Here is a 57,075-nt window from a genome sequence, read left to right as displayed (position 1 = left end):
CCCGGCCGTGATCTACACCCACCCGGAAATCGCATGGGTTGGCAAGACCGAGCAGCAGCTCAAGGGTGAAGGCGTCGAAGTCAACGTCGGTACCTTCCCGTTCGCCGCCAGCGGCCGCGCCATGGCTGCCAACGACACCACCGGTCTGGTCAAGGTCATCGCCGATGCCAAGACCGACCGCGTACTGGGCGTCCACGTGATCGGCCCGAGCGCCGCCGAACTGGTGCAGCAGGGCGCGATCGGCATGGAATTCGGCACCAGCGCCGAAGACCTGGGCATGATGGTCTTCTCCCACCCGACTCTGTCCGAAGCGCTGCACGAAGCGGCCCTGGCAGTGAATGGCCACGCCATCCACATCGCCAACCGCAAGAAGCGCTAAGGAACGGGACCACGGCGGGGAGGGCGGCAGTCTTTTGCGAGGGGCTGCCCCCGCCCGCCGGATCGTTTCTCCCCCGAGGGGGACTCGGTCACAGGTGGCGTGGTGCCACGAGCGCCGCGCCGAATGCGCAATACCCAAGACGAAAACGGTAGACAAGCATGAATCTCCACGAATATCAGGGTAAGCAGCTGTTCGCTGAGTACGGCCTGCCCGTATCCAAGGGCTTCGCCGTCGACACACCCGAAGAGGCCGCAGAAGCCTGTGAAAAGATCGGTGGTACCGAGTGGGTCGTTAAGGCCCAGGTACACGCTGGTGGCCGCGGCAAAGCGGGCGGTGTGAAGCTGGTCAAGAGCAAAGAGGACGCCAAGGCGTTCGCCGCCAACTGGCTGGGCAAGCGTCTGGTGACTTACCAGACTGACGCCAATGGCCAGCCGGTCAGCAAGATCCTGGTGGAATCCTGCACCGACATCGACAAGGAGCTGTACCTCGGCGCCGTTGTCGACCGTTCCAGCCGTCGCATCGTCTTCATGGCCTCCACCGAAGGTGGCGTGGACATCGAGAAAGTGGCGCACGAAACCCCTGAGAAGATCCTCAAGGCCACCATCGATCCGCTGGTTGGCGCTCAGCCCTACCAGGGTCGCGAGCTGGCCTTCCAGCTGGGCCTCAAAGGCGACCAGATCAAGCAGTTCACCCACATCTTCGTTGGCCTGGCCAAGCTGTTCCAGGACTACGACCTGGCGCTGCTGGAAGTGAACCCGCTGGTGATCAAGAAAGACGGCAACCTGCACTGCCTGGACGCCAAGATCAACATCGACTCCAACGCCATGTACCGTCAGCCCAAGCTGCGCGCCATGCACGACCCGTCCCAGGACGACGCTCGTGAAGCCCATGCGCAGAAGTGGGAACTGAACTACGTCGCGCTGGAAGGCAACATCGGCTGCATGGTCAACGGCGCTGGCCTGGCCATGGGCACCATGGACATCGTCAACCTGCACGGCGGCAAGCCGGCCAACTTCCTCGACGTTGGCGGCGGTGCCACCAAAGAGCGCGTGACCGAAGCGTTCAAGATCATCCTGTCCGACAGCAACGTCGCTGCCGTTCTGGTGAACATCTTCGGCGGCATCGTTCGCTGCGACATGATTGCCGAAGGCATCATCGGCGCCGTGAAAGAAGTCGGCGTGAAAATCCCGGTTGTCGTTCGTCTGGAAGGCAACAACGCCGACCTCGGCGCCAAGGTCCTGGCCGAGAGCGGTCTGAACATCATCGCGGCGACCAGCCTGACCGACGCTGCCCAGCAAGTCGTCAAGGCCGCGGAGGGTAAGTAATGAGCGTCCTGATCAATAAAGACACCAAAGTCATCTGCCAGGGCTTCACCGGCTCGCAGGGTACCTTCCACTCCGAACAGGCCATCGCCTACGGCACCAAGATGGTTGGCGGCGTGACCCCCGGCAAGGGCGGCACCACCCACCTGGGCCTGCCGGTGTTCAACACCGTCAAGGAAGCCGTGGAAGCCACTGGCGCTGATGCGTCGGTCATCTACGTTCCGGCTCCGTTCTGCAAGGACTCGATCCTGGAAGCGGCCTTCGGCGGCATCAAGCTGATCGTCTGCATCACCGAAGGCATCCCGACCATCGACATGCTGGAAGCCAAGGTCAAGTGCGACGAGCTGGGCGTACGCCTGATCGGCCCGAACTGCCCGGGCGTGATCACTCCCGGCGAGTGCAAGATCGGCATCATGCCCGGTCACATCCACCTGCCGGGCAAGGTCGGCATCGTGTCGCGTTCCGGCACCCTGACCTACGAAGCCGTGAAGCAGACCACCGACGCCGGCTTCGGCCAGTCCACCTGCGTGGGCATCGGCGGCGACCCGATCCCGGGCTCCAACTTCATCGATATCCTGAAGCTGTTCCAGGAAGATCCGAAGACCGAAGCCATCGTCATGATCGGCGAGATCGGCGGTTCCGCTGAAGAAGAAGCCGCGGCCTACATCAAGGCCAACGTCACCAAGCCGGTGGTTTCCTACATCGCCGGTGTGACCGCCCCTCCGGGCAAGCGCATGGGCCACGCTGGCGCCATCATCTCCGGCGGCAAGGGCACTGCGGACGAGAAATTCGCCGCGCTGCAGGACGCCGGTGTGAAGACCGTGCGTTCCCTGGCTGACATCGGCAAGGCCCTGGCCGAGCTGACCGGCTGGACGGTCAAGTAAGCGCCTCGCTTATTTAACCGTTCGTCAACAGAGGCCACCTTCGGGTGGCCTCTGTCGTTGCGGCGCCGTCTCAAAACTGTCGCTCAGGCGACATGGCCGATCATCACGCGGACGATCTGACGTATGTCAGTGCAGTTCATCGGAATAGATCGTTAGGCTAACAACTATATGAAGCGTCGCGTTCCCCACAAGGGAAAGCTCGCTCACCGTCAATTCCTATCCGGAAGCGACGGCGATTCCTGACCGTCAAGGATGGCGGGATAACCAGAATGCAGGAGCAACCGGGCCACGAGCCCACGGAAAACCTCTGCTATCGGACTTCCAAGAACAAATCACCGTACCGATGACAGCAGCATCACAGGATGCCCAGGCTTGCCCAGAGTGAGTCGGCCAATCCCGTCCGATGCGGCTTTGTCACGTCCGTACGGTCGATCTGCCTTGGGAGACCATGAAACCGTTTCAGCACTGTGGTATTCCCCTTCATGAACGTCTTGAAAGGCCAGGACATCCTGGCATTGGGTTTTATGACCTTCGCGCTGTTCGTCGGCGCGGGCAACATCATCTTCCCGCCCATCGTCGGTCTGCAGTCCGGGCCGCACGTATGGATGGCGGCGCTGGGCTTCCTGATCACCGCAGTCGGCCTGCCGGTGATTACCGTCGTCGCGCTGGCCAAGGTCGGCGGGGCGATGGACACCCTGAGCCACCCGATCGGTCGAGTCGCCGGTGGACTGCTGGCGGCCGTCTGCTACCTGTCGGTCGGGCCGCTGTTCGCCACTCCGCGTACCGCTACCGTGTCCTTCGAGGTCGGCCTGGCGCCGCTGACCGGGGAGGGCGCGCTGCCGCTGTTCCTCTACAGCCTGGTGTACTTCTCGGTGGTACTGGTGATCTCGCTGTATCCGGGCAAACTGCTCGATACCGTTGGCCGCTTCCTCGCACCGCTGAAGATCATCGCCCTGGCCGCACTGGGCATCGCCGCCTTCATGCTGCCCGCCGGCCCCATCGGCGTCGCTGAGCCGGCCTACCAGACCGCCGCGTTCTCCCAGGGCTTCGTCAATGGCTACCTGACGATGGACACCCTTGGCGCGCTGGTCTTCGGCATCGTTATCGTCAACGCGATCCGCTCCCGTGGCGTGCAGTCGCCGCGCCTGATCACCCGCTACGCCATCATCGCCGGCCTGATCGCCGGTGTCGGTCTGGCGCTGGTGTACATCAGCCTGTTCCGCCTGGGTGCCGGCAGCCATGACATCGCCGCCGGTGCCGCCAACGGCGCCGCCGTCCTGCATGCCTACGTGCAGCACACCTTCGGCTCGCTGGGCAGCACCTTCCTCGCCGTACTGATCGCGCTGGCCTGCCTGGTCACCGCCGTGGGCCTGACTTGCGCCTGCGCCGAGTACTTCTGCCGTATCGTGCCGCTGTCGTACCGCAGCCTGGTGATCATCCTGGCCAGCTTCTCGCTGCTGGTGTCGAACCTGGGCCTGACCAAGCTCATCCAGTTCTCCATCCCGGTGCTGACCGCCATCTACCCGCCGTGCATCGTGCTGGTGGCGCTGAGCTTCTGCGCCAGCCTGTGGCGTTCGCAGACCCGCATCGTCGCCCCGGTGATGGTGGTGTCCTTCGTCTTCGGCATCATCGACGCCCTCAAGGGCGCCAAGCTCGATGCCTGGATGCCGGCCTGGATGCAGCACCTGCCGCTGGCCGAACAGGGCCTTGCCTGGCTGATCCCCTCGGTGGCCATGCTGGCCGTGATGGTGGTGATCGACCGCCTGCTGGGCAAACCCCAGGAAGCGATGGCCTGACGCCAGACCTGCCAGCGAAAAAGGCCGCCCACAAGGCGGCCTTTTTATGTCTTTGTGGGAGCGAGCTTGCTCGCGAACCGCCGGGCAGTTTTGTATCCGCCATGAAAGCGTTCGCGAGCGGGCCCGCTCCTACAGGCAGGTGGGGCGGCGAGCCGTGTCTTTCCCTGCATATCTGGCGTCTATCTGCCGCGTATTCCTTCAACACTTCGCGCAAGGACAAGCATGACCGACGTCGTCGACCTGTTCGATATCCAGTACCTGTGGAACCTGTTCGCCATTCTCTGGTTCCTCGTCTGCTGGCTCGGCTATACCCGTTATGCCAAAACCAAGGCCCGCGACACTGCCTGCCTGGCCAGCGTGTTGCACCTTTACCGCCAGGACTGGATGCGCCGCCTGCTGCTGCGCGACAACCGTGTGGCCGATGCCAGCGTGATCGGCAATCTGGAGCGCAATGCTTCGTTCTTCGCGTCCAGCACCCTGATCATCCTGGCCGGCATCCTGACTTTGCTGGGTTCCGCCGAACGCACCATTTCGGTGCTGGCCGACCTGCCGTTCGTGACGTCGCCGACCCGTGGCCTGTCGGAGCTGAAATTGCTCTGCCTGGCAGTGGTCTTCGTGTATGCCTTCTTCACCTTCAGTTGGTGCATGCGGCAATACAATTTCGCGGCGGTGCTGGTGGCTTCTGCGCCGATGGTGGGGGAGCGCAGCGTGGGCGAGCAGGAACGCAAGTTGTTCGCCGAGCGTGCGGCGCGCGTGGTGTCGTTGGCGGCGCACCAGTTCAACCAGGGCCTGCGGACCTATTATTTCGGGTTGGCGATGCTCGCCTGGTTCATCAATCCGCTGATCTTCATGCTGGTGACCGCCGGTGTCGTGGGGGTGTTGTACCAGCGCGAGTTCCATTCCCGCGTGCTGCACGTGATGGTCTACACGCCAACGCCGCAGGCGGATGCGCCGCGCGAGGACGATATCCCAGCCTGATCGGGAGTCGGATGCGACAAGGCCCGCGAGAATGCGGGCCTTGTGCTGTACAGCGCGAGAAACGGCTTACTGCTGCTTCTGCTCTTCGCCTGCGGGCTCCTGCGGCGCGGTAGCCGGGGCGGCCGGAGCAGCCGGGGCGGCTTCGGGTGCCGGCGGAGTCGTCGGCGCCGGGGTGGCCGGCTGTTCAGTAGCGGCGGGCGCGGCCGGCGCTTTCGGCTCTTCTTTCTTGTCGCAAGCGGCAAGACCCAGACCGGCGATCAGCATCAGAGCGAGGGGAAGGGTTTTTTTCATGTGGAGCCTCCATGTGTGGCTTTCCTGGTGGTAGCCCTTTGAGCAGATGCGCCTCAAAGAAGTTCAATGAATATTCCTGCACTACAGTATTTCATCACTGTAGGTAGGCTCCGAGCGGGGTATGATGCGGGCCCACGCAGTCATTCGGTCGCCCACTCCCATGAGTGAAAACCCCATTCTTGAGCGTGCCCAGCGCTTTCTCTCGGCGCTGCGCCATTGCCAGTTGCTGGGCATCAGCGCCCATGCCGCCGACACTTCCGGCCTGACACTGCGCCTGCCATACAGCCCGGCCATCGTCGGCAATCCGGAAACCGGCGTGATCCACGGCGGGGCGATCACCACGCTGATGGACACCACCTGCGGCATCTCCACCGTCTGTGTGCTGCCGCAGTTCGAGATCTGCCCGACCCTGGACCTGCGCATCGACTACATGCACCCCGCCGAGCCTGGCAAGGATGTGTTCGGTTTCGCCGAGTGCTACCGCGTCACCCCGAATATCATCTTCACCCGTGGCATAGCCTACCAGGACGACCCGTCCGAGCCCATTGCCCACGTAGTCGGTACCTTCATGCGCATGGGCAAGGCGGTTTCCGCCGGCAACGTGAAGCGCAGCGTCGACGGGGAGGCCTCCGCATGAGCACGCCGAGCATCGAGCAACTGGTGCGCGAGGCCCACGCGAGCAAGAACTACGATGGACTGATCGAGTCGATTCCCTACGCCAGGATGATCGGCATCCGCTGCCTGCGCCTGGGCGACGATGCGATCTTCCACCTGCCGGCCAACCCCGACAACATCGGCAACCCGACCCTGCCGGCATTGCACGGCGGCGTCATCGCCGGCTTCATGGAACACGCCGCGCTGCTGCACCTGCTGATGTTCATGGGCATTCCACACATGCCCAAGATCATCGACTTCTCCATCGATTACCTGCGCGCCGGGCATTTCCGCGATACCTATGCGCAATGCCAGGTCTGGCGACAGGGACGGCGGGTGGCCAACGTGGCGATCACCGCCTGGCAGACCACCCGCGCCGAACCGATCGCCACCGCACGGGCGCACTTCAAGGTCGACGGCGCCTGAATGGACACCCTGCTGATCCTGCTCGGCCTGCTGCTGATCCTCGCCGGCTACGTCTGGCTGGTCAGCCAGGCCTTCAGCCGCAGCCTGTTCTGGGGGATCGCCAGCCTGGTGCCGCCACTGGCACTGGCGTTCATCCTGCGCCACTGGGCGCAGGCGCGGCGTGCCGTGGTATTCGTTGCGCTGGGTTGCATCCCGCTGGTGGTTGGCCTGGCCCTGCTGGCGGCCCATGACAGCGCACGCCTGGAGGCCATTCTGCGCCTTGACTGGCTGCGCTCCGAGCCGGTCATCAAGCCGGAGTTGGCCATCCGCTTGCGCGGTGAGCTGAATGGCAAGCCGTTCGAGCCTGAGCAGGCCGAGCTGATCGACGGGGTGCTGAGCCTGCGGGAAGGGCAGGACTTCTATGCACACCGTGAAGTGCAGATTCGCCTGCCGGCAGCGGTCCAGGGACCACTGCGGCTGGATGTCCTGCCCGATGATTCCGGCACCTTGCCGGACGTCGAAATCAGTTGGCTGGCTCCTGGCCAGGACCTGCCCGAGGCGGTCCGCCTGGCGCGGGGGTACAGCCTGCACCTGGACCTCCAGCCGGAGGCGCCCAACCGGATGGTCGGGGCCTTCCATCTGGTGCTTCCCGCGTCGATGCAGACCACCCTGAGCGGCCAGATCGAGCTGTACACGGATCGTCTGCGCTATCGCGACGGACAGGTCGATACCCACGTCGACTCCCAGGACACCCTGCTCTACGTGGTGCGCGACTACCTGCAACGCCGCTTCGCCCAGCACGATATCGAGCTGGCTCCGCTACCACGGCTGGACACCCGGCGGCCAACGCTGCAGGTGCAGGTGGTGTTCAGCATTGCCGGCGAGCCACAGACGCTGTCGCTCACGCTGGTCAAGAGCGTACCCCGTGGATGGGGTGTCCGGGGCGACAAGTACCCGCGCCTGGCCGATAACCCGCCGCCAGTGCCGGCTCCGCCGCCGGCGCAACCCGTCGAGGCGGAGGCGGGCCAACCGTCGGCCGCGCCGGAGGTCGGCGTGCTTTCGCTGCAGCGCCTGCAGGCCGCTCCCGAGCACTTCGCCAATCGCCACATGCGGGTCCAGACCGAGCAGGGACGCACGGCCGACGGGGTTTTCGTCGGCCTGGATGGCGACGGCCGCCTGGTCATCCGCCACAGCCTGAGCGGCGCGGGAGAGGCGAGCTACGTCCTGCGGCCCAGCGAAGTGGTTGGCATCGAATTGCTCGCTCATTGAGTTGTCGGGGCAACCCCTTGAATTTGCTCAGGAAGCCCCCATCTCGCTGACATCGGCCGTAATAGACGGCATTTGTCATCCTCGGAGCGAGAAAGAATGAGCGTGGAGACTCAAAAAGAAACCCTGGGCTTCCAGACCGAAGTGAAGCAACTGCTTCACCTGATGATCCATTCCCTGTATTCGAACAAGGAAATCTTCCTTCGCGAGCTGATTTCCAACGCCTCCGACGCCGCCGACAAGCTGCGTTTCGAGGCCCTGGCCAAGCCGGAGCTGCTCGAAGGCGGCGCCGAGCTGAAGATCCGTGTCAGCTTCGACAAGGATGCCAGGACCGTCACCCTCGAAGACAACGGCATCGGCATGAGCCGTGAGGACGTGATCGCGCACCTGGGCACCATCGCCAAGTCCGGCACCGCCGACTTCCTGAAGAACCTCTCGGGCGACCAGAAGAAGGATTCGCACCTGATCGGCCAGTTCGGCGTGGGCTTCTACAGCGCCTTCATCGTCGCCGACAAGGTCGATGTGTTCACCCGCCGCGCCGGCGTGCCGGCCAGCGAAGGCGTGCACTGGTCGTCGAAAGGCGAGGGTGACTTCGAAGTCGCCACCGTCGAGAAGACCGCTCGCGGCACCCGCATCGTCCTGCACCTGAAGGACGGCGAAGAGGAGTTCGCCGACGGCTGGCGCCTGCGCAACATCGTCAAGAAATACTCCGACCATATCGCGTTGCCCATCGAGCTACCCAAGGAGCAGCACGGTGAGGAAGCGCCGGCCGACACCGAGTGGGAAGTGGTCAACCGTGCCAGCGCCCTGTGGACCCGTCCGCGCACCGAGGTGAAGGACGAGGAATACCAGGAGTTCTACAAGCACATCGCCCATGACTTCGAGAACCCGCAGTCCTGGAGCCATAACAAGGTCGAGGGCAAGCTCGAGTACACCTCGCTGCTCTACGTCCCGGCCCGCGCGCCGTTCGACCTGTACCACCGCGAGGCCCCGCGCGGCCTGAAACTGTACGTGCAGCGCGTGTTCATCATGGACCAGGCCGACCAGTTCCTGCCGCTGTACCTGCGCTTCATCAAGGGTGTGGTGGACTCCAACGACCTGTCGCTGAACGTCTCCCGCGAGATCCTGCAGTCCGGCCCCATCGTCGACTCGATGAAGTCGGCGCTGACCAAGCGTTCCCTGGATATGCTGGAGAAGCTGGCGAGCAACGACGCCGAAGCCTACAAGGGCTTCTGGAAGAACTTCGGCCAGGTGCTGAAGGAAGGTCCCGCCGAAGACTTCGCCAACAAGGATAAGATCGCCGGCCTGCTGCGCTTCTCTTCCACCAGCGACGAGAGCGGCGAGCAGAGCGTTTCCCTGGCCGACTATATCGGTCGCCTGAAGGAAGGCCAGGACAAGATCTACTACCTCACCGGCGAAAGCTTCGCCCAGGTGAAGAACAGCCCGCACCTGGAAGTCTTCCGCAAGAAAGGCATCGAAGTGCTGCTGCTCACCGACCGCATCGACGAGTGGCTGATGAGCTACCTGCCGGAGTTCGACGGCAAGTCGTTCGTCGACGTCGCACGTGGCGACCTGGACCTGGGCAGCCTGGATTCCGAAGAGGACAAGAAGGCCCAGGAAGAAGTCGCCAAGGCCAAGGAAGGCCTGGCCGAGCGCCTGAAAGCCGCGCTGGGCGACGAAGTCGCCGAGGTGCGCGTGTCCCACCGCCTGACCGACTCGCCGGCGATCCTCGCCATCGGCGAGCAGGACCTGGGCCTGCAGATGCGCCAGATCCTCGAAGCCAGCGGGCAGAAGGTGCCGGAGTCCAAGCCGATCTTCGAGTTCAACCCGGCTCACCCGCTGATCGAGAAGCTGGATGCAGAGCCCGACGAGGAGCGCTTCGGCGAGCTGTCCCACATCCTCTTCGATCAGGCCGCGTTGGCGGCTGGCGACAGCCTGAAAGACCCGGCGGCCTACGTCCGTCGACTCAACAAGCTGCTGGTGGAACTCTCCGCCTGATCGAAACAAGGCCCGCTTCGGCGGGCTTTGTGTTTTTCTGTACCCGCCACTCTTTCAATAACGGGGAGACCCCAATGAGTCAGATCAGCGTGCGACCCGTCGCCTACAGCGTCGACGGCGAGTCTTTCGAAGGTCAGCTGGTATTCGATGCCGCCAGCCAGGCCGCGCGTCCGGGGCTGCTGATGGCGCCGAACTGGATGGGCGTCGGCCAGGGTGCCCTGGACATTGCCCGTCAGGTTGCCGAACGCGGCTACGTGGTGCTGGTGGCCGACCTGTACGGCAAGGACCTGCGCCCCAACGGCCCGGAACAGGCCGGCGCCGCCATGATGCCGCTGAAGAATGACCGCGCGCTGCTGCGCAAACGTATGCAGGCGTCGCTCAAGGCCCTGCTGGATCAGGCTGGCAAGGCACCGCTGGATACCGCGAAGCTGGCCACCTTCGGCTTCTGCTTCGGCGGCTGTTGCGCCCTGGAGCTGGCGCGCGATGGCGCACCGCTGGCGGCGGCCGTGTCTTTCCACGGCACCCTGGACACGCCGAACCCGGCGGATGCGAAGAACATCCAGGGTTCGGTGCTGGTGCTCGACGGTGCTGTCGACCCATTCGTACCGCGCGAGCAACTGGCCGATTTCGCCCGGGAAATGATCGATGCCGGCGTCGACTGGGCGCTGACCAGCTACGGTGGCGCGGCGCACTCCTTCACCGACCCACATGCGCAGATCCCCGGCAAGATGCAGTACGACGCCAAGGTGGCGCGCCGTGCATTCGCCGCGATGTTCGACCTGCTGGACGAGCGCTTCGGCGGCTGAAGTCCCGGGTGCGCGAAAACACCGCGCCCCATTGGGGACCGCGCGGCGTGTAGGAGCGAGCTTGCTCGCGAACCTCGCTTCGCAGTGGGGGTTGTTGCGAGCAAGCTCGCTCCTACCCAAAAAGACCCGGCATGCGCGCTCAGGGCAGGTTGGCCGAACTCTGCATCATGCGCTCGTCGGCGCGGTAACCCTTGGCGCCGAACCAGGCGATGTACAGGTAGCACAGCAGCGGAATGGCGAAGGAGTGCAGCAGTCCGATGCGGTCGGCGAAGAAGGCCTGGATCAGCGGCATCACCGCGCCGCCGACGATGGCCATGCAGAGCAGGCCCGAGCCCTTGCTGGTGAGGTTGCCCAGGCCCTCCAGGGCGAGGGAGAAAATGGTCGGGAACATGATCGAGTTGAACAGGCCGATGAGGATCAGCGCCCACATCGCCGCGTGTCCGCCGACGCTCAGGGCCACGGCGATCAGCAGGGTGTTGACCAGAGCGTTGAAGGCCAGCATGCGGTTGGCCGGAATGGTGCGCATCAGGACACTGCCGATGAAGCGGCCGATCATCGCGCCGCCCCAGTAGAACGACAGGTATCTGCCGGCGTGGTCGGCGGGCAGGCCGGCGATGTCCGGCTGACCCATCAGGCTGACCAGGTAGCTGCCGATCGATACCTCGGCGCCGACGTAGGCGAAGATGCCGATCACGCCGTAGATCAGGTGGCGGTGGGCGAACAGCGATTGACGGCCGGTCGCCGCGCCGTCGCTGGGTTCGCCGTGGTGGATCTTCGGCAGACGGAACAGGGCGATCAGCACGGCGATGGCGAATAGCAGTCCGGCCAGCACCAGGTAGGGCAGTTTCACCGAGTCCGCCTCGTTGGCGGCGGAACTGCCGATCTGCGACGCAGCGCCGGCACCGATGGCGAGGATGGTCACCGAGCCCACCAGCGGACCGACCGTGGTGCCCAGGGAATTGAAGGCCTGGGTCAGGTTGAGGCGGCTGGCGGCGGTTTCCGGCCGGCCGAGGATGTTCACGTAGGGGTTGGCCGCCACCTGCAGCAGGGTGATGCCGGAGGCGAGGACGAACAGCGCGCCGAGGAAAAAGGGATAGGACTGCGCGCTCGCCGCCGGATAGAACAGCAGGCAGCCGACGCCGGCAGTGGCCAGCCCGACGATGATCCCGCTCTTGTAGCCGACCTTCTCCACCAGCCGCCCGGAGGGGAAGGACATGACGAAGTAGGCGGTGAAGAAGCAGAACTGGATCAGCGACGCTTCCACGTAGGACAGCGTGAAGACCGCCTTGAGGTGCGGCACGAGGATGTCGTTCAGCGAGGTGATCAAGCCCCACATGAAGAACAGCAGGGTGAGCACCGTCAGGGCGCTGGTGTGGCGGTTGGCGTGCGGTTGGTCCATCGCGGACTCCTTGTGCCGGACATGTGGGCCTTGCCGGAGCAAGGGGCTGGGGCGCGATGTCGTGGGTAAGCGCGCCGCGAATCCTTTCTCGCCTGCCGTTTCCAGCCCTGGATGAGGAACCGTTTCCCGGTGCGCTCAGCGCGGCAGTTCGATGCGTTCCTGCTCGCCCGGGACTGTCGGCCAGTCGCGGGCGGACCACCGGGCGCGGGCGCTGTCGATCAGCGCCGGGTCGCTGGCGACGAAGTTCCAGTTCATCCGCCGGGGGCCGTCCAGCGGCGCGCCGCCAATGATCATCGCGTGGCAGTCGGTACAGGCGGAAAGGGTGAAGGCAATGCCCTCGGGCAGGACCAGCAGGTTGTGTGGCGGCACCGGCTCATCGTCGAGCAGGGCCTCGCCCTCGAGCAGGTACAGCGCGCGTTGTGGGTGCTCGTCGGGAATCGCCAGGGTGGCGCCCGCGCTGAGCTTCAGTTCGGCGTAGAGGGTCGGCGATAGCACCGGTACCGGCGATTCGAGGCAGAAGCCCGTGCCTGCGATCATGCGGATGCGCACGCCCAGGGCGTCGCTTTCCGGCAGGCTGGCGGCGGGGTGGTGGCTGTAGCTGGGATCGCAACGTTCCTGTTCTCGTGGCAACGCCAGCCAGACCTGCAGGCCGTGCAGGCGCGAGCCGTCGTGGCGCAGCGTCCGGGGCGTGCGTTCGACGTGGGCGACGCCGCGCCCGGCGGTCATCCAGCTGACGTCGCCGGGCAGCACGAGCTGGTCCGAGCCGAGGCTGTCCTTGTGCTGCACCTGGCCCTCGAACAGGTAGGTGAGGGTGGACAGCCCGATGTGCGGGTGCTGGCGGATGTCCATGCCGTGTTCGGGGACGAAGGTGCTTTCGAGCATGTGGTCGAAGAACACGAAGGGGCCGACGCTGCGGCATTGCGCGGACGGCAGCGGACGGAGAATGGGAACGCCTTCGACGTCTTCGGCGCGTGGGCGGATGCTTAGCAGGGAGTCGCTCATGGCGGTTTCCAACGGATCTGATCTGGGCATGATAGACGCTCGCCGCCACCCCGGCCCGGTTCGCGTCGGTATCGAGCTGTCATCAGCCTGTCACGCCGATGTCATAGCCTCGCGCGGTCCCCAACAAGGAGCGCAACATGTCCATTTCCCGCCTGCCAGCGGCCCTGGCCCTCACCCTGGCTTCCGCCTTCGCGTCCTCGGTCTTTGCCGAAGTGCGCGTCAACGGCCCGGTCGAGTACGGCGTCTTCGTCACCAACTACAAGGATTACCAGCCGGGCGAACGCGTGCTGACCCGCAGCCAGGAGCAGCTCGAATCCACGACGCGGGTCCCGGCCAAGCTGGGCACCAAGTTCGGCCTGCGTTACCAGCTCAGCGGCAAGCAGGAGGGCGATGCGCCCCTGACCCTGCTGTATTTCACTCCCGGCGTGGTGACCCCGGACGGCCAGCGCCACGACAAGTTCGAGGTGGTGCAGAAGCTGGTGGTCGGTGCGCCGACCGACGTGATGGCCTACCAGTTCACCGAGAACCACGAGGTGGTGCAGGGGCAGTGGCGCTTCATGGTGTTCCAGGGCGATCGCCTGCTGGCGGAGAAGACCTTCACCGTCGAGTGAGTCACGAGGAAAAAAACCGGCCATAGGCCTGATGCTGTTCACTTAAGAAAAACGCCGCGACTCCTTCGCCAGGATCGCGGCGTTTCTTTGCTCCGCAGGTCGCTTCAAGCGGGGATTTTGAATGGGTTGTTCCCTCTGTGGCTCTGAAAAAGGAACAAAAAACCGATACCAGAGCACCTGGTATCGGTTTATCGGAGCTCGCGATGGTCCACTAAATGCCTAAGTGAACAGCATTACGGCCATAGGCCGGGTTTTTCCTTGCTCGCGAAAAAGCTCGGATTTCATCCTTCGGATTGGCAGGCGGGAAACAGTTTGTTACTTTGCCTGCACGATAGTGCCAACTCTGGGCGTGCAGCCAGAATCGACAGGGGTACTCCGAGCGCCCGCAAGCGCTCCAGCAGGCGAGTTACTGCGTGATGGTCCGGCAGGAGCCGGGCGATCAGCAGCCGAGAGACGAATAAAAACAGCACCGGTTGCAACGACCGGGCAATAAATCTTGGCCGTCAAGGAGGTAATGCTGTCTATGAACAGTCAGAATGGGGGACGTTCGTCCATATTCTGGGCGCCCCGGCGCGCGGGCGCGGTGATGGGACTCTTGCCGCTGCTGGTCGCGGGCTCGGCGCAGGCGCTGGAGTTCAAGCTGGCGGACAACGAGATCACCGGTTCCCTGGACAGTACCTTGTCCTACGGCGCGATGTGGCGCGTGCAGGGGCGCGACAAGGACAACATCACCGACATCAACGCCGACGACGGCAACCGCAACTTCGACACCGGGCTGGTTTCCCAGGTGTTCAAGCTCACCTCGGACCTGTCGGCCAAATACCAGAACTACGGCCTGTTCATGCGTGGCACTGCCTATTACGACACGCAGATCATGGACAAGCGCAACGACTACTACGACACCACCAACGGCGTGGAGCGTCCCAGCCAGTCGTTCCCGCAGGACGATCACTTCACCGATGACACCCGCCATATCGCCGGCCGCAAGGCCGAATTGCTGGATGCCTACCTCTCCGGCAGTTGGGACATCGCCGAACACCCGCTCACCGGCCGCGTCGGCCGCCAAGTGCTGAACTGGGGCGAGGGCGTGTTCTACCGGGGCGGCATCAACACCATCAACCCGGTGGACGCCGCGCGCTTCCACCTGCCGGGCTCGGAGCTCAAGGAAGTGCTGGTGCCGGTGGAGGCGTTGAGCTTCAACCTCGGCCTGACCGACGACCTGTCGATGGAGACCTTCTACCAGTGGAAGTGGAAGGAAACCCGGCTGGACTCGGTGGGGACCTATTTCTCCGACACCGACCTGTTCAGCGACGGCGGCAACACCGCCTACACCACCGAGGACAACCCGCTGATCAAGGAGCTGCTGGCGGGCTACCCGACCGTGGCCTCCCTCGGGCTGCTGGGCAACGGGCCGCACGGGCCAAACGCCTACCTGAACCCCAACACCGGCACCTTCAAGGTTGCCAACGTCGGCAAGGACATCGATGCCCGTGACGATGGCCAGTTCGGCGTCGCCTTCCGCTACATCGCCGAGGAACTGAATTCCACCGAGTTCGGCTTCTACTTCGTCAACTACCACGCCAAGGAGCCGCAGATCGCTGTCGACCTGCGCAACTACCAGGGCGTCGACGTGGATGGGCTGAACGCGTTGCTCGGGCCGCTGGGCCTGGGCGAAGCCGTGCCGGGGCTGTCTACGCTGGACATGGCCAGCAACGCCGAGGCGCGTCGCGACTATGTCGAAGACATCCGCATGTACGGCTTCAGCTTCAACACCACCCTGGGCGATGCCTCGGTGTCCGGCGAGATCGCCTACCGGCCGAACATGCCGATCAGCATTTCCGCCACCGACGACATCCTCGGCGACCTGCTGACCCAGGGTGTGCTCGGCCAGACCAACCTGTTCGACGCCAACGTGCCTGCCGGCCAGGCCTGCGCCCCGGTGGCCGGCAAGCAACTGTGTCGGGGCGAGCTGTTCGAGAACTACGAACGCGCCGAGACCTACAACATCTCGTTGTCGACCATCTACAACTTCGGCCCGCATCTGTCCTTCGACTCCATGACCGGCGTGGCCGAACTGGCCTCCGAGCACATCCGTGGCAGCAGCCTGAAATACACCGCCTGGGACGGTAGCGAGCGCAGATTCGTCGGCGCCCAGGACAAGGCCTATGTCGGCGGCAACGATGACGACGTGCAGATCGACCGCGACAGCTACGGCTACACGCTGCTGCTTACCGGCAGCTGGAACGATGTCTACGCTGGGGTGAAGCTGTCGCCCTACGTCGTCTACCAGGAGGACTTCAGCGGCAACTCCGACCGCACCGGCAACTTCATCGAAGGACGCAAGGCCTATACCCTCGGCATCGACGCCAGCTACCTGAACACCTTCGAGGTCGGCACCCAGTACACCAGCTATTACGGCGCCGGTTCCAGCAACTCCATGCGTGACCGGGACAACGTCTCGGTGACCGCGAAATACTCGTTCTGATCCGGAGAGAACCATGTACAAGAAGAGTTCCCTGATCGTCCTTGCGACCCTGACGGCACTGGCTGTCACCGATGCCCGTGCAGCGGTTTCGGCTGACCAGGCGGCCCAGCTCAAGAGCAGTCTCACCCCGATGGGGGCGGAGAAGGCCGGCAACGCCGCCGGCACCATCCCGGCCTGGACGGGCGGCCTGACCTCGGCGCCGGCCGGCTACAAGGGGCCGGGCGCGCACTACGTCGATCCCTTCGCCGGCGAGAAGCCACAGTTCGTCATCACCAAGGCCAACCTGGACCAGTACAAGGCCAACCTGACACCGGGGCAGATCGCGTTGTTCAACGCCTACCCGGACAGCTACCAGATGCCGGTCTACGAGACCCACCGCACCGGCTCGGCGCCGCAATGGATCTACGACAACATTTACAAGAACGCCACCAGCGCCAAGCTGGTGGAAGGCGGCAACGGCTTCTCCGATGCCTACGGCGGCGTGCCGTTCCCGATCCCGCAGAGCGGCGTGGAGGCGGTGTGGAACCACATCGCCCGCTACCGTGGCACCTACATCGTGCGGCGTTCGTCCCAGGCCGGTGTGCAGCGCAACGGCGCGTACGCGCTGGTGACCTCGCAGGACGAGGCACTGTTCCGCTTCTACGACCCCAAGGGCAGCTACGACAAGCTCGGCAACACGCTGTTCTACTACATGACCTTCACCACCGCACCGGCCCGCCTGGCCGGCAACGGCGCACTGGTGCAGGAGACCCTCGACCAGGTCAAGGAACCGCGCCAGGCCTGGGGCTACAACCCCGGCCAGCGCCGCGTACGGCGCGCGCCGACCCTGGCCTACGACACCCCCATCGAGGACTCCGATGGCCTGCGCACCGCCGACGACACCGACATGTACAACGGCGCGCCGGACCGCTACGACTGGACCCTGGTGGGTAAGAAGGAAATCTACATCCCCTACAACAACTACCAGGTCACCAGCCCCGAGGTTAAGTACAAGGACCTGCTCACCCCCGGCCACATCAATCCCAAGTACACCCGCTACGAGCTGCATCGCGTCTGGGTGGTGGACGGCAAGCTCAAGCCCGGCGCGCGGCACATCTACTCGCGTCGCACCCTGTACCTCGACGAGGACAGCTGGGGCGCCGCCGTGGTGGACCAGTACGACGGCCGTGGCGAGCTGTGGCGCGTGTCCCAGGCCTACCTGAAGAGCTTCTACGAGCAGCCGATGGTGTGGACGGCGCTGGACACCTTCCACGACCTCCAGGCGCACCGCTACAGCATCCAGTGGCTGGATAACGAGGAGTCCGGCACCGCCGACTTCAGCCAGGCGCCGCCGGACGACTCCAACTTCAGCCCCTCGGCCCTGCGCCGCAAGGCTTCGCGCTAAGCCCGGAAACGACAAAGGCCCCGAAAGGGGCCTTTGGTTTTCTGGCCGGAGCGATTGCGTCTTGCACGGAACGCGCTTGCTTCTCGTAGGAGCGAGCTTGCTCGCGAACCCGTTTCACACCTGACCCTGTTGGTGGCGTGCTTTCGCGAGCAAGCTCGCTCCTACAAGGTCGGCGCCGCGCCAGCCGGCAACTGTTGTCCACGCTCAGTGAGCGTGGACGCAGTTCAGTCCCCGCGATACTCGCACCCGCTGGTGCAGGTCTCGTGCACCCGCACCCTGGACAGCTCCGGCAGCAGCGGTTTGAGCTGTTGCCAGATCCACCGGCAGAGGTTTTCGCTGGTGGGGTTTTCCAGCCCCGGAATCTCGTTCAGGTAGTTGTGGTCGAGCTGGTCGTAGATCGGCTTGAAGATCTGCTTGATCTCGGCGAAGTCGCGAATCCAGCCGGTGTACGGGTCGACTTCGCCCTCGATGTAGATGGCGGCCCGGAAGGAGTGGCCATGCAGGCGGCCGCACTGGTGCCCGGCCGGGACGTGGGGCAGGCGGTGGGCGGCTTCGAAGGTGAACTCTTTGAACAATTCCACGGGATTTCCTGTAACTCAGATGAGGCGGGCGTTTCGGAAAGGCCCGTGATGCGGATGTAGTGATTGATGTACTGATCGGTCGTTGCTGGGCTGGAGGCTTTCCATCCAGTCGGCGATTTCTGACTGCCGCCAGGCAACGGAATTGGGGCCAAGTCTAACCTGTTTCGAGAGTGCGTTTTCACACGGCCGACGATAGACCCTGCGGTGGCCAGGGCCGATAACCGGAGGCGCCTATCTGCAGAGCCCCGTATGTAGAGGCGAGCAGCGGATGAGCGCGCAATCCTCGCGTACGGTCACTTGATCGCCAGCCGGCGCGCCAGCCGATTGAGGTTGGCCCGGTCCAGCCCCAGTTCGCGGGCGACCGCCGCCCAGTTGCCGGCATGACGTTCCAGGCAGTGGCTGATCATGCGGCGCTGGAAGGCGTCCACCGCCGGGCGCAGTTCGCCTTCGACGGCGGCTTCCGGGGCGTTGCCCTCGCGAGTGGTCACGCCGTGGAGCGACGGTCGTTGTTGTTCCAGGCCGAGATCGCCCAGGCCCAGGCTGAGGATGCGCGAGCGCTGCGGATGGTTCGCCAGCGCCTTGAGGGACGCCCGTCCGATCAGGTGTTCCAGTTCGCGCACGTTGCCCGGCCAGTTGTAGTCGAGCAGGGCGGCCTGGGCTTCGCGGGTCAGGCGCAGGCTGCGCAGGCCGAGGCGCGGACGGTTTTCTTCGAGGAAGTAGCCCGCCAGCAGCAGAACGTCGTTGCTGCGCTCGCGCAGGGGCGGTACGCGCAGCGGGTAGACACTCAGGCGGTGGTAGAGGTCGGCGCGGAAACGTCCGGTGCGCACCTCCTCGGCCAGGTCACGGTTGGTGGCGGCGATCAGGCGGACATCGACGTGGTGTTCGCGGTCCGAGCCGACTCGCTGCAGTTGGCCGCTCTGCAGGACGCGCAGCAGCTTGGCCTGGATCGCCAGCGGCAGTTCGCCGACTTCGTCGAGGAACAGGGTGCCGCCGTCGGCCAGCTCGAACTTGCCGCGGCGCTCGCCCACCGCGCCGGAGAACGCGCCGCGCACGTGGCCGAACAGTTCGCTTTCCACCAGGGTTTCCGGCAGCGCCGCGCAGTTGAGGCTGATCAGCGGCTGCTCGCGGCGCAGGGAGTTGGCGTGGATCGACTGTGCCACCAGCTCCTTGCCCACGCCGGTCTCGCCGGTGATCAGCACGCTCAGGTCGCTGCCGGCCACCAGCTGGATTTCGTTCATCAGCGCCTGGTGCGCCTTGCTCTGGCCGATCAGTTCCCGCGGCTGGTCGCCGGACGCGCGCTGGTAGGCATCGGCGCGCTGTTGCTCGTGCTCCGCGCGCAGGGTGAGGTCGAGCATGCGCTGGCTGGCTTTCACCGTGGCGGCGGCAAGGCTGGCGAAGGCTTCCAGGTTGTCCAGGTCGCCGGTGGAGAAGCGCTCCGGGTCGAGGGCGTCGAGGGTCAGCAGGCCCCAGGGCTGTTCGTCGAGGAACAGCGGGCAGCCCAGGCAGTCGTGCACTTCCAGGTGGCCATGCAGGCCTTCCACCAGGCCATCGTAAGGGTCCGGCAGGCCGCAGTCGGCGGCGAAGTGGGTCGGGCCGGGGTGTTCGAGTAGTGCGCGCAGGCGCGGGTGTTCGCTGGTCTTGAAGCGGCGGCCGAGGGTGTCGGCGCTGAGTCCGTCGACGGCCAGCGGTACCAGTTGATCACCTTCCAGGCGCAGCAGGGCGGTGGCATCGCAGGGCAGCAACTGGCGCAGCGCCTCCAGCAGGCGTCGATAGCGCTCGCTGTCGGGCAGCTCGCGGGAGAGATCGGCAACCAGGGGGAGCAGGGTGGCAAGCAAGGGGTTTCGGGTCATTTTGACCTCTTGAGAGTCTTTTTGACTCATTGATACTCTGGTCATTATGACTCAATAAACTGCAAAGGTCCCGAAAATAGTGGGCTGTAGGGTTGGCACGCTTCCTGAAGTACTTCTGGCAGAAAGCACAGGCAGACCCCTCTCTGCCTGGCCAATCCGAGGAGATCCCGATGCTGTCCAATGAACACCGTACCCTGGTCAAAGCCACTGTCCCGCTGCTGGAGACCGGCGGTGAGGCGCTGACCCAGCACTTCTACAAGATGATGCTGAGCGAATACCCGGAAGTGCGTCCGCTGTTCAACCAGGCGCACCAGGCGTCCGGCGACCAGCCCCGCGCCCTGGCCAACGGTGTCCTGATGTACGCCCGCCACATCGACGAGTTGGAACAGCTCGGCCCGCTGGTGGCGAAGATCGTCAACAAGCACGTCGCGCTGCAGATCCTGCCGGAGCATTATCCGATCGTCGGCACCTGCCTGCTGCGGGCCATCCGCGAGGTGCTCGGCGAGGAAATCGCCACCCAGGCGGTGATCGATGCCTGGGCCGCTGCCTACGGCCAACTGGCTGAAATCCTGATCGGCGCCGAGGAATCGGTGTACCAGCAGAATGCCGAGCAGCTCGGCGGCTGGCGCGGTGCGCGGCGTTTCCGCGTCGTCCGCAAGGACGTGGAGAGCGAGGAAATCACCTCCTTCTACTTCCAGCCGGTGGACGGTGGCGCACTGCTGGACTTCCAGCCGGGTCAGTACATCGGTCTGCGCCTGGAGCTGGATGGCGAAGAAGTACGCCGTACCTACTCGCTCTCCGATGTACCCAATGGCCGCGAGTACCGCATCAGCGTGAAGCGCGAGCAGGAGGGCAAGGTGTCCAACCATCTGCATGATCAGGTGCAGGTGGGCGACGAGATCGACCTGTTCCCGCCAGCGGGCGACTTCGTCCTGCGCGACGGCGAGAAGCCCCTGGCGCTGATCACTGCCGGCGTGGGCATCACCCCGGCGCTGGCGATGCTCAAGCAGGCGCTGGGCAGCGGCCGCGAGGTGCATTTCATCCACTGCGCGCGTCACGGCGGCGTGCATGCCTTCCGCGACTGGGTCGAGGCGCAGTCCGAGGCTCATCCGCACCTGGTGCATTACTTCTGCTACAGCGAGCCGCGCGAGCAGGATGAGGTGCACGCAGAAGGTTTCCTCAGCCGCGATCTGCTGGCCGAATGGCTGCCGGTCGACCGTGACCTGGATGCCTACTTCCTCGGACCCAAGCCCTTCATGGCCCAGGTGAAGCGTCATCTGCGCGAGCTCGGCGTGCCCGAGCGGCAGGCCCACTACGAGTTCTTCGGCCCGGCCAGCGCGCTGGAGGCCTGAAGCTGAAACACCCGGCCCGCCCGCGGGCCGATTCAACCGAGGAGGTGTGTGATGGACGGTCTTTTCGCTTGCCCCAGACGGAACCTGGTAATGTCGTCGACGCTGCTCGGCAGCGGGCTTGCGCTGTTGCTGGTGGGGATCATCGGAGCCTATTTCGTCGATACCCGGCTGTCGCTGCTGGCGATCGTGATGGCTCACGCATTTACCATCCTCGGTCCTACACTACTGAAGCTGGGTTATGTGCTGCGTCTCATCGCCCAGCATCAGATGCGCAAGGAAGGATGGGAGGCATGCTGTGTTGCTGGTTGATCGAAAAGCGTTGTTGAGCATTCCGCCGCTGTGGCGCCTGGGCTTCCGCCCATTCTTCCTCGGCGGCGCGTTGTTTGCGTTGATCGGTATTGCCGCCTGGGCGGCGGTGCTGCTGGGGGTGTTGCCGGCCTGGGAGCCACTGGGTGGCTGGTTGGCCTGGCACCGTCACGAAATGCTGTTTGGATTCGCCAGCGCCATCGTCGCTGGCTTTTTGTTGACGGCCGTCCAGACCTGGACCGGCCGACCCGGCGTCAGCGGGCGCCCGCTGATGATCCTTTCCGCGATCTGGCTGGCGGCCCGGCTCGGCTGGCTCGGCGGTGCGCCGCTGTGGCTGGTCACGCCGCTGGAACTGGCGTTCCTGCCGGCGCTGGCGTTCTTCGTCGGACGCAGCCTGTGGCAGGTGAAACAGGTGCGCAACTACCCGGTGATCGCGGTGCTGACACTGCTCACCCTGGCCGATGCACAGGTAATGCTGGGCCTCTGGAGCGGTAACGAAAACTGGCAGCGTGGCGGTGTGCTGGCCGCGCTCTGGCTGGTGGCGGCCCTGATGGGGCTGATCGGCGGACGGGTCATTCCTTTCTTCACCCAGCGTGGCCTGGGGCGCACCGCGCAGGTGCCGGCCTGGCCCTGGCTGGACAACGTGCTGCTGGCCGGCACGATGCTGGTGGCCGTGCTGACGGCGACCGGATTCGGCCTGACGCCGCAGCCGCTGGTGGGCGCGCTGTTCGCGGTGCTCGCCCTGGGGCACCTGATTCGCCTGTGGCGCTGGCGGGACAAGGGGATCTGGAGCGTACCGCTGCTGTGGTCGCTGCACCTGGCCTATCTCTGGATGATGCTGGCCCCGGCGGGCATGGCCGCATGGAACTTCGGTGCGCCGCTCGCCGTCAGCCTGCCGATCCATGCGCTGACGGTTGGCGGTGTGGGTGGCCTGATCCTGGCGATGATCGCCCGCGTCAGCCTTGGCCATACGGGGCGCCCGCTGCAGCCGCCGAAGGTCATGGCCTTGGCGTTCGCGCTACTGAACCTGGGGGTGCTTTTCCGGGTGCTGCTGGTGGTGTGGCTGCCGCTGCAGGGCCTGAGCCTGGCCGCTGCCTGTTGGGTGGTGGCTTTCCTGCTGTTCGCCTGGCACTACGGGCCGATGTTCTGGCGTCCGCGGCTGGATGGGCAGCCGGGCTGATTTCTCTTCGCGAACCCGCCTGGCACCGAACCTGCCGACGAATCGCGGACGGAGCCCGCTTCTACAAGAGCGGTATGTGCCGCGTTATCCGTAGGAGCGGGCTCCGTCCGCGATGCCCTTCGTAGGGCGAATAACGCGCAGCGTTATCCGCCGTGATGGGTATCGCTTCGCTCAACGCCATCCTACGTATGCCATCCCGGTGGGTTTCTTGTAGGAGCGAGCTTGCTCGCGAACTCGCCTGGCACCGAACCTTCCGGCGAATCGCGAACAGAGTCCGCTTACTGCCAGGGCGAGGCGGGAAGGGCGAATGAGCGGAACGAAGGTAGACGGCGCATGGTGATGCAAGTCGCGCCGATCATGTCAGCGGCAGCAGGCGCTCACCCAGCCGGCCGCTGTCTGCCAGTTCAAGGAACTCGTCGCCCATCCGCCGGCTTTCGTCCATTGCCTTGTGCCAGTAGCGCTCGCGGCCGGCGTCGTCGCCCAGATAGCGGTGGAAGTCCTTGCGGTCCGGCAGTTTGTTGTGCGGCAGGCGCGCCAGGTATTCCTTCGAAGGGGCCAGCAGCAGCACGTCCTGCAGTCGGCCGGCGTCGCCACGGCGCCAGGGCAGGCCCTTGTCGAACCAGCCGGGGATCACCTTGTCGGTGAAGTGCGGGTAGAGCACCACGCCCTCAGGCAGGTAGGGCAGGTCGAGGTGATAGTCGAGCAGGCCGCCGTCGCGGTAGGTACCGGGCCCGGCGCCGGGAATGTCGCGCACGCCTTCCATCACCATCGGGATCGAGCCGGAGGCGAGCAGGGCGTGACGCAGGTTGGCCAGGTCCAGGTGCAGGTAGCGCGAGGGGAAGTCCGACAGCGCTTCCAGCGGCGGAGCGCGGCGCGAGTCGTGGATGATCAGCCGTTCGAAATGCCGATGCAGGTGACGACGCCCCAGCAGGTTGTCGCGGATCACTGCGCCCAGTCCCAGGCCGAGGTTGGCCTTGCCGTCCTGGGCGAGGCGGCCGTGGCTTTTCACCACCACCACGTTGAGGCGGTACCAGGGATTGTCCAGCACGCTGGCGTCGCGGCCGTCGAGCAGGTCGTCGAGCATTTTCGCGCAGCTTTTCGAGACGTCGGCGATGCTCGCATTGCGGGCGAAACGCTGCTGGGTGTAAAGCGCTCCGAGGCGGCGGATACCCTCGGCCGGATCCGGCAGGCAGGCGCTGGCGAAGCGCCAGGAGCCGATGGACGCACCGATCAGCGAGCGTTCGCGCGGTGCGCGTGGCAGCCATTCGCCGAACAGCGCCAGGTCCAGGCCCTGGATGCCCAGCGCCTTCGGGCCGCCGGCGGCGCCAGGCAGGATGCCGACGTCGGCGGGGGCCAATCCCTGTTCGCGGATGCGCTTGAGGGCGCGGGTGCCGGCCTTGAGGGTGAGGGCGGGAGTCTTGATCTGGATGGCGGTCATGCGGGGCCTCGCGGATGCAGGCCCGCGATTATAGAGCCTGTATGCGGCGAGCAAGGATACTTCACGGGGTGAATGACCTTTGTCGATTCAGCTTGAATTAAGTCCTTCACCTTAGTCTGAGGACGATGCTATTTCAGACGAGGTGTTTGCCCATGAAACCGCTGATCATCCTCACCGCCGCCACCGCGCTGCTGCTTGGCGCCGCCACGGCGATGGCCCACGACGTTGGACCGGACGAGGCGCTGCGTCTGCGCGATGCCGGCACCATCCGCGATTTCGAAGCGCTCAACCAGACCGCGCTGGGCAAGCATCCGGGCGGAACGGTGTACGATAGCGAGCTTGAGCTGGAACATGGCCGCTACCTCTACAAGGTCGATATCAAGGACGCCCAGGGCGTGAAATGGGATGTCGAACTCGATGCGGTGAGCGGTGCAGTCATCAAGGATCGCCAGGACGACTGATGAAGATCGATTTGCCGCGCGTGGCCCTGCTGGCCGTTGCGCTCGCCCTGTCGGCCGGCGCCGCGCAGGCCCATGACCTGAGCCAGGACGAGGCCCTGCGGCTGAGCCGTGAGGGCGTGATCCGCCCGTTCGAGGAAATCCTGCCCATCGCCCAGGCCCGCTATCCCGGTTCGAAGTTGCTGGAGGCGGAGCTGGAGAAGGAACACGACGCCTATGTCTACGAGGTGGAGTTGCTCACCGTCGATGGCGTGGTGCGCGAACTGGAACTGGATGCCCGCGACGGTCGCATCCTCAAGGATAAGGAAGACGACTGATGCGCCTGCTGCTGGTGGAAGACCACGTCCCCCTGGCCGATGAACTGCTGGCCGCCCTGACGCGCCAGGGCTATGCCGTCGACTGGCTGGCCGACGGCCGCGATGCCGCCGTGCAGGGCGCCAGCGAGCCCTATGACCTGATCGTTCTCGACCTCGGCCTGCCGGGGCGTCCAGGACTGGATGTGCTGCGCGAATGGCGCGGCATGGGGCTGGCAACGCCAGTGCTGATCCTCACCGCGCGCGGTTCCTGGGCCGAGCGCATCGACGGCTTGAAGGCTGGCGCCGACGACTACCTCACCAAGCCATTCCATCCCGAAGAGCTACTGCTGCGCATCCAGGCGCTGCTGCGCCGTGCCCGTGGCCTGGCCAACCAGAGCCAGCTGGAGGTGGCGGGGCTGAGCCTGGACGAGGCGCGGCAGTGCGTGCAGCAGGGCGGCAAGGACGTCGATCTGACTTCCGCCGAGTTCCGCCTGCTGCGCTACTTCATGCTGCATCCCGGGCAGTTGCTGTCGAAGTCCCACCTCGCGGAGCACCTCTATGACGGCGAGACGGAGCGCGACTCCAACGTCATCGAGGTGCATATCAACCACCTGCGCCGCAAGCTGGGCCGCGAGATCATCGAGACCCGCCGTGGGCAGGGTTACCGCTTCACCGGCAATGCCGGCGGAGCCGCCCGTTGATGTCGATCCAGCGCCGGCTCGGCCTCGGGCTCGGCGTGGTGCTGGTGGTGATCGGCCTGGCGCTGGCGCAGACCGGGCTCTGGCTGTTCGACCAGGGGTTGCGCCGCTATCTCGCCAACGGCCTGCAGGATGAGGCGGAAAGCCTGCTGGTGGGCATCATGCGCGGCCCGGCCGGGCTGCAACTGGACAGCCAGCGGGTGGATGCCGTCTACGAGCGGCTGTTCTCCGGACGCTATTTCGTCATCCGCTTCGATGACGTCACCTGGCGCTCCCGTTCCCTGTGGGACCGCGAGCTGGATCTGCCGTCGCACAAGGGCCTGGCCCGTGACCTGGAAAAGGGCCCGGAGGGGCAGCGCCTGCTGGTCTATCGCGGCGACTACAAGCGCTATGGCAAGAAACTGAGGATTGTCGTGGCGCAGGATTACACGCCGATCCTCAAGAGCTTCAATCGCCTGCGCAACATCGGCCTGGGCGCCGGCGGGGTGGCGTTGTTGCTGATCCTGGTCTTCCAGGGCTTCGCCGTGCGTCGTGCGCTGCGTCCGCTGGAACGGGTGCGCCAGCAGATCGCGCAGTTGCAGGAGGGGCGGCGCAGCCAGTTGGACCGCCAGGTACCGCAGGAGCTGGAACCGCTGGTGGATCAGGTCAACCACCTGTTGCAGCACACCGAGGATACCCTGCGCCGCTCGCGCAACGCGCTGGGTAACCTCGGCCATGCCTTGAAAACGCCGTTGGCGGTCCTGATCAGCCTTGCCGATCGCGCCGAACTGCATGAGCACCCGGAGTTGCGCCGTGTGCTGCAGGAGCAGTTGGAACAGATCGAGCAGCGCCTGGCCCGCGAGCTGGGGCGGGCGCGTCTGGTGGGAGAAGCGCTGCCCGGCGCGCATTTCGACTGCGATGCCGAACTGCCCAGCCTGTGCGAGATGCTGCGGCTGATTCATGGCGAGCACCTGCGGATCGACTGGAACGCGACGCCCGGCCTGCGGCTGCCGTTCGACCGTGAGGACCTGCTGGAGATGCTGGGCAACCTGCTGGACAACGCCTGCAAGTGGGCGGACGGCCAGGTGCGGCTGACAGTGGAGAAGGGCGCCGGTCGCTATCTTCTGAGCGTGGATGATGATGGCCCTGGCATCGCCGAGGAGCAGCGTGACAGCGTACTGGAGCGTGGCACGCGGCTGGACGAGCAGGTTGCGGGGCATGGCCTGGGCTTGGGCATCGCGCGGGATATCGCGGCGGCGTGTGGCGGTGGCCTGAGGCTGGAGGCGAGCGAGTTGGGTGGATTGCGCGTGGTGATCGAGTTGCCGCGTCGGGTGGCGTGATTCCGGTTTTTGTAGGAGAGGACTCTGTCCGCGATGGGTGCCGTGCGGTTCGCGAGCAAGGACTGGGCGTCCCCCTCGGTCCTACGAAGAGCGCGCCGAGTTTCCCCTGTAGGAGCGAGCTTGCTCGCGAACCAGCCCGAACGTCGCCGTCTGAACCATGTCCCGGCTGCGCCGGGGTTTCGCGGAGAAGCTCCGCTCCTACGAAAGCGACTCTGGCGTCAAACCCGGAACTGATCCATCAATCCCTGCTGATGGTTCGCCAACTGGTTCAGCGACTGGCTGACCTGCGCCGATTCCTGCGCCTGGCTGGACAGCGATTCGGTCACGTCGCGAATGCCCGCCACGTTGCGGTTGATCTCCTCGGCCACCGCGCTCTGTTCCTCGGCGGCGCTGGCGATCTGCAGGTTCATGTCGGTGATCACGCTGACCGCCTCGCCGATGCGCTGGAGCGCGGCCACGGCCTGCTCGACCTGCGAAACGCTGTCCTGCGCCTGGCGATGACTGTTGTTCATCGCGCCGACCACGTCGCGGGTGCCGCTCTGCAAGCCTTCGATCACCTGGCGGATTTCCTCCACCGAATCCTGTGTGCGCCGGGCGAGGTTGCGTACTTCGTCGGCGACCACCGCGAAACCACGCCCGGCTTCACCCGCGCGAGCCGCTTCGATGGCCGCATTGAGCGCCAGCAGGTTGGTCTGCTCGGCGATGCCACGGATCACGTCCAGCACCGAGCCGATCTGCTCGCTGCTCGCCGCCAACCCTTCGACCTGATTCATGGCGCTGCTCATGTCGCTGGCCAGTTCGTCGATCATGCGCGTGGTGTTGTCGATCACGCTGAGGCCATCGCGGGTCGCGCCATCGGCGCCACGGGCGGCCTCGGCGGCCATCGCCGCGCTGTTGGCGACGTCATGGGCGGTGGCGCTCATCTCTTGCGAGGCGGTGGCGACCTGGTCGACTTCGCGGAACTGCTGCTGCATGCCGGCGCTGGTCTGGCTGGCGATCTCCGAGGATTGGTCGGCGGTGGCGCGGGCGTCCTGCACGGAGGATTTCACGTCGCGGATGATCGGTTGCAGCTTGTCGAGGAAGCGGTTGAACCAGCCGGCCAGCTCGCCCAGTTCATCCTTGCCCGAATAGTTCAGGCGCGTGGTCAGGTCGCCTTCGCCGCTGGCGATATTGCGCAGCATGGCGGCGACGTTGAGGATCGGCCGGGTCACGCCACGGGCGGTGAGCCACATGGCGAACAGGCCGATGAGCACCGCGATCAGGCCGAAGCCGAGCTGGGAGAGGGTGCCCTGCGTGCGCTGCTCGTCGAGCTGCTGTTGCAGGGCGATGGCCGGGCCGAGCAGGGTCTGCTGCGGCACTTCGAGCAGGACACCCCAGGGCTTGGAGCCGGGAATCGGTTGCAGCGGCTCGATGACCCGCAACTGATCGTCCTGGCGCAGCACCTGCTTGCGGTTGGCGGCGATGGACTGCAGCAGCTGCGCCCCTTGCTCCGGATAGATCTCCTGCAATTTCTTGCCCAGCCGGCTGGCGTCGGCGCTGTGTCCGGCGAGCAGGCCGGCGGCGCTGACAATGCTGACCTTGCCCTGGCCGTCGTACAGTTCCTGGCTACCCTGGCGGCTGATCTCCTGCAGCTTGTCCAGGCCGATGTCCAGACCCATCACGCCGACGATCCTGCCGTCCAGCTCCAAGGGGAAGGCGATGCTGGTCATCAGTACCTGGCGGTCGCCGACCTCGTCGAAATAGGGATCGAGCACGCAGGCTTGGCCACTGGTCTTGGGGCAGGTGAACCACGCGTTGTAGGCCGCGCCGCTTGGGCCGGGGGTGGTGTCGGCGAGCATGTCTTCGTTCATCGACTCGGATTCGAGCTTGCCTGGCGTGGACTGTGACCAGTAAAGCGAGAAGCGTCCGGCGTCGTTGCTGCCCAGCTCGGCCTGGCCGGCGAACAGCGTGTCCTTGCCGTCCAGGGCGTTGGGTTCGAAGGTGACGTAGAGCCCGAGCAGTTCGGGGTTGCCTTCCAGGGCGGTTTTTACCTGGCGGGTGAGGTCTTCGCGCAGGTCGTAGGCGTCGAGGAAGCGCTTTTGCGCCTGGTCGCGCAGGAACAGCACTTGCCGGGAGAAGCCTTTGCCGTACTGGTAGGCGTCCATGATGTAGCGCTGGATGCGCATGGCCTGGACTTCGCCGCGCGATTGCAGGCGTGCCTGGGCGGCTTCGTCGAGCATGCGGGTGCTGGATTCCTTGACCAGCGCGGTGCTGTACTGGGTGCGGAACACGGAAAGGCCGGACAACAGCGATACCACGCCAAGCAGGCAGAGACCGGCGAGCAGCGTGATCTTCCATTGGATGGAAAGGCGGCGGAGAAGCATGGTTATGTCCTTGAGCAGGAAACCTTGGGGCTACCGGGTTATCGGCATTTTCGGCCCCGTCTTGATCGATAACAGGATGAAACGCCAGAAAACAGGCGATTCTGGTGTGCCCAGTCGAAGGGCAGCGGTTTTTCAGCAAAAAGCGTGCTCAGCAAGGCGAAAATCCTGTCGGGAATGCGTCGTTCGTGGCATGAAAGACCTTGATTCGACTGGCTTTTTGACAGGCCGGATGGGGTTCGGCAGAGTACGCGCCTTTTGCCCGCCCTGAGACGGGCGGACTTGGCTGTGGAGGAGTGATGAGATGAATGCGGTGCTGATCGCCGTTGGCTTGATGCTGGTGCTGAGCCTGTGCCGCGTGCATGTGGTGGTGGCGCTGATCGCCGGCGCGGTAGCGGGCGGGTTGCTCGGTGGCCTGGGCATGGAGGGGACGCTCAAGGCGTTCAACGCCGGCCTGGGTGGTGGCGCGACGGTAGCGCTGTCCTACGCGATGCTGGGGGCATTCGCGGTGGCCATCGCGCGCTCCGGCATGGCCCATGCGCTCGCCGACCGCGTGCTGGCGCTGCTTGGGCGGCACGAAGACACGGCTCCCGCCGGCTTCAAATGGTTGCTGATCGGACTTCTGCTGCTGGTGGCGATCTCCTCGCAGAACCTGCTGCCGATCCACATCGCCTTCATTCCGCTGCTGGTGCCGCCGCTGCTCTACGTGCTGACTCGCCTGCAGATCGACCGCCGGCTGATCGCCTGCGTGATCACCTTCGGCCTGATCACGCCCTACATGTTCCTGCCGGTGGGGTTCGGCAACATCTTCCTCAACGAGATCCTGCTGGCCAACGTCGCGCGCAGCGGTGTGGATGTCAGTGGCGTGGACGTCAGCCGGGCCATGCTCATCCCGGCGCTGGGCATGGTTTGCGGCCTGCTGATCGCGGTGCTGTTCAGTTACCGGCGCCCGCGCGGCTATGACCTGGAGCGCATCGAGCAGGCCGAGCGGGTGGGCACGCCCTACAGCCCGATGAGCCTGGCGGTGGCCGGGGTGGCGGTGGTGGCGGCATTCGTCATCCAGCTGTGGCTGGACTCGATGATCCTCGGCGCGCTGGTGGGTTTCCTGGTGTTTTCCCTGTCCGGCGTGGTGCGCTGGAAAGAGGCGGACGACCTGTTCACCGAGGGCATGAAAATGATGGCGATGATCGGTTTCATCATGATCGCCGCCGCCGGTTTCGCCGAGGTGATGAAGGCGAGCGGGCAGGTCTCCACCCTGGTGGAAGCAGCGGCCGCCTGGATCGGCCATAGCAAGGCCTGGGGTGCGTTCCTCATGCTGCTGGTGGGGCTGCTGGTGACGATGGGGATCGGTTCGTCCTTCTCCACGGTGCCGATCATCGCGGCCATCTTCGTCCCGCTGGCGGTGCAACTGGGCTTCAGCCCGCTGGCCATCGTCAGTATCGTCGGCACGGCCGGCGCCCTGGGGGATGCGGGATCGCCAGCGTCGGACTCCACCCTGGGGCCCACCTCCGGCCTCAACGTGGACGGGCAGCACAATCACATCTGGGACACCGTAGTGCCGACCTTCCTGCACTACAACCTGCCGCTGCTGGCCTTCGGCTGGGTAGCGGCGATGGTGCTGTAAGAGCGGCGGCGCACCGCAGAAAGTTGCACTCGGCAGGCCAACTGCTGACTAATGAGCAGGTTTCCCCCCTTCCTCCGGACCTGCTCATGCTCGAATCTAAACTGGAATACCGGACGTTCCTGCTTCTCCTGGCGGTGGTCACCATCGCCTTCGCCTGGCTGCTGTTGCCGTTCTATGGCGCGGTGTTCTGGGGCACCATCCTGGCGATCATCTTCGCCCCGCTGCAGCGCCGCCTGCGGGTGCGCCTGCATGGGCGCAACAACCTCGCGGCGCTGATCTCGCTGACGATCTGCCTGCTGATCGTGATCCTGCCGATGACCTTCATCGCCGGTGCGCTGGTGCAGGAGGGCGCCACTGTGTACCAGCGCCTGAAGTCGGGCGAACTGAACTTCGTCACCTATTTCCAGCAGGTCATGGCCGCGCTGCCGGATTGGGTGCACCCGTGGCTGGAGCGTTTCGACCTGACGGACCTTTCCAGCCTGCAGGAGAAGCTGTCCGCGGGAGCGATGCAGGCGAGTCAACTGGTCGCCACCAAGGCTTTCAGCATCGGCCAGAACACCTTCGAATTCGTCATCAGCTTCGGCATCATGCTCTACCTGCTGTTCTTCCTCCTGCGCGACGGCCCGGCGCTGGGGCGCCGCATCAAGCAGGCGGTGCCGCTGAGCGGTGAACACAAGCAGCACCTGTTCACCAAGTTCACCACGGTCATTCGCGCCACGGTGAAGGGCAACATCGCCGTGGCCGCGACCCAGGGTGCGCTGGGCGGGCTGATCTTCTGGTTCCTTGGTATTCAGGGCTCGCTGCTGTGGGGCACGCTGATGGCGTTCCTCTCGCTGTTGCCTGCCATCGGCGCGGGGCTGATCTGGGTGCCGGTGGCCGCCTACTTCCTGCTCACCGGGGCAATCTGGCAGGGCGTGGTGCTGACGCTGTTCTGCGTGCTGGTGATCGGCCTGGTGGACAACATCCTGCGCCCGATCCTGGTGGGCAAGGACACCAAGATGCCGGACTACGTGGTGCTGATTTCCACCCTTGGCGGCATGTCGCTGTTCGGGCTGAACGGTTTCGTCATCGGTCCGCTGATCGCGGCGCTGTTCATTGCGTCGTGGGATCTGTTCACTGGGCGCGAATTGAATGAGTCGAAGGCTGAGTAGGGGAGTGCATGGGGCGTATGACCGTCCGCGGTTATACGCCCTTCGTTCCCGTATCTGTTCAAGTAGAGTCGTGGAGGAGGCGTAGGTTCTTGTAGGAGCGAGCTTGCTCGCGAACCGCATAACGCCGTGCGTTCCTGAAATACCGTTCGCGAGCAAGGACTGGGCGTCCCCCTCGGTCCTACGAAAAGCGGTCTGCGGCTGAGTGAGTCCCGCCCAATAAAAACCCCGCCGAAGCGGGGTTTTTATTACCTGTCGACCTCAGCCGGCGATGGCTACCAGGCCGCTGTGCTGGAGGATGTCCAGCAGCGGCTGCGGGTACACGCCGAGGAAGAAGGCGAGCAGGGCGATGGCCACCAGCATGATGCCGCCGGCGCGCTGGGCCCAGTCCAGGGGGGCGTCGTGGCGCTTCATGTTCGGTTCGACCAGGAACATGGTCACCATGACGCGCAGGTAGTAGTACAGGCCGATGGCGCTGCCCAGTACCAGAGCGCCGACCAGCCACCACAGGTGGGACTCGACGCCGGTGGCGACGATGTAGAACTTGCCGATGAAGCCGGCGGTCAGCGGGATGCCGGCCAGGGACAGCATCATCACGGTCATCACCGCGGTCAGCACCGGACGGCGCCAGAACAGGCCGCGGTACTCGAACAGGGCGTCGGCGTCGCGGCCGCTGTACGGAGTGGACATCAGGGTGACCACGCCGAAGGCGCCCAGGGTGGTGACCACGTAGGTGGTCAGGTAGACGCCGACCGCTTCCACGGCCAGGCCCTTGCTCGCCACCAGGGCGATCAGCAGGTAGCCGAAGTGGGCGATCGAGGAGTAGCCGAGCAGGCGCTTGATGTTGCTCTGGGTCAGCGCCAGCAGGTTACCGATCAGGATCGAGGCGATGGCGATGACCGCGATGGCGTCATGCAGCAGGCCGTTGTTCAGGGCCGCCGGAGCGATCTGGAACAGGCGCAGCAGCACGGCGAACACGGCGACCTTGCTGGTGGTGGCGAGGAATGCGGCCACCGGGGCCGGGGCGCCTTCGTAGACGTCCGGGGTCCACAGGTGGAACGGTGCCAGCGACAGCTTGAAGCCCAGGCCGACCACCATCATGCCGACGCCGATGGACAGCAGTGGGCCGTGGCTGGTGCCCTCGGCCAGGGACGCGCCGATGGCCGAGAAGCCCAGGCTGCCGGATTCGGCGTAGAGCAGGGCCATGCCGAACAGCAGGAAGGCGGAGCCGGCGGCGGACAGTACGGTGTACTTGATGCCCGCTTCCAGGGTGCGCTTGTTGAAGAAGGCGTAGGCCACCATGCCGTAGACCGGCACCGACAGCAGTTCCAGGCCGATGAACAGGCCGGCCAGGTTCTGCGCGCTGACCAGCACCAGGCCGCCCGCGGTGGACAGCAGCAGGAGCAGGTAGAGCTCTTCGCGGTTGCCCGGGTAGCTCTCCATGTAGGCGTGGGCGAGCGTGGTGCAGGCCAGGGCGCCGATCAGGACCAGCGCCATGTAGAAGCAGGCGAAGTTGTCGATCACCATCAGCGGGGTGACTTCGATCGGGGTGACTTTCAGCACCGGCAGGATCGACAGCAGCGCCAGGTTCAGACCGATCACCGAGAGGGTGGCGGTCATCGAGTGGTTACGCTTCCAGGCCACGGCGAGCATCACCACCACCAGGGTGGCGCTGGTGATGAGCAGCGGCAGGAGCGCGATGAAGTGTTGGATCGTGAAGGTCATGTCGCGCTTACCGTGCTGCCAGGGTGGAGAGGGCGGCACCCAGCCATTGCTGGACGCCGTGCATGGTTGCCGCGGAGGTGTCGAGGACCGGCTGCGGGTAGACGCCGAGCACGATCAGCAGCACCGCCAGGCCGAGCACCATGAGCAGCTCGCGGGCGTTCAGGCCGGCGATGGCGGTGTCGGACTTGGCCGGGCCGAAGTACGCGCGGTGGATCATGATCAGCGAGTAGACCGAGCCGAACACCAGGCCGAAGGTGGCGATCACGGTGATCACCGGAACGACCTTGAAGCTGCCCAGCAGGATCAGGAACTCGCCGACGAAGTTGCCGGTGCCCGGCAGACCCAGCGACGCGATGGCGAAGAACAGCGCTACAGCCGGCAGGTACGGGATGCGCGACCACAGGCCACCCATCTTGCGCATGTCGCGGGTGTGCAGGCGCTCGTACAGCTGGCCACAGAGGATGAACAGCGCGGCGGCGGAGAGGCCGTGGGCGATCATCTGGATCACCACGCCCTGCAGCGCCTGCGGGCTGCCGGAGTAGATGCCGATGATGACGAAGCCCATGTGCGATACGGAGGAGTAGGCCACCAGACGCTTGATGTCGGTCTGTGCGAACGACAGGAAGGCGCCGTAGAAGATGCCGATCAGACCCAGGGTCATGGCCACCGGGGCAAACTCGGCCGAGGCGTTGGGGAACAGCGGCAGGGCGAAGCGGATCAGACCGTAGGCGGCGGTCTTCAGCAGGATGCCGGCCAGGTCCACGGAACCGGCGGTCGGCGCCTGGGCGTGGGCGTCCGGCAGCCAGGAGTGCACCGGCACCACCGGCATCTTCACCGCGAAGGCGACGAAGAAGCCGAGCATCAGCAGCCACTCGGTGTGTTCCGGCATCTGGGTCTTCAGCAGGTCGGCGTAGTTGAAGGTCAGCACGCCGGTGCTGTTGTAGTGCACGAACACCAGGCCCAGGATCGCCACCAGCATCACCAGGCCGCTGGCCTGGGTGAAGATGAAGAACTTGGTGGCGGCGTAGATGCGGGTCTTCTTGCCGTCGTCCGAGCTATGACCCCAGAGCGCGATGAGGAAGTACATCGGCACCAGCATCATTTCCCAGAAGAAGAAGAACAGGAACAGGTCGACGGCGAGGAACACGCCGATCACACCGCCCAGGATCCACAGCAGGTTCAGGTGGAAGAAACCGATGCGGCGCTGGATCTCGTTCCAGGAGCAGAGCACGGACAGCACGCCGAGCAGGCCGGTCAGGGCGACCATCAGCAGGGACAGGCCGTCCATCGCCAGGTGCACGCTGATACCGAAGCGCTCGATCCAGGCCATCTTGAACTCGAGGGTCCATTGCGGCTCGCCACCCGGCGCGGGCGCCAGCTGGAAGTCACCGGTGTGCCACACCCAAAGGCTCAGGGCGAGGGTCAGGGTCATCGACCCCAGCGCGACCCAGCGGGGCAGGGTCTTGCTGGTGGACTCGGCGATCCAGCAAAGGAAGCCGCCGATGAAGGGGATCAGGATTAGCCAGGGCAGAATCATGTCGGGCTCAATCTCATTCGTGAAGTTTTAAGCCAGCAGCAGCGCGCCGAGGAGCAGCGCGGCGCCGCCCACCAGGGAAGCGGCGTACCAACGCAGGCGGCCGTTCTCGGTGAGGCTGAGGAGTTTGTGACCACCACGGGCGGTGAGCGGGACCAGGACAAGCGACTTGTCGACCGGGTCCGCGGCCAGCAGGCGGCAGATCAGCAGGTAGGGTTTCACGAACAGCTTGTCGTACACCCAATCGAAGCCCCAGGCATGCAGCCACCAGGTGCCGAAGAAGCGGCCCGGCGCGCTCTGGGAGAGCGCGCTGACGAAGCGGCGCTTGCCGAGGAACAGCAGGCCTGCCAGCAGGATACCGGCGATGGCGATGGCGCCCGAGGCGATTTCCAGGCTGTGCTTGGCTTCACCACCGGCGTGACCGGCACTTTCCGGCAGGACACCGGCCAGCGGCGGGGTGATCAGCGCGCCGATGAAGGTGGACAGCACGATCAGCACTCCCAGCGGCAGCCAGTGGCTGATGCCGTGGCCGGCGTGCGCCTCGGTCTTCGCTTCGCCGTGGAAGGCGATGAAGATCAGGCGGAAGGTGTACAGCGAGGTCATGAACGCGCCGACCAGACCTGCGATCAGCAGGTTCTGGTGACCGCTGGCGAAGGCTTCCCAGAGGATCTCGTCCTTGGAGTAGAAGCCGGCGGTCAGGAAGGGCAGGGCGGCCAGGGCCGCGCCACCGACCACGAAGCTCGCGTAGGCCAGCGGCAGCTTCTTCCACAGACCACCCATCTTGAAGATGTTCTGCTCGTGGTGGCAGGCGACGATCACCGCACCCGAGGCAAGGAACAGCAGGGCCTTGAAGAAAGCGTGGGTCATCAGGTGGAAGATCGCGCCACCCCAGGCGCCAACGCCCAGGGCCAGGAACATGTAGCCGATCTGGCTCATGGTCGAGTAGGCGAGGATGCGCTTGATGTCGGTCTGCACCAGGGCGGCGAAGCCGGCCAGGACCAGGGTCACGGCACCGACGATGCCGACCAGTTCCAGGACATTCGGAGCCAGCTCGAACAGGCCGTGGCAGCGGGCGATCAGGTAGACGCCCGCGGTCACCATGGTGGCCGCGTGGATCAGCGCGGAGACCGGAGTCGGGCCGGCCATCGCGTCGGCCAGCCAGGTCTGCAGCGGCAGCTGGGCGGACTTGCCGACGGCGCCACCGAGCAGCATCAGGGCCGCCAGGTTGACCCACAGGTCGCCCTTGGCGAAGTGCTGCGGAGCCAGGACCAGCAGTTCCTGGATGTTCAGCGTGCCCAGATGCTGGAACAGGATGAACATGCCGATGGCGAAGAACACGTCACCCACGCGGGTCACGATGAAGGCCTTCAGCGCCGCGTTGCCGTTGGGCACGTGGTTGAAGTAGAAGCCGATCAGCAGATAGGAGCACAGGCCCACGCCTTCCCAGCCGAAGTACACGAACAGCAGGTTATCGCCGAGCACCAGGAACAGCATGCTGGCGATGAACAGGTTGGTATAGGCGAAGAACCGCGAATAGCCGGCCTCGCCACGCATGTACCAGGAGGCGAACAGGTGGATCAGGAAGCCAACGCCGGTGACTACGCCGAGCATGGTGACCGACAGGCCGTCCAGATACAGGGTGAAGTTGGTGTTGAAGTCGCCAACGCTCATCCATTGCCACAGCACCAGGCTGTAGGCGCCACCTTCGGGCGGGTTGCTGTGGAAGCTCCAGATCGCCCAGAAGGCGGAGAGGGCCGCGAGGCCCACGGAGCCGACACCGACCAGTGCCGAGAAGTTTTCCGACCATCTGCCGCGGGAGAAAGACAGCAGCAGGAAGCCGACCAGAGGGAACAGGAATGTAAGGGGCAGCAGGTTCATCCGCGCATCTCGCTTGCAGCGTCGATATCGAGGGTATGGAAGCGGCGATACAGCTGGAGCAGGATCGCCAGGCCGATGCTCGCCTCGGCCGCGGCCAGGCTGAGCACCAGGATGAACATCACCTGGCCGTCGGGCTGGGCCCAGCGGCTACCGGCGACCACGAAGGCCAGCGCGGCGGCGTTCATCATCACTTCCAGGCTCATCAGTACGAACAGGATGTTGCGTCGTACCATCAGGCCTGCCAGGCCGAAGCAGAACAGCACACCGGCGAGCGCCAGTCCGTGTTCGAGAGGGATTGTGTTCATGGTGTTATTCCTTCGCTTCGTGGCGGCCGAGGTGGTAGGCGGCGACCAGTGCCGCCAGCAGCAGCATCGAGGCCAGTTCGACGACCAGCAGGTAGGGGCCGAACAGGCTGATGCCCACGGCCTTGGCGTCCACGACGGTGTGGCCGATGCCGGCGCCGCTCGGTGTGCGCGAGAGCATCCACAGCAGCTCGACCATCAGCACCAGCGACAGCGCACCGGGGCCGACCCAGACGCCGGGCTTGAGCCACTTGCGTTCCTGCTCGGCAATCGCCGGGCCGAGGTTGAGCATCATCACCACGAAGACGAACAGCACCATGATCGCGCCGGCGTAGACGATGATCTCCAGGGCGCCGGCGAACGGGGCGCCGAGGCTGAAGAAGGTCATCGATACGGCGAGCAGCGAAACGATGAGGTAAAGCAGGGCATGCACCGGGTTGCTGTTGGTGATGACCCGGAAGGTTGCCAGCACGGCGACGCCGGCGGCGAAGTAGAAAGCGAATTCCACGCGACGTCTCCTTACGGCAGCAGGCTCTTGACGTTGATCGGTTCGGCCTCGTTCTGCGCGGCGCCCTTGGGCTTGCCGGCGATGGCCATGCCGGCAACGCGGTAGAAGTTGTAGTCCGGGTTCTTGCCGGGGCCGGAGATCAGCAGGTCTTCCTTCTCGTAGACCAGGTCCTGGCGCTTGAACTCGCCCATCTCGAAATCCGGGGTCAGCTGGATCGCGGTGGTCGGGCAGGCTTCTTCGCACAGGCCGCAGAAGATGCAGCGGGAGAAGTTGATGCGGAAGAACTCGGGGTACCAGCGGCCATCGTCGGTCTCGGCCTTCTGCAGGGAGATGCAGCCAACCGGGCAGGCCACGGCGCACAGGTTGCACGCCACGCAGCGCTCCTCGCCGTCGGGGTCGCGGGTGAGGACGATGCGGCCGCGGTAGCGCGGCGGCAGGTATACGGGTTCTTCCGGGTATTGCAGGGTGTCACGCTTGCGGAAGGCGTGACCGAAGATCATCACCAGGCTACGCAGCTGGGTGTAGGTGCCGTGCACCACGTCGAAAATGTACTTGATCATGGTCCTACTCCTTACTGGCTGGCCAGCACGACAGCGCCGGTCACCAGCAGGTTGATCAGGGTCAGCGGGAGGCAGAACTTCCAGCTGAAGGCCATCACCTGGTCATAGCGCGGGCGTGGGATGGAGGCCCGCAGCAAAATGAACATCATGATGAAGAAGCCGGTTTTCAGGGCGAACCAGATGAACGGGATCTGCGGCAGGATGCCGAAGGGGCCGTGCCAGCCGCCGAAGAACAGGGTCGCCAGCAGCGCGGACACCAGCACGATGCCGATGTACTCGCCGACGAAGAACATGCCCCATTTCATGCCGGCGTACTCGATGTGGTAACCGTCGGCCAGTTCCTGCTCGGCTTCGGGCTGGTCGAACGGGTGACGGTGAGTCACGGCGACGCCGGCGACGAAGAAGGTCATGAAACCGAAGAACTGCGGGATGATGAACCACATGTGCTCGGCCTGGTAATCGACGATGTCGCGCAGGCTGAACGAGCCGACCTGGGCCACGATGCCCATCAGCGACAGGGCCAGGAACACCTCGTAGGAGATGGTCTGGGCCGACGCGCGCAGGCTGCCGAGGAGGGCGAACTTGTTGTTGCTCGACCAGCCGGCGAACAGCACCGCGTACACGGTCAGGCCAGCCATGGCGAAGAAGAACAGGATGCCGATGTTCAGGTCCGCCACGCCCCAGGTCGGGGTGATCGGGATGACGACGAAGGCCACCAGCAGCGCACCCATGGCGATCATGGGGGCGAGGGTGAAGATCATCTTGTCGGCGAACGGCGGGGTCCAGTCTTCCTTGAAGAACATCTTCAGCATGTCGGCGCCGAGCTGGAAGGCCCCGAAGGGGCCGACCCGGTTCGGACCGTAGCGGTCCTGCCAGAGGCCGAGCAGACGACGCTCGACCCAGCTGAGCAGCGCGCCGCAGACAACCACGGCGAGCAGGATGACGATGGCCTTGATGACTTCGATGATGATGTCGACGACGGCGGGCGTCAGCCAGTTCATGCTCATCAAGCTCATTGGGCAGCCTCCTGCAGACCTTCAGCGACAGCGCCGATGACGCCGGCGGGAATGCCCTGCAGACCGATCGGCAGGGCGACCAGACCGGCGCCGAGCTCTTCGCTGACGCGCAGCGGCAGGCGCAGTTCCTGACCCTTGACGGTCAGACGGATGATCGCACCTTCGTTGACGCCCAGACGGTCAGCCTCGGACTTGGCCAGGGTGACGTAGGTCTGCGGGATGCGCTCCTGCACCGGTGCGGCCTTGGCGGAGTTCTCCTCGCTGCCGAACAGGTGATAGAAGGGCACCACCTTGAACTGGCTGGCGGCGGTGTGGAACGGCGCGGGGACCTCGCTGAACCACAGGGCCTGACCCTTGGCTTCGATCAGGCGCACGCCCGGGTCGCCGGCGCGCAGGTGACCGCCGACTTCGTCCTGGAACTTGTTCCAGGCCTGCGGCGAGTTCCAGCCCGGGGACCAGGCGAACGGAATCTGCTGACGCGGTTCGGTGCTGCCGGCGTAGCCTTCCATGGAGAAGGCGAACGCGGAGTCGATGTCCTGCGGCTGACGCGGCTCGCTGACATTGATGTTGGCGCGCATGGCGGTACGCCCGGAGTAGCGGTGCGGCTCGCGCGCCAGCTTCAGACCCTTGATGCGGAACGCTGCGTTCGGCGCGGCGTCGCGGATGCCGGCCAGTTGCGGCTTGGCGGCGACGACGGCGTCGATCACGTGGTCCAGCTGAGTCCAGTCGACACGCTTGCCTTCGAGAGTGCTGTGCAGGGCGTGCAGCCAGCGCCAGCCTTCGCGAACCAGGTTGTCGGCGTTGTAGTAGGTCGGATCGTAGACCTGGAAGAAGCGCTGGGCGCGGCCTTCCTGGCTGACCAGGGTGCCATCGCCTTCGGCGAAGCTGGCGGCCGGCAGCAGGACGGTGGCCTTGGCGCTGGTAGCGGTCTGCTGGTGATCGGCGACGACGACGATCTTCGCGGCGGCCAGGGCAGCGTCGACGACGGCGGCGTCGGCGCGGCGGTACAGGTCGTTCTCCAGGATCACCACGGCATCGGCGGCGCCGGAGGTCAACTGCTCCAGGGCGGCTTCAACCGAGGCGCCACCGAACATGGTGAGGCCCAGGCTGTTGGCTTCCGGAACGACCAGGCTCAGGGAGCCGTTCTTCTCGCGGTTCTTCAGCGCACTGGCGATGTTGGCCGCGGCTTCGATCAGGGCGTTGCTGCCCAGCGAGGTGCCGGAGATGACCAGCGGACGCTTGGCTTTGAGCAGGGCATCGGCGATGCGCTGGGCGAGGGCGGCGGCTTCGCCGTCGAGGCCGGCCACGGCCGGGGCGCTCGCATCGATGGCGTGGGCCACGGCGAAGCCCAGGCGGGCCAGGTCTTCGGTGGCGGCGTGCACGCACTCGGCGGCAACGTCGTCCAGGCGGGTTTCATCCAGGCTGGCGATGAACAGCGGGTTCATCTCGTGCTGGGCGATGGTCTTCACCGCGGCGTCGAGCCACGGCTGGATCTTCATTGCGGCGGCCATGTCCTCGCCCTTGCCCTTCACCGACTGGCGCAGGGCCAGGGCGATACGGGCAGCGGTCTGGGTCAGGTCTTCGCCGAGCACGAATACCGCGTCGTGGTCTTCGATGTCACGGATAGTCGGCACCGGCAGCGGGCCGTCCTGCATGACTTTCAGGACCAGCTGCAGGCGCTGCAATTCGTCAGCGGAGATGCCGCTGTAGAAGTTCTGCGCGCCGACCAGTGCGGACAGGGCGTAGTTGCTTTCCAGGCTGGCGCGCGGCGAACCGATGCCGATGACCTTGCGGCCCTTGAGCAGGGCGGCGGTCTGGTCCAGGGCGCCGTCCAGCGAGAGCTTCTGCTTGCTCAGCATCAGCTGCGGCTGGCGCGGGCGGTCTTCGCGATTGACGTAGCCGTAGCCGAAGCGGCCGCGGTCGCACAGGAAGTAGTGGTTCACCGAGCCGTTGTAGCGGTTCTCGATGCGGCGGATCTCGCCGTAGCGCTCGCCGGGGCTGATGTTGCAGCCGCTGGAGCAGCCGTGGCAGATGCTCGGGGCGAACTGCATGTCCCACTTGCGGTTGTAGCGCTCGGAGTGGGTCTTGTCGGTGAACACGCCGGTCGGGCAGACCTCGGTCAGGTTGCCGGAAAATTCGCTCTCCAGCACACCGTCCTCGATACGGCCGAAGTAGACGTTGTCGTGCGCGCCATAGACGCCCAGGTCGGTGCCGCCGGCGTAGTCCTTGTAGTAACGGACGCAGCGGTAGCAGGCGATGCAGCGGTTCATCTCGTGGGCGATGAACGGGCCGAGCTCCTGGTTCTGGTGGGTGCGCTTGGTGAAGCGGTACCGGCGCTGGTTGTGACCGGTCATCACCGTCATGTCCTGCAGGTGGCAATGGCCACCTTCCTCGCAGACCGGGCAGTCGTGCGGGTGGTTGGTCATCAGCCATTCGACGACGCTGGCGCGGAACTGCTTGGCCTCTTCGTCCTCGATGGAAATCCAGGTGTTGTCGGTGGCGGGGGTCATGCAGGACATGACGAGACGACCGCGTTTGTCGTTCTCGTCGGTGTACTGCTTGACCGCGCACTGGCGGCATGCGCCGACGCTACCGAGCGCCGGGTGCCAGCAGAAGTAGGGGATGTCGAGACCGAGGGAGAGACAGGCCTGCAACAGGTTGTCTGCTCCATCGACTTCTAACGTCTTGCCGTCTACGTGAATCGTGGCCATGGGTCTAAGTCTTCGTTGGCCCGTTGTCAGCGGGCGTGGCTAATAGAAATCACGGTTTCATCGGGCCGGCGGCTTGCCGCGGCGCTACAACGAAACAACGCCGGGCGCGCACGCCCGGCGAACAAAGCATCAAGCGCCGACGGTCTGCGGTGCTTGTACGGCCTGAGCCTGGCGGGAAATGCCCGCTTCGAACTCGGGACGGAAATACTTCAGTGCGCTGCCCAGCGGCTCGACGGCACCCGGTGCGTGGGCACAGAAGGTCTTGCCTGGGCCGAGGAAGTTGACGAGCTGCTCGAGGGTCTCCAGGTCGCCCTGGGCGCCTTCGCCTTTCTCCAGCGCGCGCAGTACCTTCACGCTCCACGGCAGGCCGTCGCGGCACGGCGTGCACCAGCCGCAGGATTCGCGGGCGAAGAACTCTTCCATGTTGCGCAGCAGGGAAACCATGTTGACGCTGTCGTCCACCGCCATAGCGAGGCCCGTACCCATACGGGTGCCGACCTTGGCGACGCCGCCGGCGTAGAACAGGGCGTCCAGGTGCTCCGGCAGGAGGAAGCCGGTACCGGCGCCGCCCGGCTGCCAGGCCTTGAGCTTGTAGCCGTCGCGCATGCCGCCGGCGTAGTCCTCGAACAGCTCGCGGGCCGGAAGGCCGAAGGGCAGTTCCCAGATGCCGGGGTTCTTCACCTTGCCGGAGAAGCCCATGAGCTTGGTGCCCATGTCTTCGCTGCCCGGACGGGCGAGGCCCTTGTACCAGTCGACGCCGTGCTCGACGATCGCCGGCACGTTGCACAGGGTCTCGACGTTGTTCACGCAGGTCGGCTTGCCCCAGACGCCGACGGCGGCGGGGAAGGGCGGCTTGGAGCGCGGGTTGGCGCGGCGGCCTTCCAGCGAGTTGATCAGCGCGGTCTCTTCGCCACAGATGTAGCGACCGGCGCCGGTGTGCACGAACAGCTCGAAATCGAAACCGCTGCCGAGGATGTTCTTGCCCAACAGGCCTGCGGCCTTGGCTTCATCGATGGCGCGGTTCAGGTTGCGGGCGGCGTCGACGTACTCGCCGCGCAGGAAGATGTAGCCGCGGTAGGCCTTGAGGGCGCGCGCGGAGATCAGCATGCCTTCCACCAGCAGGTGCGGCAGCTGCTCCATGAGCATGCGGTCCTTCCAGGTGTTGGGCTCCATCTCGTCCGCGTTGCACAGCAGGTAGCGGATGTTGAGGGATTCGTCCTTGGGCATCAGGCCCCACTTCACGCCGGTGGGGAAGCCCGCACCGCCGCGGCCCTTGAGGCCGGAGTCCTTGACGGTCTGGACGATGTCGTCGGCGGCCATCTGAGCCAGCGCCTTGCGCGCGGCGGCGTAGCCATTCTTCGACTGGTACTCCTCCAGCCAGACCGGGGCGCCGTCGTCACGCAGGCGCCAGGTCAGCGGATGGGTTTCGGCCGCGCGCGCGGTGCGGTTGGGCGTGCCGTAGGAGGTGAGGCGACTCATGCGTAGGCCTCCAGCAGTTTGGCGACGCCGTCCGGACGCAGGTCGCCGAAGGTGTCGTCATCGATCATCATCGCCGGGGCCTTGTCGCAGTTGCCCAGGCAGCACACCGGCAGGAGGGTGAAGCGGCCGTCGGCGGTGGTCTGGCCGAGGCCGATGCCCAGCTGCTTCTGGATCTCGCCAACCACGGACTCGTGGCCGCCGATGTAGCAGACCATGCTGTCGCAGACGCGGATGATGTGGCGGCCGACCGGCTGGCGGAAGATCTGGCTATAGAAGGTCGCCACGCCTTCGACGTCGCTGTCCGGAATGCCGAGGATGTCGGCGATGGCGCCGATGGCGCCGTCCGGCACCCAGCCGCGCTGCTTCTGGACGATCTTCAGGGCTTCGATGGACGCCGCGCGGGAGTCCTCGTAGTGATGCATCTCGTGCTCGATGGCCGAGCGCTCGGTTTCGCTGAGTTCGAAACGATCAGTCTGGATAAGGGTACTCATGATCAGCGGTCCACGTCGGCCATAACGAAGTCGATACTGCCCAGATAGGCGATCAGGTCAGCGATCATGCTGCCGTTGATCACCGACGGAATCTGCTGCAGGTGCGCGAAGCTGGGCGTCCGGATGCGGGTCCGGTAGCTCATGGTGCTGCCATCGCTCGTCAGGTAGTAGCTGTTGATACCCTTGGTCGCTTCCACCATCTGGAAGGCTTCGTTGGCCGGCATGACCGGGCCCCAGGAAACCTGCAGGAAGTGGGTGATCAGGGTTTCGATGTGCTGCAGCGTGCGCTCTTTGGGCGGCGGCGTGGTCAGCGGGTGGTCGGCCTTGTACGGGCCTTCGGGCATGTTCTTCAGGCACTGCTCGATGATGCGCAGGCTCTGGCGCATTTCACCCATCTTGACCATGCAGCGGTCGTAGGCGTCGCCGTTGGCCGCCAGCGGTACTTCGAACTCGAAGTTCTCGTAGCCGGAGTAGGGGCGTGCCTTGCGCAGGTCGAAATCGCAACCGGTAGCGCGCAGGCCGGCGCCGGTGGTACCCCACTCGAGCGCTTCCTTGGTGTTGTACTGGGCAACGCCGATGGTACGGCCACGCAGGATGCTGTTCTTCAGAGCGGCGGTTTCGTACTCGTCCAGGCGCTTGGGCATCCAGTCGAGGAACTCGCGGACCAGCTTGTCCCAGCCGCGCGGCAGGTCGTGGGCGACGCCGCCGATGCGGTACCAGGCCGGGTGCAGGCGGAAGCCGGTGATGGCTTCGACGACCTTGTAGGCGCGCTGGCGGTCGGTGAAGGTGAAGAACACCGGGGTCATCGCGCCCACGTCCTGGATGTAGGTACCCAGGTAGAGGAGGTGGTTCAGGATGCGGAAGAACTCCGACATCATGATGCGGATGACGTCGACGCGCTGCGGTACCTTGATGCCGGCGAGCTTCTCGACCGAGAGCACGTACGGCAGGTTGTTCATCACACCGCCGAGGTAGTCGATACGGTCGGTGTACGGAATGAAGCTGTGCCAGGACTGACGCTCGGCCATCTTCTCGGCACCACGGTGGTGGTAGCCGATCTCCGGAACGCAGTCGAGGATCTCTTCGCCGTCCAGCTGCAGGATGATGCGGAACGCACCGTGGGCGGACGGGTGGTTCGGGCCGAGGTTGAGGAACATGAAGTCCTCGTTTTCGCCGTGGCGCTTCATGCCCCAGTCTTCGGGCCTGAAGCGCAGGGCTTCCTGCTCGAGGTCCTGCTTGGCGGCGGACAGCGCGTAGGGGTCGAACTCGGTGGCGCGCGCCGGGTAGTCCTTGCGCAGCGGGTGACCTTCCCAGGTCGGCGGCATCAGCATGCGGGTCAGGTGCGGGTGACCGGTGAAGGTGATCCCGTACATGTCCCAGACCTCACGCTCGTACCAGTTGGCGTTCGGCCAGATACGGGTGGCGGTGGGCAGGTTGAGGTCGCCCTCGGACAAGGCCACCTTGATCATCACGTCACTATTACGCTCGAGCGACATCAGGTGGTAGAACACGCTGAAGTCGGCGCCCGGCAGGCCGCGACGGTGGGTGCGCAGACGCTCGTCGACCCCGTGCAGGTCATAGAGCATGACGTACGGCTTGGGTACGTTGCGCAGGAAGGTGAGGACGTCGATCAGGCGCTCACGGGACACCCAGAGCACCGGCATGCCGGTGCGGGTGGCCTGGACGGTGAAGGTCTCGGCGCCAAAGCGGGAATTCAGTTCGACGACGATGTCTTGGTCGTCTGCCTTGTAAGGCGGGATGTACAGAGCGGAGTCTGCATTCATAGTCTTAAGTCACACTCGGTCAACGGTGGAGTGAATACGGGCCTCTCGTGGAGGGCCGGATCACACTTCGTCGGGGCTGCGCAGGTTGGTGACCGCAATGCGCTGTTCGCGCTTGAGATCCTTCTGGGCAGGCATGTCGGCACGATAGATGCCTTGATCGCCTACAACCCAGGACAACGGGCGACGCTCCTGGCCGATGGATTCCTGCAGCAGCATCAGGCCTTGCAGGAACGCCTCCGGACGGGGCGGGCAGCCGGGGATGTACACGTCCACGGGGAGGAACTTGTCGACCCCCTGAACGACCGAGTAGATGTCGTACATGCCGCCGGAGTTGGCGCACGAACCCATCGAGATCACCCACTTGGGTTCCAGCATCTGCTCGTACAGGCGCTGGATGACCGGAGCCATCTTGATGAAGCAGGTGCCGGCGATGACCATGAAGTCAGCCTGGCGCGGCGATGCACGGATCACTTCGGCGCCGAAACGGGCGATGTCGTGCGGCGCGGTGAACGCCGTGGTCATCTCCACGTAGCAGCAGGACAGACCGAAGTTGTACGGCCAAAGGGAGTTCTTGCGACCCCAGTTCACCGCACCGTTGAGAACATCCTCCAGTTTGCCCATGAAGATGTTCTTGTGGACCTGCCCTTCGATGAGCGGGTCTTCTACCGTTTCGCGCTGGCCGATCGGGTATTGATCATTGGGCGCATCCGGATCGATCCGGGTAAGTTTGTATTGCATCGCCAAAGCCTCATTGTTTTAGCTTCGCCTGCCGTGCGCGACGTGCCGCCGGCGCCCAATCGAGCGCGCCGATACGCCACAGGTAGACAAGACCTGCCAACAGAATTGCTATGAAAATGGTTGCCTCGATCAGACCGGCCCAGCCGCTTTCACGGACGGACACTGACCAGGCGAAAAGGAAGAGGGCTTCGACGTCGAAGATCACGAAGAGCATCGCGACCAGATAGAATTTTGCCGACAGACGCAGGCGTGCGCTGCCGGTAGGAACGATCCCGGATTCGAACGGTTCGTTCTTGCTGCGACCAAATGCCTTACTGCCAAGCAGACTGGAAACCCCTAGCATGAAGCCGAGCAGGCCCAGCACTCCTAAAAGGAAGGCGGCGAGTCCCCAGTGTTGAGCTGCAAGTTCAGCTGGATTGGGCATGCCGATACTCCTTCCTACAAATAACGATTGTCTTGGGTTTCGGGCGCAAGGCCCGACTACTGCGAACCCGGCAACTCAAGGATAGCGAGCTAAGGGTTCAGGTCATCTTTCCAATTTTATGCCCAAAGCCTTCAGCAAGTAAATTTTTCCAACACAAACAGATGCTTCTAAAACGGGCAAAAGGCTTTTGCATTTCCGTAAGGCCACTGCCTGCGCGGTTCACAACGCCTAGTGTGCCGGCACTTCGGCTTTGGTCGAATAGTACTTTCGAGGTATTTGGCCGCAATAAATTGGCACCTCATAAATGATAAGTATTATCATTTGCGGTGTTGTATGTCCGTAACTTTACTACATATAAGCGGCGAGGCTCTTATTTCGCCGCTTCTTCGACATTCAATTATCCCTTTCCTGCTTTGTTGGACGACCCCTCCCTTCGGGGTGGTTCATTTCTTCTTGCTGACCCAGGCCCAGTGCATTTCGCAGCGAACCGGCTCGCCGCCGCTATCGTCCAGCAGGGTTACCGGGATCAGCGTGTCGCCTCGGTCATCCGTAAGCATGGCATGGCGCTGTTCCGGCGTCAGTGTGGCGATGGCGCGCAGCCCGCCGCTGGCGCGGCGCAGGTAGTCGACCTTGAGGGTCTTGATCAGTGGCAGTTTGTGGTCGGGCAGGTTCATGCCGACCATGCAGCCGCTGGCGGATTCGGCGAGCAGCGCCGTAGCGGCGGCATGCACGCCGCCAATGTGATTCCGCACTTGACGATGGTTGGCCAGGCTCATTCGGACTTCGTCGCCGGACAGCTTCTGGATGCGCACCTTGGCGGTACCGGCGAAGCGCACCTGGGAGCAGAACAGGCGACTGAGCAGCGGTTCGTGAAGGAGGCGTGGCAGGCGCTGGATCAGGTGGGCGGCGAGGGCGAGGCGGTTGCGCTTGGGCATGGACTTTCCAGTTCTCGATGGAGGGAAGTCCGAGGCTGGCATGTCGATGCGGATCTGCCCTTGGCGGGCCGGAGGAGGGTGGCTGGCAATTGGGCCAAGCGGAAAAACAAAACCCCGGCGGATGCCGGGGTCTTGCGCTGCCTCCCGGCCCCGAGGGGCCGGTCGAACCGGGTTCCTTAGTGGAACTGGTTCATGGTGTTGTCTTTACCCGAGGCTTTCAGAGCGGCTTCGCCAGCGAAGTACTCTTTGTGGTTGTCGCCGATGTCCGAGCCAGCCATGTTCTGGTGCTTGACGCAGGCGATGCCCTGACGCAATTCCTGACGCTGAACACCCTTCACGTAGGCCAGCATGCCCTGGTCGGCGAAGTAGCCCTTGGCCAGGTTGTCGGTGGACAGCGCGGCGGTGTGGTAGGTCGGCAGGGTGATCAGGTGGTGGAAGATGCCGGCGTGGGCGGAACCGTCACGCTGGAAGGTACGGATCTTCTCGTCAGCAACCTGGGCCAGTTCGGTCTCGTCGTACTCGACGCTCATCAGCTTGGCGCGGTCGTAGGCGGAAACGTCCTTGCCTTCGGCGACGAACGCATCGAACACCTGCTGGCGGAAGTTCAGGGTCCAGTTGAAGGACGGGCTGTTGTTGTAAACCAGCTTGGCGTTCGGGATGACTTCGCGGATGCGGTCAACCATGCCCTTGATCTGGCCAACGTGCGGCTTCTCGGTTTCGATCCACAGCAGGTCGGCGCCGTTCTGCAGCGAGGTGATGCAGTCCAGGACGCAACGGTCTTCGCCGGTGCCCTTGCGGAACTGGAACAGGTTGGAAGCCAGGCGCTTGGGACGCAGCAGCTTGCCGCCGCGGTTGATTACCACGTCGCCGTTCTGCAGCTCGGCGGCGCTGATCTCGTCGCAGTCAAGGAAGGAGTTGTACTGGTCGCCCAGGTCGCCCGGCTGCTTGGTCACGGCGATCTGCTTGGTCAGGCCGGCACCCAGGGAGTCGGTGCGGGCAACGATCACGCCATCGTCAACGCCCAGCTCGAGGAAGGCGTAGCGAACAGCATTGATCTTGGCGAGGAAGTCTTCGTGCGGAACGGTCACTTTACCGTCCTGGTGGCCGCACTGCTTCTCATCGGAAACCTGGTTTTCGATCTGGATGCAGCAAGCGCCTGCTTCGATCATGCGCTTGGCCAGCAGGTAGGTGGCTTCCGGGTTGCCGAAGCCGGCGTCGATATCGGCGATGATCGGTACGACGTGGGTTTCGTAGCCGTCGATCTGAGCCTGGATCTCGTCCTGCTTGGCCTTGTCGCCAGCGGCGCGAGCGCTGTCCAGGGCGGTGAAGAGCAGATCCAGTTCGCGGGCGTCAGCCTGGCGCAGGAACGTGTAGAGCTCTTCGATCAGGCCCGATACTGCGGTTTTCTCGTGCATGGACTGGTCGGGCAGCGGGCCGAAGTCGGAACGCAGCGCGGCAACCATCCAGCCGGACAGGTAGAGGTAGCGCTTGTTGGTGGTCTTCAGGTGCTTCTTGATCGAGATCAGCTTCTGCTGACCGATGAAGCCATGCCAGCAACCCAGCGACTGGGTATAGACGGAGGAGTCGGCGTCATACTCGGCCATGTCCTTGCGCATGATGGCCGCAGTGTACTTGGCGATGTCCAGACCAGTCTTGAAGCGGTTCTGAGCGCGCATGCGGGCAACCGACTCGGGGTTGATAGCGCTCCAGCTGTTGCCGGCTTTCTCTTTCAGGGCGGCAACGGCTTTGATGTCGTTTTGATAAGCTGACATGGTCAATCCTTCAAAGTATGTGTGTGGTTGAGCACCGACTTACCCACTCAAGACCTGTATCGAAACGGAATTGGCTGCGGGTTGCTCGCCGCGGGATGGCGAAGGGGCGACCGAAAGAAGGAGTGACGCTGGAGGAGTGGGGTGGCGCGGCGTACAGACTCGTGACTGCAGCGGTGACATCCAGAATCGCTTGCCGGCTCGTGGCAGCCGTTGGGCGATGGTGGACGGCTGAATCCGTCACTTCGTGCTGTTACTCAGGCTTGCTTCCCCGTCCCTCAGGACAACCTCTTGCCAGTCGCAACCTCGTCGATCCGCCTTGTGGGCTTAACAACACGGACCGGCGCGACGGGTGGGCCGCTGGCGCGATCCGGAGGGCTTTGAGGCCCTCTGGTTAGCGGGAGCGAGGCCATCATGCCCTTTCAAACGAGCGTTCGTCAAACGTTTTGTAGTGTTTTTTTAGACTACTACACGAAGGTCTAACGAGGACCGGCAAGTCACCTTCGGAGGGGTTAGTCGAGGACTTCGACTTTCACCCGCAGGCTGCTGTCGTTGCGGCCCTGGGTGCTGTAGTGGCGGGCGAAACCGCTCTGGGTGCTCCGGTTGCTTTCGCTGACGCCGCCGATCTCGATCCATTGGCCGAGCGGGCCGCTGACCCGGGTTTCGGTGGCGCTGGTGTTCATCGAGCCCTGGTAGTTGCCGTTGAAGCGGTCGTTGCGGGTGCTCAGGGTGATGTGCGCGAGATTGCCGGTGAGGCTGACGGTCACGTACATGCCCTGGTTGGCGTCGCGGTATTCGGTCTGACTGTAGACCTGGCCGTAGGGGCCGATGCCCGCGTTGGTTACCGGCTGGCTCTGGCCGACCTGGATGAGCGCCGGCGAGCCTTCGGTGGCGCGCACTTGCTGGGTACCGCCGCCGCGGCTGTTGGTGGAGCGGTTGATGATGCGTACCTGGTCACGACCGTTCACTTCGCCACGGCCGCTCTGGATTTCCACGTTGCCGGCGCTGACCGAGCCGTTCACGGAATAGCCGCTCTGGTTGCCCTGGCTGTTGTCGCTGGTGTCGAGGCTGATGAGCAGTTGATGGGGGCGGGTGTCCAGTTGATTGAGCACCTGTTGCAGTTCGCGGATCTTTGCGGGTTCGGCGTTCACCACGAGCTGGTTGCCATAGGCGCTGACGCGTCCTTCGTTGCCCAGCACCGACTGCGCTACCGGCAGCACGTCTTCGGCGGTGCGGTAGTTGAGCGGAATGATCTCGGTGCGCGGTGCCGCGACGGCGGCGAGACTGATGCCGCAGGCGAGAAGCAGGGCGAAAGGGCGTCGGCTCAAATCAGGAAACTCCGCAGGTTCGGGTCGAGCAGGCTGGTGTTCCAGGTTTGTTCGAACTGTGCCAGCAACTGACGGGTGCGACCGGGATTGTTGTAGTAGACGTAGCCGGCATGCTCGCCAGGCGCTGGCCGCAGCAGCAGGCCGCACTCGTCAGCCAGCAGGAAGGCGTGTTCTTCGCTCGGATAGTCGGGGTTGATCCGGCGGATCTGGCAGTAGCTGGAGAGGCGCCGGCTGAGGTTGAGCAGGCGATGGCCTTCCTTCACCGCGCGGCTGCTGTCGCGTACCAGGATCATCAGGCGATTGCGCGGATTGCCCAGCAGCAGTTGGGTGCAGGCCTCCTGGATGCTGCTGTGGTGGTACAGCCAGGGCTCCAGGTCGGGGGTGTAGAGGTAGAGTGTGCGCTGCGCCTGCTGCATCAGTGCCAGGGCGTGGGCGCGGGCGTCTTCGGGCTTGCTGAAGCGGTGCAACTGGTCATTCTCGCCGAGGCGAAACGGCGCAGGCTCCAGCGTCTCGGGTGGCAGCGCTTCGCTGGGTGGGTTGTGGATGGCGAAACGTCCCGGAGACTGGAACTCGATGTCCGGCAGTTCCACCGGGAGGTCGTCTTGCTCCGGGACGTTGTCCATTACGTTGCCTCAGTCGCTTTCGCGCACCATGTCCACGTGGGGGAGGCCGGCGTCGAGAAATTCGCCGCTGGCCACCTTGAAGCCTAGCCGTTCGTAGAAGGGAATGGCGTAGACCTGGGCGGTCAGCAATTGGCGTTTCAAGCCCTGGCGTTCGGCTTCCTCGATGGCGGCACGCATGAGCTGGTCGCCGACCTTCAGGCCGCGCCAGTCCTTGAGGACCGACACCCGGCCGATATGCCCGTCGGGCAGGAGGCGGGCGGTACCGATGGCGTAGTCACCTTCGAAGGCCAGGAAGTGCACGGCTTCGACGTCCTCGGCGTCCCATTCGAGTTCCGGCGGAACCGATTGCTCGGCGATGAACACTGCCTCGCGAATGCGCCGCAGGTCGGCATTATCCTTTTGCCAGTCCGCCACGCGAACCCTGATCTTGCTACTCATCGGCGAACTCCAGACTGCCTTGTTTGATCAGTTCTCCAACGAGCTTACGCCCATCCTCATCGGCCAGCCATTGGCCGAGATTCTCTTCGTGCAGCGATTGGGCCGAGCACACCAGCTTGAGCAGGTCGCGGAGTTTTTCCGGCAGGACCACGGTCTGGCCGCTGGCGAACAGCAGCAGGCCGACGTCCACTTCGCTCCAGGCCATGCGCGCGCTGGGGTTGCGGATCAGTACGGCGCCCTCGGCAATCGCGCTGGTCAGTTCGTCTTCCTCGATTTCCTCGCCGGCGACCAGTTCCGGGTAGCGCGGCTCGGTCATGAACTGGCCGAACCAGGTGAGCAGCAGGCGCTCGTCGCTCATGTGTTCCTGCAGCAGGTTTTTCAGGCGGTCGAGAGCGTCGCTCTGGATCTTGTGCTGGTCTTCGTCGCCCTTCACCGCACTCATGCCGGCGTCGCTGTAGCGCTCCTCGTCGGAGAGGAACTGGGCGAGGAAGTCGGTGAAGTGGGTCAGCACTTCGGCGGCGCTGGGGGCGCGGAAACCGACCGAGTAGGTCATGCAGTCGTCTTCGGCGATGCCGTAGTGGGCCACGCGCGGCGGCAGGTAGAGCATGTCGCCGGGCTCCAGCACCCATTCTGCGCTCTCTTCGAACTCGGCGAGGATGCGCAGGTCGGCGTGAGGCAGCATCGGGCTGCTGGCATCGCAGGTCTGGCCGATCTTCCAGCGGCGATGGCCGTGGCCCTGGAGGAGGAACACGTCGTAGTTGTCGAAGTGCGGGCCGACACCGCCGCCGGGGGCTGCGTAGCTGATCATCACGTCGTCGATGCGCCAGCTGGGCAGGAACTTGAAATGTTCCAGCAGTTCGGCGACTTCCGGGATGAACTGGTCGACGGCCTGCACCAGCAGGGTCCAGTCGCGCTCGGGCAGATCCTTGAAGGTTTCTTCCTTGAACGGGCCGCGGCGCAGTTCCCACGGGCTGCCGCCATGCTCGACGACGATGCGCGATTCGATCATCTCTTCCAGGGCCAGGCCGGCCAGTTCGTCAGGCTCCAGTGGGCTCTTGAAGTCGGGGATGGCCTGGCGCACCAGCAGGGGCTTTTTCTGCCAGTAATCGCGGAGGAATTCTTCGGCGCTGATGCCGCCCAAAAGCTGAAGAGGAATAACAGGATTCATGGTTAAGTCCTTGAAACAAAAACGCCCGGCACAGCCGGGCGTGCAAAGTCAGGGCGAATCTCAGATGCGCTTGGCCTGGGCGGCGGCGTTACCGATGTAGTTCGCGGGGGTCAGTTTCTTCAGCTCGGCCTTGGCTTCTGCCGGCATGTCGAGGCCTTCGATGAACACCTGCAGGGCTTCGGCGCTGATGCCTTTGCCGCGGGTCAGCTCCTTGAGTTTCTCGTAGGGGTTCTCGATGCCGTAGCGGCGCATGACGGTCTGTACCGGCTCGGCCAGGACTTCCCAGCAGGCGTCCAGGTCGTCGGCGATGCGCGCGGCATTCAGCTCCAGCTTGCCGATACCCTTGAGGCTGGCTTCGTAGGCGATGACGCTGTGGGCGAAGCCCACGCCCAGGTTGCGCAGCACGGTGGAGTCGGTCAGGTCGCGCTGCCAGCGGGAGATCGGCAGCTTGCTGGCCAGGTGCTGGAGCAGGGCGTTGGCAATACCCAGGTTGCCTTCGGAGTTCTCGAAGTCGATCGGATTGACCTTGTGCGGCATGGTCGAGGAGCCGATTTCACCGGCGACGGTCTTCTGCTTGAAGTAGCCCAGGGAGATGTAGCCCCAGACGTCGCGATCGAAGTCGATGAGGATGGTGTTGAAGCGCGCCACTGCGTCGAACAGCTCGGCGATGTAGTCGTGCGGCTCGATCTGGGTGGTGTAGGGGTTCCAGTTCAGGCCCAGGTCACCTTCGATGAATTCGCGGGCGTTGGCTTCCCAATCCACTTGTGGGTAGGCGGACAGGTGGGCGTTGTAGTTGCCCACGGCGCCGTTGATCTTGCCCAGCAGTTCGACCGAGGCGACCTGCTTGATCTGGCGCTCCAGGCGGTAGACGACGTTGGCCAGTTCCTTGCCCAGGGTGGTCGGGGAGGCCGGCTGGCCGTGGGTGCGGGAGAGCATCGGCACTTCGGCGAACTGCACCGCCAGCTCGCGGATGGCGTCGGCGATCTGGCGCATCAGCGGCAGCAGCACGGTATCACGGCCTTCGCGCAGCATCAGGGCGTGGGACAGGTTGTTGATGTCCTCGGAGGTGCAGGCGAAGTGGATGAACTCGCTGACCTTGGCCAGTTCCGGCAGCTTGGCGGCTTGTTCCTTGAGCAGGTATTCCACGGCCTTGACGTCGTGGTTGGTGGTGCGCTCGATGTCCTTGATGCGCTGCGCGTGCTCCAACTGGAAGTCATCGGCCAGCTGATTCAGCAGGGCGTTGGCTTCGGCGGAGAAGGGGGCGACTTCAGGGATGCCGGCATGGGCGGCGAGACGCTGCAGCCAGCGAACCTCCACCAGGACGCGGAAACGGATCAGGCCGTATTCACTGAAGATCGGACGCAGGGCGCTGGTTTTGCTGCCGTAACGGCCGTCAACGGGGGAAACCGCGGTAAGGGAGGAAAGCTGCATGGGGCGTTCTCGTGGCTGGAGGTCAACGAAAAGGGCGCACATCATACACGAAAGTGGCGCTCCGGTCGCCTTTGCGGCGACCGGTAGAAGGTGTTTCAGCCGCGCAGCAGGGGGCGCAGCTCGTTGAGCATTTTCTTCCGGCTGAACAGCATCTGCCAGCGGTTGCCGCCGAGCTGTCGCCACAGGCGCGCGGAGCGGATGCCGGCCAGCAGCAGGGCGCGGATGCGTGCGGCGTTGGCGTTGATCTGCAGATGGCGCATGTCGCCGTGTACCTGGATGCGCTGGCGGAAGGTGCTCAGCGTGTCCTGGTAGAGGCCGGCGCAGGAGGCGATGACGTTCTCGTGGATCAGGCCGAAGTGCTGGACCTGCTGTTGGATCTGGTCGAGGCGGCTACCCATCAGGTCGAGCATGTCGTCGCGCTTGTTCAACTGGCGTTCCAGGCCGATCAGCGATAGGGCGTAGCGCAGTGGCTCGCGCTGCAGGCTGTTGGGGTCACGCTCCAGGGCGCTGACCAGGGCGCGGAAGCCCTCGCGCAGGTTGGCGGTGTCGCCGCCGTAGACGTCGAGGGTGGTCTTCGGGTCGCGCACCAGCAGGCTGCCGAGCATGCAGCCCAGCGGTGCCTCGGGGATCTGCCCGGTGCGGGCGAGGCGGTCTACCAGAGAGGCGGCTTCGAAGACGCCGGAGAGGGCAATGATCTGGTCGTGCAGATCGCTCATTTACGGTCCTTAGCGAACGCGGGTTCTGCGGATTCGATGACGCCGCCGCCGAGGCAGATTTCGCCGTCGTAGAAGACCACGGACTGGCCCGGGGTCACGGCGCGCTGCGGCTCGTCGAAGACGGCGCGGTAGCCGTTCTCGGTGCGTTCCAGTGTGCAGTCCTGGTCGGCCTGGCGGTAGCGCACCTTGGCGCGCAGGACCTTGGGCTGGTCCAGGTCGATGGGGTTGACCCAGTAGATGTGCGAGGCGTGCAGGGCGCGGGAGAACAGCCACGGGTGGTCGTTGCCCTGGCCGACGACCAGGACGTTGCGCACCAGATCCTTCTCCAGCACGTACCAGGGGCTATCGTCGGCGTTCTTCAGGCCGCCGATGCCCAGGCCCTGGCGCTGGCCGATGGTGTGGTACATCAGGCCGACATGCTTGCCGATGACGGTACCGTCGGTGGTCTCGATGTCACCCGGCTGGGCCGGCAGGTACTGCTTGAGGAAGTCGCTGAAACGGCGCTCGCCGATGAAGCAGATGCCGGTGGAGTCCTTCTTCTTCGCGGTGGCCAGGCCGTATTTCCCGGCGATGGCGCGCACCTCGGGCTTCTCCAGTTCGCCGACCGGGAACAGGGTCTTGCCGATCTGTTCGCCGCCGACAGCGTGCAGGAAGTAGCTCTGGTCCTTGTTCGGGTCCAGTCCCTTGAGCAGCTCGCTGCGCCCGTCGATATCGCGGCGGCGCACGTAGTGGCCGGTGGCGATCAGGTCGGCGCCCAGGGCCAGCGCGTAGTCGAGGAAAGCTTTGAACTTGATCTCGCGGTTGCACAGGATGTCTGGGTTCGGTGTGCGGCCGGCCTTGTACTCTTCGAGGAAGTGTTCGAAGACGTTGTCCCAGTATTCCGCGGCGAAATTGGCGGTGTGCAGCTGGATGCCGATGCGGTCGCAGACGGCCTGGGCGTCGGCCAGGTCGGTCATGGCGGTGCAGTATTCGGTGCCGTCGTCCTCTTCCCAGTTCTTCATGAACAGGCCTTCCACCTGGTAACCCTGTTCCTTGAGGAGGAGGGCGGAGACGGAGGAATCCACGCCGCCGGACATGCCGACAATGACGCGGGTGTTCTGGGGGCTTTTCAGCGAAGAAGGAGCGGAATCAGACATGGTGGCGCATCACGGGTGCAGGTAAAGGCGGAGATTCTACCAGAGCCGGGCGGCAGAGGCGCTGCTTGCGCGTCAGGCCTTGATCAGACTGAGCGGATAGCGCTCGCCCCG

At 64.7% G+C, this 57,075-nt stretch carries 53 protein-coding genes (2 of these 53 cut by a window edge); 22 read left to right on the top strand and 31 right to left on the bottom strand.

Features of this window, described 5'->3' with window-relative positions:
• The 5 genes from lpdA to H681_RS13950 all read left to right on the top strand — a co-directional run.
• On the top strand, positions 1–379 hold the 3' portion of the coding sequence (gene lpdA, locus H681_RS13970; protein ID WP_015477517.1) for a dihydrolipoyl dehydrogenase. 1,058 nt of this gene lie to the left of the window's left edge; 379 of the gene's 1,437 nt are visible here — the last part of the coding sequence; its start codon lies off the left edge, out of view; the stop codon is at positions 377–379.
• A 158-nt stretch (positions 380–537) separates the two neighbouring features.
• Positions 538–1,704 carry an ADP-forming succinate--CoA ligase subunit beta gene (sucC, locus tag H681_RS13965; protein WP_015477516.1) on the top strand — a complete coding sequence of 389 codons (1,167 nt, stop codon included), beginning with the start codon at positions 538–540 and terminating at the stop codon, positions 1,702–1,704.
• Positions 1,704–2,585, top strand: coding sequence for a succinate--CoA ligase subunit alpha (gene sucD / locus H681_RS13960; protein ID WP_015477515.1), 882 nt, complete (start codon positions 1,704–1,706; stop codon positions 2,583–2,585). Before sucC ends, sucD begins: the two co-directional genes overlap by 1 nt.
• Positions 2,586–3,067: 482 nt before the next feature.
• The gene (brnQ, locus tag H681_RS13955; RefSeq protein WP_015477514.1) at positions 3,068–4,381 is read left to right on the top strand and encodes a branched-chain amino acid transport system II carrier protein; all 1,314 of its coding nucleotides are present in this window, start codon (positions 3,068–3,070) and stop codon (positions 4,379–4,381) included.
• Between the two features lie 222 nt (positions 4,382–4,603).
• Entirely contained in the window at positions 4,604–5,359 is a 756-nt protein-coding gene (locus tag H681_RS13950; RefSeq protein ID WP_015477513.1) for a DUF599 domain-containing protein, read from the top strand.
• 66 nt (positions 5,360–5,425) lie between these two features.
• Here the strand turns inward: H681_RS13950 and H681_RS13945 are convergent, their stop codons facing one another.
• Complete coding sequence (locus H681_RS13945) at positions 5,426–5,650, bottom strand: hypothetical protein (protein ID WP_015477512.1); 225 nt, start codon at positions 5,648–5,650, stop codon at positions 5,426–5,428.
• A gap of 160 nt (positions 5,651–5,810) precedes the next feature.
• Between H681_RS13945 and H681_RS13940 the strand changes: the two genes are divergently transcribed.
• The 5 genes from H681_RS13940 (at position 5,811) to H681_RS13920 (ending at position 10,779) form a co-directional block, all read left to right on the top strand.
• Positions 5,811–6,287, top strand: coding sequence for a PaaI family thioesterase (locus H681_RS13940; RefSeq protein ID WP_015477511.1), 477 nt, complete (start codon positions 5,811–5,813; stop codon positions 6,285–6,287).
• Entirely contained in the window at positions 6,284–6,730 is a 447-nt protein-coding gene (locus H681_RS13935; RefSeq protein WP_015477510.1) for a PaaI family thioesterase, read from the top strand. Before H681_RS13940 ends, H681_RS13935 begins: the two co-directional genes overlap by 4 nt.
• Complete coding sequence (locus H681_RS13930; protein ID WP_015477509.1) at positions 6,731–7,978, top strand: hypothetical protein; 1,248 nt, start codon at positions 6,731–6,733, stop codon at positions 7,976–7,978.
• A gap of 96 nt (positions 7,979–8,074) precedes the next feature.
• Positions 8,075–9,973: a molecular chaperone HtpG gene (gene htpG / locus H681_RS13925; RefSeq protein WP_015477508.1), complete on the top strand. Its 1,899-nt coding sequence runs from the start codon at positions 8,075–8,077 to the stop codon at positions 9,971–9,973.
• A 74-nt stretch (positions 9,974–10,047) separates the two neighbouring features.
• The gene (locus tag H681_RS13920; RefSeq protein WP_015477507.1) at positions 10,048–10,779 is read left to right on the top strand and encodes a dienelactone hydrolase family protein; all 732 of its coding nucleotides are present in this window, start codon (positions 10,048–10,050) and stop codon (positions 10,777–10,779) included.
• Between the two features lie 139 nt (positions 10,780–10,918).
• Here H681_RS13920 and H681_RS13915 read toward each other — a convergent pair whose 3' ends face one another.
• Together H681_RS13915 and H681_RS13910 are read right to left on the bottom strand one after the other, a co-directional pair.
• Complete coding sequence (locus H681_RS13915; RefSeq protein WP_015477506.1) at positions 10,919–12,178, bottom strand: sugar MFS transporter; 1,260 nt, start codon at positions 12,176–12,178, stop codon at positions 10,919–10,921.
• Between the two features lie 135 nt (positions 12,179–12,313).
• Positions 12,314–13,180, bottom strand: coding sequence for a pirin family protein (locus H681_RS13910; protein ID WP_015477505.1), 867 nt, complete (start codon positions 13,178–13,180; stop codon positions 12,314–12,316).
• Between the two features lie 137 nt (positions 13,181–13,317).
• On the opposite strand from H681_RS13910, the gene H681_RS13905 reads away from it, so the two are divergent.
• The 3 genes from H681_RS13905 (at position 13,318) to H681_RS13895 (ending at position 17,660) form a co-directional block, all read left to right on the top strand.
• On the top strand, positions 13,318–13,791 hold the full coding sequence (locus tag H681_RS13905; protein ID WP_015477504.1) for a DUF3859 domain-containing protein: 474 nt from the start codon (positions 13,318–13,320) through the stop codon (positions 13,789–13,791).
• A 523-nt stretch (positions 13,792–14,314) separates the two neighbouring features.
• Entirely contained in the window at positions 14,315–16,276 is a 1,962-nt protein-coding gene (locus H681_RS13900; RefSeq protein ID WP_086009562.1) for a DUF1302 domain-containing protein, read from the top strand.
• Positions 16,277–16,289: 13 nt separating this feature from the next.
• A complete protein-coding gene (locus tag H681_RS13895) occupies positions 16,290–17,660 on the top strand; it encodes a DUF1329 domain-containing protein (RefSeq protein WP_015477502.1) in 1,371 nt (456 codons plus the stop codon).
• A gap of 224 nt (positions 17,661–17,884) precedes the next feature.
• On the opposite strand, the gene queD is transcribed toward H681_RS13895, so the two are convergent.
• From queD to norR, 3 genes are all read right to left on the bottom strand, one after another.
• Entirely contained in the window at positions 17,885–18,241 is a 357-nt protein-coding gene (gene queD / locus H681_RS13890) for a 6-carboxytetrahydropterin synthase QueD (RefSeq protein ID WP_015477501.1), read from the bottom strand.
• Between the two features lie 15 nt (positions 18,242–18,256).
• On the bottom strand, positions 18,257–18,460 hold the full coding sequence (locus H681_RS25900) for an AlpA family phage regulatory protein (protein ID WP_080636224.1): 204 nt from the start codon (positions 18,458–18,460) through the stop codon (positions 18,257–18,259).
• Between the two features lie 74 nt (positions 18,461–18,534).
• The gene (gene norR / locus H681_RS13885) at positions 18,535–20,091 is read right to left on the bottom strand and encodes a nitric oxide reductase transcriptional regulator NorR (protein WP_015477500.1); all 1,557 of its coding nucleotides are present in this window, start codon (positions 20,089–20,091) and stop codon (positions 18,535–18,537) included.
• Positions 20,092–20,261: 170 nt separating this feature from the next.
• Here norR and hmpA point away from each other — a divergent pair, with 170 nt between their 5' ends.
• The 3 genes from hmpA to H681_RS13870 are packed head-to-tail and all read left to right on the top strand — an operon-like array spanning position 20,262 to position 22,929.
• Complete coding sequence (gene hmpA / locus H681_RS13880; RefSeq protein WP_015477499.1) at positions 20,262–21,443, top strand: NO-inducible flavohemoprotein; 1,182 nt, start codon at positions 20,262–20,264, stop codon at positions 21,441–21,443.
• Positions 21,444–21,494: 51 nt separating this feature from the next.
• On the top strand, positions 21,495–21,752 hold the full coding sequence (locus H681_RS13875; protein WP_015477498.1) for a hypothetical protein: 258 nt from the start codon (positions 21,495–21,497) through the stop codon (positions 21,750–21,752).
• Complete coding sequence (locus H681_RS13870; protein ID WP_041711997.1) at positions 21,739–22,929, top strand: NnrS family protein; 1,191 nt, start codon at positions 21,739–21,741, stop codon at positions 22,927–22,929. Before H681_RS13875 ends, H681_RS13870 begins: the two co-directional genes overlap by 14 nt.
• A gap of 355 nt (positions 22,930–23,284) precedes the next feature.
• Here H681_RS13870 and H681_RS13865 read toward each other — a convergent pair whose 3' ends face one another.
• A complete protein-coding gene (locus tag H681_RS13865; protein ID WP_015477496.1) occupies positions 23,285–24,367 on the bottom strand; it encodes a hypothetical protein in 1,083 nt (360 codons plus the stop codon).
• A 152-nt stretch (positions 24,368–24,519) separates the two neighbouring features.
• On the opposite strand from H681_RS13865, the gene H681_RS13860 reads away from it, so the two are divergent.
• From H681_RS13860 to H681_RS13845, 4 genes are read left to right on the top strand one after another with little or no spacing between them, the layout of a single operon-like run.
• Positions 24,520–24,828 carry a PepSY domain-containing protein gene (locus H681_RS13860; protein ID WP_015477495.1) on the top strand — a complete coding sequence of 103 codons (309 nt, stop codon included), beginning with the start codon at positions 24,520–24,522 and terminating at the stop codon, positions 24,826–24,828.
• Positions 24,828–25,142 carry a PepSY domain-containing protein gene (locus H681_RS13855; protein WP_015477494.1) on the top strand — a complete coding sequence of 105 codons (315 nt, stop codon included), beginning with the start codon at positions 24,828–24,830 and terminating at the stop codon, positions 25,140–25,142. The genes H681_RS13860 and H681_RS13855 overlap by 1 nt, the downstream gene beginning before the upstream one ends.
• Complete coding sequence (locus H681_RS13850) at positions 25,142–25,822, top strand: response regulator transcription factor (protein ID WP_015477493.1); 681 nt, start codon at positions 25,142–25,144, stop codon at positions 25,820–25,822. The genes H681_RS13855 and H681_RS13850 overlap by 1 nt, the downstream gene beginning before the upstream one ends.
• Positions 25,819–27,138: an ATP-binding protein gene (locus H681_RS13845; protein WP_041711995.1), complete on the top strand. Its 1,320-nt coding sequence runs from the start codon at positions 25,819–25,821 to the stop codon at positions 27,136–27,138. The genes H681_RS13850 and H681_RS13845 overlap by 4 nt, the downstream gene beginning before the upstream one ends.
• Before the next feature lie 218 nt (positions 27,139–27,356).
• On the opposite strand, the gene H681_RS13840 is transcribed toward H681_RS13845, so the two are convergent.
• The gene (locus H681_RS13840) at positions 27,357–29,501 is read right to left on the bottom strand and encodes a methyl-accepting chemotaxis protein (protein WP_015477491.1); all 2,145 of its coding nucleotides are present in this window, start codon (positions 29,499–29,501) and stop codon (positions 27,357–27,359) included.
• A gap of 301 nt (positions 29,502–29,802) precedes the next feature.
• Here H681_RS13840 and H681_RS13835 point away from each other — a divergent pair, with 301 nt between their 5' ends.
• A complete protein-coding gene (locus H681_RS13835) occupies positions 29,803–31,122 on the top strand; it encodes a Na+/H+ antiporter family protein (RefSeq protein ID WP_015477490.1) in 1,320 nt (439 codons plus the stop codon).
• Positions 31,123–31,208: 86 nt separating this feature from the next.
• Positions 31,209–32,273: an AI-2E family transporter gene (locus tag H681_RS13830; RefSeq protein WP_015477489.1), complete on the top strand. Its 1,065-nt coding sequence runs from the start codon at positions 31,209–31,211 to the stop codon at positions 32,271–32,273.
• Between the two features lie 258 nt (positions 32,274–32,531).
• Here H681_RS13830 and nuoN read toward each other — a convergent pair whose 3' ends face one another.
• The 23 genes from nuoN to H681_RS13715 form a co-directional block, all read right to left on the bottom strand.
• Positions 32,532–33,995 carry an NADH-quinone oxidoreductase subunit NuoN gene (gene nuoN, locus H681_RS13825; protein ID WP_015477488.1) on the bottom strand — a complete coding sequence of 488 codons (1,464 nt, stop codon included), beginning with the start codon at positions 33,993–33,995 and terminating at the stop codon, positions 32,532–32,534.
• A gap of 7 nt (positions 33,996–34,002) precedes the next feature.
• On the bottom strand, positions 34,003–35,532 hold the full coding sequence (nuoM, locus tag H681_RS13820) for an NADH-quinone oxidoreductase subunit M (protein ID WP_015477487.1): 1,530 nt from the start codon (positions 35,530–35,532) through the stop codon (positions 34,003–34,005).
• A 27-nt stretch (positions 35,533–35,559) separates the two neighbouring features.
• Positions 35,560–37,407 carry an NADH-quinone oxidoreductase subunit L gene (gene nuoL / locus H681_RS13815; protein WP_015477486.1) on the bottom strand — a complete coding sequence of 616 codons (1,848 nt, stop codon included), beginning with the start codon at positions 37,405–37,407 and terminating at the stop codon, positions 35,560–35,562.
• A complete protein-coding gene (nuoK, locus tag H681_RS13810; protein WP_015477485.1) occupies positions 37,404–37,712 on the bottom strand; it encodes an NADH-quinone oxidoreductase subunit NuoK in 309 nt (102 codons plus the stop codon). Before nuoK ends, nuoL begins: the two co-directional genes overlap by 4 nt.
• 4 nt (positions 37,713–37,716) lie before the next feature.
• Positions 37,717–38,217 carry an NADH-quinone oxidoreductase subunit J gene (nuoJ, locus tag H681_RS13805; RefSeq protein WP_015477484.1) on the bottom strand — a complete coding sequence of 167 codons (501 nt, stop codon included), beginning with the start codon at positions 38,215–38,217 and terminating at the stop codon, positions 37,717–37,719.
• A gap of 11 nt (positions 38,218–38,228) precedes the next feature.
• A complete protein-coding gene (nuoI, locus tag H681_RS13800) occupies positions 38,229–38,777 on the bottom strand; it encodes an NADH-quinone oxidoreductase subunit NuoI (protein WP_015477483.1) in 549 nt (182 codons plus the stop codon).
• Positions 38,778–38,788: 11 nt separating this feature from the next.
• On the bottom strand, positions 38,789–39,778 hold the full coding sequence (nuoH, locus tag H681_RS13795) for an NADH-quinone oxidoreductase subunit NuoH (protein WP_015477482.1): 990 nt from the start codon (positions 39,776–39,778) through the stop codon (positions 38,789–38,791).
• An 11-nt stretch (positions 39,779–39,789) separates the two neighbouring features.
• Positions 39,790–42,504: an NADH-quinone oxidoreductase subunit NuoG gene (gene nuoG / locus H681_RS13790; RefSeq protein WP_015477481.1), complete on the bottom strand. Its 2,715-nt coding sequence runs from the start codon at positions 42,502–42,504 to the stop codon at positions 39,790–39,792.
• 129 nt (positions 42,505–42,633) lie between these two features.
• Positions 42,634–43,983: an NADH-quinone oxidoreductase subunit NuoF gene (nuoF, locus tag H681_RS13785; RefSeq protein WP_015477480.1), complete on the bottom strand. Its 1,350-nt coding sequence runs from the start codon at positions 43,981–43,983 to the stop codon at positions 42,634–42,636.
• Positions 43,980–44,480, bottom strand: coding sequence for an NADH-quinone oxidoreductase subunit NuoE (gene nuoE / locus H681_RS13780; RefSeq protein WP_177324599.1), 501 nt, complete (start codon positions 44,478–44,480; stop codon positions 43,980–43,982). The genes nuoF and nuoE overlap by 4 nt, the downstream gene beginning before the upstream one ends.
• On the bottom strand, positions 44,477–46,258 hold the full coding sequence (gene nuoC, locus H681_RS13775; RefSeq protein WP_015477478.1) for an NADH-quinone oxidoreductase subunit C/D: 1,782 nt from the start codon (positions 46,256–46,258) through the stop codon (positions 44,477–44,479). The genes nuoE and nuoC overlap by 4 nt, the downstream gene beginning before the upstream one ends.
• Before the next feature lie 60 nt (positions 46,259–46,318).
• Positions 46,319–46,996 (bottom strand): NuoB/complex I 20 kDa subunit family protein, encoded by a 678-nt coding sequence (locus H681_RS13770; RefSeq protein WP_015477477.1) that lies wholly within the window; start codon positions 46,994–46,996, stop codon positions 46,319–46,321.
• 10 nt (positions 46,997–47,006) lie between these two features.
• The gene (ndhC, locus tag H681_RS13765) at positions 47,007–47,420 is read right to left on the bottom strand and encodes an NADH-quinone oxidoreductase subunit A (RefSeq protein WP_015477476.1); all 414 of its coding nucleotides are present in this window, start codon (positions 47,418–47,420) and stop codon (positions 47,007–47,009) included.
• Positions 47,421–47,863: 443 nt separating this feature from the next.
• A complete protein-coding gene (locus H681_RS13760) occupies positions 47,864–48,355 on the bottom strand; it encodes a DUF4442 domain-containing protein (protein ID WP_015477475.1) in 492 nt (163 codons plus the stop codon).
• A 176-nt stretch (positions 48,356–48,531) separates the two neighbouring features.
• Positions 48,532–50,127 (bottom strand): isocitrate lyase, encoded by a 1,596-nt coding sequence (locus H681_RS13755; RefSeq protein ID WP_015477474.1) that lies wholly within the window; start codon positions 50,125–50,127, stop codon positions 48,532–48,534.
• 509 nt (positions 50,128–50,636) lie between these two features.
• Entirely contained in the window at positions 50,637–51,452 is an 816-nt protein-coding gene (locus H681_RS13750) for a secretin N-terminal domain-containing protein (protein WP_015477473.1), read from the bottom strand.
• The gene (locus tag H681_RS13745; RefSeq protein WP_015477472.1) at positions 51,449–52,075 is read right to left on the bottom strand and encodes a DUF7931 domain-containing protein; all 627 of its coding nucleotides are present in this window, start codon (positions 52,073–52,075) and stop codon (positions 51,449–51,451) included. The genes H681_RS13750 and H681_RS13745 overlap by 4 nt, the downstream gene beginning before the upstream one ends.
• Before the next feature lie 9 nt (positions 52,076–52,084).
• Positions 52,085–52,513 (bottom strand): GNAT family N-acetyltransferase, encoded by a 429-nt coding sequence (locus tag H681_RS13740; RefSeq protein WP_015477471.1) that lies wholly within the window; start codon positions 52,511–52,513, stop codon positions 52,085–52,087.
• On the bottom strand, positions 52,506–53,681 hold the full coding sequence (locus H681_RS13735) for a ribosomal protein uL16 3-hydroxylase (RefSeq protein ID WP_015477470.1): 1,176 nt from the start codon (positions 53,679–53,681) through the stop codon (positions 52,506–52,508). Before H681_RS13735 ends, H681_RS13740 begins: the two co-directional genes overlap by 8 nt.
• A gap of 60 nt (positions 53,682–53,741) precedes the next feature.
• Entirely contained in the window at positions 53,742–55,112 is a 1,371-nt protein-coding gene (gene purB, locus H681_RS13730) for an adenylosuccinate lyase (RefSeq protein ID WP_015477469.1), read from the bottom strand.
• 95 nt (positions 55,113–55,207) lie between these two features.
• Positions 55,208–55,828, bottom strand: coding sequence for a high frequency lysogenization protein HflD (gene hflD, locus H681_RS13725; RefSeq protein ID WP_015477468.1), 621 nt, complete (start codon positions 55,826–55,828; stop codon positions 55,208–55,210).
• On the bottom strand, positions 55,825–56,964 hold the full coding sequence (gene mnmA, locus H681_RS13720) for a tRNA 2-thiouridine(34) synthase MnmA (RefSeq protein WP_162140830.1): 1,140 nt from the start codon (positions 56,962–56,964) through the stop codon (positions 55,825–55,827). The genes hflD and mnmA overlap by 4 nt, the downstream gene beginning before the upstream one ends.
• A gap of 72 nt (positions 56,965–57,036) precedes the next feature.
• Positions 57,037–57,075: the 3' end of an NUDIX hydrolase gene (locus tag H681_RS13715; protein WP_015477466.1), read on the bottom strand. 405 nt of this gene lie beyond the right edge of the window; 39 of the gene's 444 nt are visible here — the last part of the coding sequence; its start codon lies off the right edge, out of view — the gene reads right to left on this strand; the stop codon is at positions 57,037–57,039.

This window comes from Pseudomonas sp. ATCC 13867 (assembly GCF_000349845.1).
Classification (GTDB): Bacteria; Pseudomonadota; Gammaproteobacteria; order Pseudomonadales; family Pseudomonadaceae; genus Pseudomonas.
Note: the sequence above shows the minus strand (reverse complement) of the source record. Positions and strands in the feature narration are given on the sequence as shown.

Coding starts and splice junctions, on each gene's coding strand:
- sucC (WP_015477516.1), top strand. CDS start 538: ATGAATCTCCACGAATATCAGGGTAAGCAGCTGTTCGCTGAGTACGGC.
- sucD (WP_015477515.1), top strand. CDS start 1,704: ATGAGCGTCCTGATCAATAAAGACACCAAAGTCATCTGCCAGGGCTTC.
- brnQ (WP_015477514.1), top strand. CDS start 3,068: ATGAACGTCTTGAAAGGCCAGGACATCCTGGCATTGGGTTTTATGACC.
- H681_RS13950 (WP_015477513.1), top strand. CDS start 4,604: ATGACCGACGTCGTCGACCTGTTCGATATCCAGTACCTGTGGAACCTG.
- H681_RS13945 (WP_015477512.1), bottom strand. CDS start 5,650: ATGAAAAAAACCCTTCCCCTCGCTCTGATGCTGATCGCCGGTCTGGGT.
- H681_RS13940 (WP_015477511.1), top strand. CDS start 5,811: ATGAGTGAAAACCCCATTCTTGAGCGTGCCCAGCGCTTTCTCTCGGCG.
- H681_RS13935 (WP_015477510.1), top strand. CDS start 6,284: ATGAGCACGCCGAGCATCGAGCAACTGGTGCGCGAGGCCCACGCGAGC.
- H681_RS13930 (WP_015477509.1), top strand. CDS start 6,731: ATGGACACCCTGCTGATCCTGCTCGGCCTGCTGCTGATCCTCGCCGGC.
- htpG (WP_015477508.1), top strand. CDS start 8,075: ATGAGCGTGGAGACTCAAAAAGAAACCCTGGGCTTCCAGACCGAAGTG.
- H681_RS13920 (WP_015477507.1), top strand. CDS start 10,048: ATGAGTCAGATCAGCGTGCGACCCGTCGCCTACAGCGTCGACGGCGAG.
- H681_RS13915 (WP_015477506.1), bottom strand. CDS start 12,178: ATGGACCAACCGCACGCCAACCGCCACACCAGCGCCCTGACGGTGCTC.
- H681_RS13910 (WP_015477505.1), bottom strand. CDS start 13,180: ATGAGCGACTCCCTGCTAAGCATCCGCCCACGCGCCGAAGACGTCGAA.
- H681_RS13905 (WP_015477504.1), top strand. CDS start 13,318: ATGTCCATTTCCCGCCTGCCAGCGGCCCTGGCCCTCACCCTGGCTTCC.
- H681_RS13900 (WP_086009562.1), top strand. CDS start 14,315: ATGAACAGTCAGAATGGGGGACGTTCGTCCATATTCTGGGCGCCCCGG.
- H681_RS13895 (WP_015477502.1), top strand. CDS start 16,290: ATGTACAAGAAGAGTTCCCTGATCGTCCTTGCGACCCTGACGGCACTG.
- norR (WP_015477500.1), bottom strand. CDS start 20,091: ATGACCCGAAACCCCTTGCTTGCCACCCTGCTCCCCCTGGTTGCCGAT.
- hmpA (WP_015477499.1), top strand. CDS start 20,262: ATGCTGTCCAATGAACACCGTACCCTGGTCAAAGCCACTGTCCCGCTG.
- H681_RS13875 (WP_015477498.1), top strand. CDS start 21,495: ATGGACGGTCTTTTCGCTTGCCCCAGACGGAACCTGGTAATGTCGTCG.
- H681_RS13865 (WP_015477496.1), bottom strand. CDS start 24,367: ATGACCGCCATCCAGATCAAGACTCCCGCCCTCACCCTCAAGGCCGGC.
- H681_RS13860 (WP_015477495.1), top strand. CDS start 24,520: ATGAAACCGCTGATCATCCTCACCGCCGCCACCGCGCTGCTGCTTGGC.
- H681_RS13855 (WP_015477494.1), top strand. CDS start 24,828: ATGAAGATCGATTTGCCGCGCGTGGCCCTGCTGGCCGTTGCGCTCGCC.
- H681_RS13850 (WP_015477493.1), top strand. CDS start 25,142: ATGCGCCTGCTGCTGGTGGAAGACCACGTCCCCCTGGCCGATGAACTG.
- H681_RS13840 (WP_015477491.1), bottom strand. CDS start 29,501: ATGCTTCTCCGCCGCCTTTCCATCCAATGGAAGATCACGCTGCTCGCC.
- H681_RS13835 (WP_015477490.1), top strand. CDS start 29,803: ATGAATGCGGTGCTGATCGCCGTTGGCTTGATGCTGGTGCTGAGCCTG.
- H681_RS13830 (WP_015477489.1), top strand. CDS start 31,209: ATGCTCGAATCTAAACTGGAATACCGGACGTTCCTGCTTCTCCTGGCG.
- nuoN (WP_015477488.1), bottom strand. CDS start 33,995: ATGACCTTCACGATCCAACACTTCATCGCGCTCCTGCCGCTGCTCATC.
- nuoM (WP_015477487.1), bottom strand. CDS start 35,532: ATGATTCTGCCCTGGCTAATCCTGATCCCCTTCATCGGCGGCTTCCTT.
- nuoL (WP_015477486.1), bottom strand. CDS start 37,407: ATGAACCTGCTGCCCCTTACATTCCTGTTCCCTCTGGTCGGCTTCCTG.
- nuoK (WP_015477485.1), bottom strand. CDS start 37,712: ATGAACACAATCCCTCTCGAACACGGACTGGCGCTCGCCGGTGTGCTG.
- nuoI (WP_015477483.1), bottom strand. CDS start 38,777: ATGATCAAGTACATTTTCGACGTGGTGCACGGCACCTACACCCAGCTG.
- nuoH (WP_015477482.1), bottom strand. CDS start 39,778: ATGAACTGGCTGACGCCCGCCGTCGTCGACATCATCATCGAAGTCATC.
- nuoG (WP_015477481.1), bottom strand. CDS start 42,504: ATGGCCACGATTCACGTAGACGGCAAGACGTTAGAAGTCGATGGAGCA.
- nuoF (WP_015477480.1), bottom strand. CDS start 43,983: ATGAGTCGCCTCACCTCCTACGGCACGCCCAACCGCACCGCGCGCGCG.
- nuoC (WP_015477478.1), bottom strand. CDS start 46,258: ATGAATGCAGACTCCGCTCTGTACATCCCGCCTTACAAGGCAGACGAC.
- H681_RS13770 (WP_015477477.1), bottom strand. CDS start 46,996: ATGCAATACAAACTTACCCGGATCGATCCGGATGCGCCCAATGATCAA.
- ndhC (WP_015477476.1), bottom strand. CDS start 47,420: ATGCCCAATCCAGCTGAACTTGCAGCTCAACACTGGGGACTCGCCGCC.
- H681_RS13760 (WP_015477475.1), bottom strand. CDS start 48,355: ATGCCCAAGCGCAACCGCCTCGCCCTCGCCGCCCACCTGATCCAGCGC.
- H681_RS13755 (WP_015477474.1), bottom strand. CDS start 50,127: ATGTCAGCTTATCAAAACGACATCAAAGCCGTTGCCGCCCTGAAAGAG.
- H681_RS13745 (WP_015477472.1), bottom strand. CDS start 52,075: ATGGACAACGTCCCGGAGCAAGACGACCTCCCGGTGGAACTGCCGGAC.
- H681_RS13740 (WP_015477471.1), bottom strand. CDS start 52,513: ATGAGTAGCAAGATCAGGGTTCGCGTGGCGGACTGGCAAAAGGATAAT.
- H681_RS13735 (WP_015477470.1), bottom strand. CDS start 53,681: ATGAATCCTGTTATTCCTCTTCAGCTTTTGGGCGGCATCAGCGCCGAA.
- purB (WP_015477469.1), bottom strand. CDS start 55,112: ATGCAGCTTTCCTCCCTTACCGCGGTTTCCCCCGTTGACGGCCGTTAC.
- hflD (WP_015477468.1), bottom strand. CDS start 55,828: ATGAGCGATCTGCACGACCAGATCATTGCCCTCTCCGGCGTCTTCGAA.
- mnmA (WP_162140830.1), bottom strand. CDS start 56,964: ATGTCTGATTCCGCTCCTTCTTCGCTGAAAAGCCCCCAGAACACCCGC.